This window comes from Pararcticibacter amylolyticus, from assembly GCF_003130405.1.
Classification (GTDB): domain Bacteria; phylum Bacteroidota; class Bacteroidia; order Sphingobacteriales; family Sphingobacteriaceae; genus Arcticibacter; species Arcticibacter amylolyticus.
Map to the genome: position 1 here is coordinate 33,926 of NZ_QEAS01000018.1, position 56,613 is coordinate 90,538.

Genomic DNA, 56,613 nt, shown 5'->3' on the forward strand with positions numbered 1-56,613 from the left:
CTACTTATTTTATGCTGTCCGGCAATACCATCCGCTCCCCGTTGATCACCACATTCTCCATTTTCAATCCTTTCACGTAATCAACTTTATAAGGCACCTTTACGCCTTTGATATTACAATTGATCATGCGAAGGTTCTCTACGGGAGATTCTCTGTAAGCACTAACAAGTAAGCCATAAGTGCCACCCTGTTCAACTTCCAGGTTCTCTACCCAAACATTCCGGATTGTGGGGATAAAGTTACCGGGTTTTTCGTAAAACATATTACATTTCACGGCAGCTTCACGATATGTCCCCACTTTCACGTCCTTCATAAATACGTTCTCTATAATACCGCCCCTGCTCGAACTTGTTTTAATCCGCAGAACCCTGTCGAGGTCGGGACTGTCCATAATGCAATTAAACGAATAGATATTTCTGGCACCACCTGAAATTTCACTCCCGATCACCACACCACCGTGACCGTCTTTCATGGTACAACCCTCTATAATATGATTTTCCGCCGGCCTTCCGATCCGTCTTCCATCTTCATCTCTGCCCGACTTGATCGCGATACAATCATCGCCCGTATCAAAGTAACAATCTTTAATCAACACGTTCTTACAGGACTCAGGATCGCAGCCATCATTATTCGGGCCATGAGAAATCACCTTCACATTCTCTACGATCACGTTCTCGCATAATACCGGATTCAGATTCCACATCGGGGAATTGACCATCTTTATACCCGAGATCAGCACATTTTTACAATTATAAGGCTGTACAAAGTTGGGGCGCAGGAAATGTCCCGGTCCAAACAACCTCTTCTTAGGATCCTTTTGCTCATGATTCAGGTCATGCAGCAGCGCTCTTGCCGGGTTCTGGCGGCCGAGCCCCTCTTTCCATCCATATTTTTTTGCTCCGCACCAGTACCACCAATGCTCATTATCTGCATTGCCGTCCAGCGTTCCGTTCCCCGTGATGGCGATATTTTTCTGCCCGTAAGCATAAATAAAGGGCGAGTAGTTCATAAGCTCCATGCCCTCCCATCTCGTAAACACCATCGGAAGATAATCAGAAGAATCACGACTGAAGAGGATAGTGGCCTTATCAGACAAATGCAGGTTTACATTACTCTTCAGGTGGATAGCCCCTGTCAGAAATACCCCATCCGGAACTACAACACGACCTCCGCCTCCTTTATTGCAAGCCTCTATCGCTTTCCGGAATGCTTCTGTATTCTTAGTCTCTCCACCCGCCACGGCACCGAAGTCCGTGATCAAAAATTCCCTGTCGGCAAAAACCGGAGCCTTTATCTGCTTTCTCAACTGTTCAATTTCGGCAGATGGCTGATCTGAAGTGGTCCAGGTGGTCACCCGTTTTGCCGCACATCCCGCGACAATGAACAGGATAGCGAAAGCGGCATAAAAAGTATGCGTAAAAGCAGGTCGTTTCATAATGATCTGTTTAATTTTCAATTTTAAATATAAATGCTGAAGATGTCATAAACTTACCGCCCTGGGCTGCAGTGAACAGGTATGCAGGTTTTCCCTTTAAAAAGAGCAACTGCGGTCTTTCCAGGCGGCCATACCGCTTGAGGTGCGAAGGCGCCCCCGGTTCCTGCACATATTCCTTTAAACTCCGGTATGCAATTTCCGGCTCCCCCCACTTTATTCCATCCCGAGATTCCATATACAAGCCAACTTCATGATTAAAAACTCCCATGTCCCTGGCAAGCAGCTTAAACTTTCTCCCCTCCCGCCATACAAAGGCATCCTCAAGCTGTCTATTATTTCCTTTCTGAGAGAAATCTATCACAGGATTACCGGAATACCGCACATAAGGACCTTCGAGCTTCTCTGAAATTGCCAGTCCATATTTACGGTTTCCCCTTATAGCCGGGTCTTTAGAATGCTGGTATTCCTCCGTATTCCAGGATTTGTAATACAGCCAGTACCGGCCATCAGGATGTTTAACAAATGAAGGATTAGTAGTGCAGTGATCGTCCCATGCCCCCGGCGCTCCGGCTTCAAGCAAAGGCCGGTCTGGTCTTTTCCATGGCCCGTTAAGAGAGTCGGCAATGGCAAGCCCGATCCGTTTGGTATCAGTCCTGCCATTCGAGTTCCCCATATAAAAAAGACAATACTTCCCATCCACATACCGTATGTGAGGATTATGGCAGGTCGTAGCGTCCCAGTAACCAGGCCCACGCGGAGCTAGTACCGTTTCAACATACCTGAAAGGAGATTCAGGACTCTCAGCCACTGCATGAGCAATTTCGGAACTGTTGATCCAGCCCCCCATGCCTTTTTTTGAAGGCCACCTTGAAAAGAAAACATGAATATTGCCGTCCGGAGCCTGTACCGGGCTGTTACACCAAACGTAATAACCCTCCATTTCCAGAGCTCGGCCGACAGGCTTCAGCTTTTTGCAGAAATCAGAGACCCGCTCCCCCTCCGCCCCGTATGCCATTGACTCAACAGGCAACAACGATGCAGCAGAAAAGCACGATAGCTGAAAAAGAAAATATCTTCGTTTCATTCGCTTTATAATGGCTAATAGATTAACCGGCAGTTTGACGCGATCATACCAAGGATTTGCCGGTTCCGCAACCTGTGGTGTCCTGAACTAACACTATCGAGCTAACTGACAAACCTTTAGGGGAGGCAACAATGCCGTTACACGATTAGATTCAGGTTTTCATGCTGGTATTCCAGCTGCATAATGAAGGATGTAAGGGAAAAGCCCCTCTTACATCCCTATTGAATTTAAATACGCCTCAAGGTTCGTATACCCGTTGCTATTATAAACAGCCCCGTCAGCCTTCCGCCTGTTCAGTTTATGTTTCTTCTCCCAGCGATCAGGCATTCCATCTCCATCCGTGTCCTTTTCAGGCTTCCCTCCAGCGATCTGTCCCTGTCCCCCTGCTTCCTGCTCCGTACGAAAGATCTGTCCTTCCTTTCCATAGCTTTTCAAATACCCGATCAGCCTCTGATCCACTGCATCCCTTTTAACAGAGGCGCCCGCTTCTTTAAGAATACGCCCCAGGGCTTCTTCTGCACCTGTTATCACAGCCTCAGGAATAGAAACATTTTGTCTTGCTGCTTCCAGCGTCGCCTTCTGCCTGGTAAAATCCTCATCGGTAACCAGCCTGCCGGAAAGAGATCCGTCCTTATCTGCATCTACCATATTTGCCTTGTGATACACATGATCCGTAGTATCGAACATACTCACAAAATTACCTTTTGACGAAGGTCCGGCTATGAAGTAGTTCCCTATCAGATCCTGATGATGGTGAGCACTGGAGTGCCCCCCTACGAAGCCGCTGCTGCCCCAGTTATAGATGACATTATTGACAAATTCAATATCAGCCTTTGCTTTCGGATTGCGGCTCTGGTTATCAATCCACAGACAATGATAGATTGTTAGCCTTTCAGGTCTTTCCAGCAGAGCTCCGAACCGCTGCGGATCAATAGCTTCCCCAACGATACAGTATTGCAGCGTAATGTTCTTACTGTTCTTAATATGCAGGTTATCCCACCGGCCCCACTGAACAGAAACATGATCGAATATCATATTCTCAGCATTATCTGCGGTCAGGGTACATGAACCTCTTGCCATATTAATACTCCCCCTGAACCGCATATAACGGACAATCACATTTTTCTGACCGGAAAAAGAAATGCCATGCCCATATACCACGATCCCCTCTCCCGGTGCTGTCTGGCCCGCAATGGTAAGGTCAGAAGCAGTCTGGATCCTGGAGTTCAGTTTGATAACCCCACCAACATCAAACACCACCGTTCTTCCAGGTTCACTGACGGCCTCACGAAAAGAGCCAGGCCCCGAATCATTCAGGTTCGTCACATGATAGACGGTTCCGCCCCTGCCCCCTGACGCTGCTTTCCCAAAGCCTTCCGCCCCCGGGAAAGCCCGCTGCTGAGCGAAGCTGCAGCAACAGGCAAATATTAAAATACAGAAAGAAAAAAAACGAATAATCATAAGATGTGTGTGTGTGTATCTTTTTATTGAATCTTACCGCAGCTTACTCCCATTCAAAAGGGAGGAACCATTGGCTCATCGACGTCTTTTCAGTGAATCCCCCGGAACCGGAAGCATTAAACTTCGCCTTGATCTTACCATTAAGAAAGCTTAACCCGGAACCGGCCATTTCCTTCTCCCTGCGGAAAGCAATCCTGAGGAGATCCTGCCACCGGTTGCCTTCATACGCCAGTTCCAAAGCCCCCTCGTCGATGATCTTGTTCTCCATAAAGAGGGTTAAACCAGCCCTGTCTTTAACTGTACGATTGGGGTAAAACTGCTCATATCCGGGAGCATCCCTCTCCACCCCGTTGAAATAAGCAACAGAGTCGGCATACGAAAGCCCGGAGACCTTTGCATTCATCCGCCCCCTGATCCCCAGGTTGCGGTGAAACTTTCCCCTGATCCTGGGCGCGTCGATCTTGCGGCCGTCGAGATTATACGGCTCGGGCAGGAATGTAGCCGACTTCTCAGTTTCAACAGAAGTATTCGGATTAAAGGAATATGTAGTCCGGATCCCCTGGTTGATCAAAGCATACGCAATTTTATCATATCCCTCTCTATTGGCTGCTTCGGCATAACGCAGATGAAGCAGGCTCGCACGGTAAAGGAACCATTTCCCATTCTTTTCAAGCGTGTTCGCCGGCACACCAGTAGTAGCATTCAGATAGTTATACAAAAACTTCATAATTACGGGCTGACCGTTAATCATTTTATAACTATTGTTTTCACCTCTTAAGTCATAGGGTGTATTATCGGTCTGGTCCTGTGCCTTCCAGTTACTAATAGCAACAGCAGAGGGTTTTACCAGGTATTTACCCCCGGCATTCGAAAACAAATCAATAAAAGGGTTTGCCGGCCGGAAATTCTTATCAAAAACCATTGTCCAGATCCATTCCCACTGAAACTCCTTGTCCTGAAGTGACCTGGAAAAAAAACCCTGGTAAGCCGAAGTCTTAATCTCATCAACGCTTCCACTGCTGCCCACAAACTGATTATAGTAAATATCACCTGCAGCATCTCCCAGAGGAGTAGATGTTTCCAGTACTTGCTTATAGGCAATAGCAGCATTGTGATAATCGTTCTTCCACAGATACAGGTCGCCGAGGACACAATATTTATTCACAAAAAACAGTTTGCTCGGGTAACCGTCGATCTGAGTATTGAGGGAGCTCCCCGACGCATAAGCATCCTTATATGGAAGCGATTCCATAAAGCTGATCAGCTCCGGAACAAGTTCATCCAGGTTCAGCCTGCGGAATTTTGCTGGGTCTTTCACATCGTCTATATTTTCAATAGCTTCTGTAACATACGGAATCTGCCCGAAATGAATACCTAACTGAAAATACAACCAGCTCCTTAACGCCCCCATATCCGAGTAACGCTGATCAAAATCGCTCTTCCCGATCTTACGGCTATCGTACATCAGCCGGAGGTTCTTCATTACGTCGTTACAATTCTGGATTACCGCATAGAAAGGCTTCGGATTTGCATAGGGATTATCACCTGTCACCGTATGGGTATTGATCTGCTTCAGATAACTATCCGAATTAACTGTTACATCCATCAGATCTCCCCTCAGTTCGTTCAGCACTTCATACTGCCCGGCAACCGACAACAGCTGACCATACACTCCGGTTACCCCGGCATCAGCGTCATAAATATTCTGCCATGCTTTACTCTCATCCACTGCATCCTCCGGCAGGACATCAAACATATTCCGGCAGGATGAAGCTGTTACAGTCACTAATACGAAAAAAGTTAGCCTGACTGACCATGTAAATATCTTACTTCTCATATTTCTTTCTTTTATAAACCAACCCGAACCCCCAGTTGTACAGATCTGAACTGCGGCTCCTGCGCAATGTCATATCCCATTGTCAAAGGACTGCCGCCTGAGCCCATCTCAGGATCATATCCCAAATATTTGGTTATTGTGAACAAATTATTCCCTGTTAAGTAAATACTCGCCGATTTCACAGTCCTGGTTTTCACAGGCAGCGAGTACGTAACGTTTAACGTCCGCAGTCTCAGGTAAGAGCCGTCTTCAATCCAGCGATCTGAAAACCGTGCGTTCCCCATAGGATCCCCATAAGTAACCTTCGGGATATCAGTAGCCTGTCCGTCGTACTGCCAGCGGTTATTCATGGCGGCAGTTTGGTTTACCGGCATAGAACCAGACTCAAGAATGGCTCTTGTACCATTGTATACATCATTTCCCTTACTGAAAGAAAATATAGTCTGCAAAGAAAACTTCTTCCAGGCAAGGGTTGTCTGAATGCCTCCGGTAAAGTCGGGGTTTGGGTTACCGATAACAGTTCTGTCCCGGTCGTCGATCACCCCGTCATTGTTAAGGTCCGCAAAATGGATGTCGCCCCCTCCGGGAACACGAAAACTTCCGTCTGCCATTTTTACCTGCTGACTGGCCGCCTTCGCTTCTGCATCTGAAGCAAACACACCCTGTGTGCGGAAACCATAAAACTCATTCAGAGCGCCACCGGCGCGACTGATAACAGCGCCACCGGAATAAGTAGTTACAACAGGACTACCACCCGGCAGTGAAGTCACTTTATTCCTGTAGACGGACACGATCGCCCCTACGTCCCATTTCAACGTACTGTTCAGCAGCCTGGCATTCACACTTGCCTCGATCCCCCGGTTCTTCATGCCCCCATTATTAGCAACCACAAAATCAAACCCTGCACCGGCAGGAACCTGGTTATATGTAACCAGATCCGTTATCCTGGTTTGAAATACGTCAACAGTAGCAGAAAGCCGTTCATTAAAGAGGCTGATGTCCATCCCCGCATTCAGTTTCCTGCTCCTTTCCCAGGATAAATAAGGATTTCCGATATTCCCTCTGATCAATCCCTGGTTGCCCAGCAGGTTCTGCGACACGTAGTATCTCCTGGAAGTAAAATTCCCGATATCATCATTTCCGGATAAACCATAGCTAACCCTGAACTTAAGTAAATCCACCGGCCTGACATCTTTCATGAAGCTTTCTGATGACATGATCCAGGCGGCTCCGACTGAAGGAAGAAGCGCATAGGTATTTCCGTTAATCTTTAACGCTTTCCTTGCCTCTTTTCCAAACCTGGAAGAACCATCTGCCGAAGCATTAAAAGCCAGCAGGTATTTGCTCTTGTATGAATAGTTTATTCCCAGGTAGGCATTCAGCCAGCGCCATTTCCCCATGTCACCACCTATCTCTCTCAATGAATTGGAACTATACCCAATAGTGACAAAATCATCCGAAGGCGAATTATAGCCCGTTGCCCGGTCCTGTTCATTCTCCGAGCTCTGATACCTGAAACCAGCATTTGCCTCCAAGGTATGAGCAGAGGAGAAGCTCCGTTTATATGAATAATAAGTGTCATTATAGATGGATGAGTAACGCTGTACACGGCTTGAAAGGGTGCTGTAAGCAACAGTATTGCTCAAGGTGTCGGGGGCTACACCAAGTCTCGGCACAAAATAACTTTCCCTGACCTTGCTGTAAGCCAGCCCTACAAGAGATCCGATATTCCCGAACTTACCCGTTTTGTAATTAAACCTCACCGAACCAAAAAAGCGGGAATGTTTGTTTACAGCATTCACATTCTCAAGTACGGCAACAGGGTTACTCATGTTAAACACATCCACACCCGCCAGGTTAGGCGACTCGGTACCGTCATCCGCAACCTGCATAACCGGCAGAAACGGCGATTTGGTAAGACCCAAAAGAAGCGGGTTCGTCCGGAGATTCAGCCCCTGGTCGGCTAATGACTGGTCTGCCGAAGTAAAGGCAATGTTGGTTTTCGCTGTCAGTTTTGTCGTAAGATTAAAATCAGCATTAAACCTTGCACTGTATCTCTTAAGATCCGTATTGTCTATAATCCCCTTGTTGCTGAGATAACCGACCGAAAGCGCGTATTTCGCAATATCATCACCTCCGGATACCTTCATATAGTAATTCTGATCATAACTTCCCGACAGGGTTTTGTCCTGCCAGTCCGTATTGTAATGATAGCGGTAGTAATCAGGAGAGGCTGTATTGTCATTCATATAAGGCAGCGCTTCAACCTGTGAAGCCGGAAGCCCTGAGCTCCGCAGCAGATCTGAAAGGTACAGGCGGTAATCGCCCACACCCATTACCGGCAGTTTTTCCGGCCGCATATTTACACCTCCGTAAACCGAGAAATCAATCTTCGTAGCCAGTTCTTTCGCATGCGCCGTTGAAATGATGATCACCCCGTTAGCCCCCCTTGTTCCGTAAAGGGAAGTTCCGTCTTTAATGACAGTGAAGCTTTCAATGTCTTTAATATCAATAAGAGAAAGAGGGTTACTGATATGGGATCCGATCAGAGAGGTCCCGTAACTGTTTGCATCGTAAAGCATCCCATCCACGACGATGAGCGGCTGATTCGTTCCATACATGGAAGAAAAGCCGCGCATAACCAGGTTCGACCCAACTCCCGGGGTTCCCGATCTTCTGATCACATTTAAACCGGGGACCTGTGCCTGCAGATAATTATCTGCATTTTCAAATGGCCTTGAATAGCTGTCTCTCACCACTACGTTCGACACTGCCGATACAGAGAACAGCCTGGAGGTCTTCCCGGAAGCGACAGATAAACTGATCTCATCAGAAAACGAACGGGCTGATTCATCATTCAGCAGAACACGCAGTACACTTTCGCCCCTTACAGGTAGTATTTTCGTGGTATATCCAGGTGCGGAAAACTTCAGAACTGCATCAGGAGAAGGAATCGCAATACGGAATTTTCCTTTCTCATCAGTAATTGCGGCGGAGTATCCTTCCACTGATATATTGACCCCTATTGCAGGTTGTTTGGTCGACGCATCCAGCACAGTCCCCGTTACATGTTCCTTAGGTGATGATGAATGAGTAACAGAATCTATTTTTATTCCTTTTCCGGTTGTATTTACAGCAGCCTGCAACATGAGCGGCCCTGAAACAGCAAACATCAGGAGAAGGTGTTTTTTTATCTTATTTAATAACTTCATATCCTATGTATTAATATCAGGTCAGGGGAGTACGGGAACCAGTTTAAAATAATCCAGATTAATGGAGTTGATTCCATCTGTCCCGTTGTTGTCGGCGATAATGTAGACGGTAAGGTCTCCGTATTTATCTACAGTATATTCGCCCACTTCCACCTCGGAATAATCCTTCAGCGGAACAGTTTTTTCAAGGTAATCACCATCAAAATTGTTAAAGGCAATCCTTTGCTTGAACGTTTTGTCCTGTGAATCATTAGGAGCCACCCAGTAGATCTTATATTTCCCTTTATAAACCTTGTGAAAATTATACTTCACGTGGAACAGGGGAACTTTGTGATTGAAAACATAGATATCATTATACAGGTAGGCGCCTTCCGACAATGGCGCCCTGCGCAGACGGAGAGCAATATTCCCCGCTTTGTCTGTTCTGCTGAATCCGTCCGGTGTCTCACCTTCTCTCCGGACCGGCATGATCTTATCAGCTAAAGCCACGGAGGCAGAACTCATCCGGTAAATAAACCCGTTGCTCGTTTTGATCTTTTCCAGGACAGCGTCTTTCCTGAACGGCACTCTTACTCCGTCATCCGATATCAGTTCAGCTGATTTAAGCGTATCAATATCGATTGCTTTCCTGAAAACCAGGTCCTTCAGAACGGTATACGCATTATCAACCAGGGGATGATCGCCTCCGGTATAAGGCTGGAACTTTGCAAGCTCGGCATCTATCGCGTCGTCCTGCAACAGGATAACAGTATATTCCTGTCCCTCATCTGCCAGTCCGCCGGTCTTATCAAAAAGATAATTCTTTTTAATAATACCAGTCCCCGGCTTATAAATTGGCTTGCTTGTCACCGGATCCACCCCTATCTGCTCTGCCCTGGCAGAATCAATCGCATCATATTCCAGGCTTTTAATATAATCCTTCTGCTTAAAGGATGTATTATTCATATACTCGAGGATATTCTGCTTAGGATAAACAATCCCGTTCAAAACATGCAATACTCCGTTCCCGGCAAAAAGATCCTGCTGAACAAGGGTTATACCTTCCAGTTTTTTAGCACCAAACCTCACATATTTTCCGTTCAGCGTTTTAAGCCGCAAAGTAACAGTGTCGGAGATCTTTGTTGAATACGGCTGGCTGACAATATAATTCCCCACAAACTGTTTCAGCCTGGCCGTATCATTCAATACCGATTCGTCCAGTTGTTCAAGAGCGCTGTTTTGAGGGGCCCATACAGTGAATTTATAGGAAGACGCCAGCGTTTTATCATATCCGGTCCTGACGAGCAGATCTTTGAACCTGCTCAGATCCGGGTTCGTTTCGATAACCTCCAGCAAATTCTTTCCTAACAAAGGCTCATTAAGTTCAGAATGATCGTTCCACGGATCCTTACATCCCGCCATAATACATTGCAGGGATACCAGGAGCACGAATATTTTAGTGAGTTTAATCATCATGTTATTTTTTGTTAATTACTGCCGGAGACTCCGGCAGTATGTTTAAATTTCTATTTAGGTCTCTGAACTACTGATCCATCGGGGTTGAATTTGGGCCAGAGCTGATCTTCATTCTCAGGAATAAAGTGGACCATATCAAACTGCACATCCCCGGACTTATCTTCACCCACCGCCTGAAATCTCAGGGTGTGCCGGTCCGTCTTTTCCACCGTGATCGTTCCTGCCAGCAGGGCAAAGCTGTCAGGATAATAGTCAATCATGTAGCCAGGGTCAGTCACATGCTTGTACAATGAAAAAGCCATTTTCCGGCCCATCATCTCAAGCGACTCAGGCGTCATCCCATCGGGATAAGTATACACTTTATTGACCTCATCCTTTTTTGCTGCCGGAAGGGTTTCATTAAGCCTCAGGGTTCTGAGTACCTGGTTATCAAAAGACACCTGAACACCCTGGCCTCCGCCGCGCCTGATGATAGATATCCAGACTTTATACCGTCCTTTTACAAGAAGCGGCGTTTTAAACTCTATCCAGTTGGTAACACTAGATGCTGAATTGGTCCTGAGCGAAGCAAACTGAAGGTAATCGTCGTGATAGACGTAGAACTTCCGGGCTTCAGGAGCCACATAGTATCTTACACTTCCCCCCGGTCCCCACTGGACATCTTTCAGATCGCCCGGAGCCATTGCCGGCCCGCTTGAATTCTGCCGCCTGAAGTTCGATAACTTCGTAATTTCCGGCTGGTCTGTTACCTCCCAGTACACAGCAAAAGGAAGACGCAGCTTTACCGCGTAGTGTTTATTCATAAAATGCAGTACACCGTTAGCCGCGGTGTTGTCGCTCGCTTCACGGTTAATTTCTGCACCCGGCTCATGTACGCCGTTAAAAGTATCATCATTGAATAAAATAGCCCTGCCCTGCAGCTTCGTGGTCACCACATCCTCCGGAGAGAGAGTAGAATGTGAAGATGCATTGTAGATATCCGACAGATATTTCCTTCCCGGTATGATATGATATGCGACATACAGGTGCAGGCTATCGGTAGCACGGGCAGGATCGCCTGTGTTACAATATTTATCAAACAGGTCCTGATAGCTGTTAATCCCCGCATCTTTCAATACTGCATCCGATTCAGCCATCACGGTATTCCACAGGCGGGTAGTGTCGGGATTATCCTTCGGAAGTACATCCAGCATCGCATAAAGCCCGGTAGTTTTAAGCGCCTGAGAGAAAATAGAGTATTCCGTATTGCTCTCCAGCATTTTTGCCAGTGTTCGTTTTTCCGGCTCCAGTGCATGGTCGATAACATGAATGATCCCGTTTCCAAGCCTTATTTCGCCTCCTTTGATAACAGCCTGCCGGTTCACAGTAATATCAACTTTTCCTGCTGCATTTGTCGTTCCGGTGATAATATACTGACCATACATGGTAGGCGTCCGCAGCCTGCCTTCCTTAAAATCGTTCCGCGACAATGTGTCCCGGATCACATGGATCTGCACGAACTCCTTTAATTCCGGCACACTTAAAGCAGAAACGCTGCCTTTACCATGTTCTTTCAGATAAAGATCAATAGCTCCGTTATCGGGGACAAAACACGTATATCCCCCGTAAGCACCTAAAAACCCGTCATTCCCTGTAATCTCCAGGATTTGTGAAAACTGCGAGAATTGCTCAGGATTCTCCAGCAGATATTCTGTTATATTGACGTCAGAGGTAGTAGACATATCAAATTTTTCCTTCCTGCAGGCATTTAAACCAAGCAAGACACACATTCCAACGACACCAATCTTCCAAACTTTCAGCACCTTTTTCATGACAATGATTTTCCTTTCTTTGATTACCGTTAACTATTGATAAAATGGATTCTGAACCAGGGCCTTGTTAGACTGGATCTCCTGGAAGAAGTAGGGGAAATAGTGGCTGTTAAAATCCCGGTATTTAGTTATAGCCGACGACTGGTATTCAGGAAGAGCGGTGGTGAGCACCACATCCATCAGCAGATCGAGCCTCTCGTAATTGTTTCTTTTGGCGTTCCGGAGCAGGTCATACCATCTTTTTCCTTCAAATGCGAATTCACGTGCCCGCTCCTCCATGATATAATCAGCCATTTCCAGCCGGTTGTCTGCACTAACCACCTTCTCTGTCGATGGCAGGGCCCCCGCCCTTTGCCTGATCTCATTCACCAGGTCAAGCGCTTCCTGTCCCCTGTTCACCTGGTTAAGGGCTTCCGCCTTCATCAGCAAAACATCGGCGTACCGGTAGAAGAACCAGTGCCCGTAAGAGGTCGAACTGTTGTCTCCCCTTGTGGTACCGGCATTCACTCCCTGGTATTTCCAGATACTCAGATCACTGATCTTATACGATGCTCCGTCACCCCGTATGTCTTTATCAACCTGCATGGGGTCCACACCGTAAAGCACCATGAGTGATAATGCCGCTTTGAAGCGCTTGTTATTGACGGCGAACATATCGAAAAACGGATTTGTACGGTTTACATTGAAGTACAACTCAAATATCCCCTCTACCGAACCACCCTGGTAATACAAGGTGCTAAACCAGGTATCGGTAGCGGGAACCAGCGCATACTGCCCTGAACTGATCACTTTATCACAATAAGTTATACAGTCTTCATACTTCTCCATCCAAAGAAAAACATCAGCCAGGATCGTCTGAACGGCGTATTTTGTAATCTTCCCCTTGTTGAACTCTTTGTTGGAGTAACTGGCAAGGGTATACTCTTCAGCCGTCTTTAAATCTGTGACAATCTGGTTTAAAACCTCAGCTTGCGTACTCTTGGGGATCTGGAGATCGTCGGAATCAGTATGCGTAGCCTTCATTTTCAGCGGCACATCACCGAAACTTCTTACCAGGTAGAAATACATCAGGCTTCTGAGCGCAAGGGCCTGCCCGGTATATTGGTTTAAATTCTCCTGTGTAAATGTTTTATCTGTCTTGAGTACCTGCGGTGCTGAGTCAATAAGATCATTACACAAATTGATCACAAAGTAAAGAGTCGACCAGTCCGTTATAGGGTTGTTGGCATTAATGTTTACATTCACCACATTAAAATCATTGGATTTGATCTGGTTCCCGTAAGTAACCATATCTGCCCTCAGTTCACCCCATAAAAACAGGTTCTCGGTAAGCTTCGGGGCCAGCAAAGCGGCATAACAACCATTCATCGCAGCCTCAACCTGCTCTTTTGTTTTCCAAAATTCCTGCCTCACCACACCGTCCTCCGGCTGGAGGTCCAGGTAATTATTACAGGAAGGAAAAATTAAACTTCCCGATAAGAAGGCCAGTAAAAGTATTTTCTTCAATTTCATAATATGTCATTTAAAAACCGACTGTCAATCCCAGGATAAAGTTCCTCGAAGGAGGAGTCATAGACTTATCTTCTACGATACTGAACGGGTCGCTCATCTTTGCCGAAACTTCCGGGTCCTGCCCCCTGTATTTTGTAAATGTCAGCAGGTTCTCCCCCGTAACGTAAATACCGAGAGTCTTCATGCCCAGCCTGTCGAGAAGCGCCTTCTGCAGATTGTACCTGACCGTTAAAGCCCGCAGTCTTATAAAGGAGGCATCTTCGACATACCTGTCAGAGCCAAGCCAGTTATAACCGTCCCCCAACAGAGCACGCGGTATATCCGTAACATCCCCTTCATTTCTCCATCTCCTTAAGACTGCAGTACTCTGGTTATCATATCCATACATTCTGGTGGTATTGATCATCGTTTTGTTCACGACGTCATATTTATACCTGAAGCTGAAGAAAGCCGTAAATTTCCAGGCGCCTTTATAGGTGATGTCCGGACCAAATCCACCGATGAACTTAGGATTTCCGTTCCCCAGGTACTGAACGTCCATATAATCGATATTTCCGTCATGGTTCAGGTCTTTATACTTAGCATCTCCCGGCTGAAAAACATAGTCCGTCGACGGGTAGTTAAACCGCATGTAAACAGGAAGTCCGTCTGCTCCAACTATAGGGTTCCCCCTCTTATCGGTCGCGATAGTAGCCTCTCTGTCTTTATATACTCCTTCGTACCTGTAGCCATAGAAAGATCCAAATGGATTATTGATTTTAAGGAATCGTTTATACTGACCGTTTTGGTCCGTCCTGCCGCTTTCCGTCGGATAGAAAGGAGAAATTTCCCGGATAATATTTACATTTCTGGAAAAATTAAAATTGAAGTTCACCGTCCATGTCTTGTTCCTGTACGCTGAAGTGCTCATGTTAATCTCCCAGCCCTGGTTATCCATCGTTCCCACATTCATATTAATGTTGGAGTATCCGGAAATTGTCGGGATAGCCAGGTCAGGAAAATAAAGGTTAGTGGTCCGGTTCCGGTAGATATCCACATCCAGATCAAAGCGATTGTTAAACAGGCTCATGGTAACCCCGAAGTTTTTCCCGGTAACAGTTTCCCATTTCAGGTCACGAAGCTCAATGCTTCCTGAATAGATAGCCGGACTGCCCATATAATCATAATTGAAGCTCTGATATTTGCTGTAGAACGCATAATTATCTTTAGGAGCATTCCCGCTTTGTCCATAACCGGCACGCAGGCTCAGATCGTCTATGAATTTAAACCGCTGCATAAACGGCTCTCCCGAAACGCGCCATCTTGTCGATATCGCCGGGAATACACCATACCGGCTATCCGGCCCGAACTTCGAATTGCCATCTACACGGACCGAGCCATTGATAATATACCGGTCAAGGTAACTATACTGCCCGTTCACCAGCCCTGCCACTGTCCGTGTTCTACCGGAAGGCGCCGATACATTTCTCTGGCGGGCCGGGTTTGCGGGGTCCTGCAAATAAACCGATGCAGAATTGGATGTTTCTGCTTGATGCGTATTACTTGTATTGTCATTGGTCTGAACCATTAACAAACCCGTGAAACTGTGTTTTTCAGAAGGCCTGGGAGTAAACACAAGGCTTGTCTTGGTCTGAATGCCAAACTTATCTGCATCCCCGTCATAGGCATTATTCACCACTGTCTCATTAACAGGGCGGCCTGTAGCGATCTGGGGCAGAAACGACTTATTCTTAGTGCTCCTGATGTCGAACTGGACATCGAACAATGCCTTTATAAGGCTCGGCTTAAGATCATATTGCAGTCCGAATATAGGGATGATCCGCTCTTCCGTCACGGTGTTCGTAGCACTCCGAAGCATCGCCACAGGGTTAAAAGTACTTTTATACTCTCCCTGAATGTTCTGCAAAGGCGAGAAAAAGATCCCTGTGTTATTTCCCTGCGAATCATACTCATACACCCCCATATTGGGCATCTTGGAATAAGCTATATTCCTGGTATCATCGTTGTAAACCTTATCTGTAACGTTATGAGTATAGGAGATATCTGTTTTAAACTTTATCCTGTCAGACACGTTGTAGTCCAGATTGATCTTGGTCGAAATCCTTCCAAGCCCCGTCCCAATCGTCGTTCCCTTTTCTCCCAGATAACCAACCGAAGCATAATAACGCGCTTTTTCCCCTCCCCCGTTCAAAGAGACATTGTGGTCCTGCTTAAAACCGGTGCGTGTAATTTCAGATATCCAGTTGGTATTGTTACTGTAATTATAGTAGTAGTACGGATCGCTCGGGTCATACTGAAACTCCTTGATCGTTTCTGTATTCAGCGGAATACCGGCACGGTTCATAGCCGCTTCAGGAATGAGCATAGAATACTGGTTCCCGGTCAGCATAGGGATCGGCCCCGGCTGCCGCTGCATCGTTCCCCTCAGGGTATAAGTCACCTGGGGTTTACCCAGCCTTCCCCGCTTTGTATTGATGATTAGGACGCCGTTTGCTGCCCTTGATCCCCACACAGCCGTTGCAGCCGCATCTTTCAGTACACTGATATCCTGTATGTCAGCCGGCGAAATATTTAAAAGAGAGGCATATCCCTGCTCATCTGCTGTACCAAAATTAAAATCCTGCGGAACATCTGTATCGTAGATCATGCCGTCGACAACTATCAGGGGATCCGTCGCACCATTGATGGAGGATGTCCCCCGGATCCTGATCTGCATTCCCGAGCCCGGATCGCCCGACATCGCCGCAATATCAACGCCAGGCAGGCGGCCTTGTAAAGCCTGGTCTATAGAAGCCGCGGACAATTCCTCCAGGTCCTTTGCATTAATCCGTGCTACAGCAGAAGTGGAATTGCGGGCATCAATCGGCAGCAATCCGTTGCTGGCCGGCTTTTTTGCCGTAATAGCCACTTCGGTCAGTTCATTGCGGCTTGGCTCCAGCTGAACATTGATTGTGCTTCTGCCATTTATATTTAATACAAGGGTTTTATATCCAATCACAGAGAAAGAAATTCTGTTATTGGGGTTTGTAATCTTCAAAACATAGTTTCCCTCTATATCGGTAGAAATTCCGCTTACTGTTCGCTTCTCATTATCGAGTTCCACGACAGAAGCTCCGATGACAGGTTGCTTATCAGCCTTATCCGTTACTTTTCCCTTTACTACCGCCACAGTCTGGGGCCGGGCCTGAGGACGCACCTGTGCATGGATCCCCGGTGCCAGTCCGGGCAACAAACCCAAACCAAGACAACAAAAAGAAAAGACTTTAAAAATATTCTTCATAATCTGTTAATTAGATCCGGGTGTTACTGAACGTTAAATTTTAAAAACCCATCCAGGAGGTGAATAACTGCATTGTTTGAGAGGTTATTACTGGATGGTAATACCACATTGACAGTCGCCCCGGTCATATCTTTTATTTGCATACTATTCAGATGATTCGTGACAGTCACAAGAGTAGCGTCTCCGTTCCCGTTTTGAAGCAATGTGGTAAATCCACCCTCCTTTTTTCCGTCGGGAACTACTGTGGCTTTCTGAATAATATGATAGCGTATAAAGGCATTTACCTTATCCTTATCTGCCTGTGCAGAGGGATTCTCTGCTGATGGCAGATACCCTTCCGCAATTGCCTGGGTGATTGCTGTATTGCCGGGGACAAGGATGGTATACTGACTACCCGCTGTTACTCCTAAAATTTCGCCTGAGTTTTTATTGTAGAGCTGCGAGTTGTTCAGGTAATTAAAAAATTTAGAAAATTGAGAGCCACTTGCGGTCCCAAGGTCCTTCAGATCTGTTCCTATCAGTTTCTCCGGATCCAGGAGTAAGCGATCAAGATAATACACGGTCCCGTTAGAGGCCGTCTTTTCAGTATTCACCACTGCCTGCTCTCCTTTTTCCTGGTTTCCTTTTGAAAATACCCTGCTACCTGCATACCGGATATATTCACCACCATAGGTTTCTGCTATTCCGCTTCCTCCAAGAGAGGTCACATCCTCGTTGATCAAATGAAGATTAAGGATCCGGCTAAGCTTTGTCCATGCCCCAGTTCCCGTAATCGTTGTTCCCCCTCCGGGAGCTTTATATTCCCACCGGTTAGCATCCAGGTTATAGATAAATCCGGCAGTTTTCAGTGCTTCATCCGAAACAAGAAAAAGGGTATATTTCAGGTTTGTATTGATAATTGAAGGTTTCAGCGACACACTAAGGGCACGCGTCATAAGCGAATACCGCGGATCGAGATATGCTTTGCCGAAAACAGAACTGAACACATTGGCTTCCTGAACCTTGTTCGTTCCGTAAAACACCCCGTTGCTCAACACCTTCTTATCCGTTATATCTGTCTGGGGATCAAACAAGGCACCCTGTCCCTGGCCGTTTAACGTGGAAGAAAACTTACCTGGCCAAACTGTTGTCGCCCACATATGGGCGTTCAGAAAGTCAAAAAGCACTTCCAGCGGCAGGTTGTCGAGAGATTGATAATGCTCTAACAGCACTTCACTCAGGTATTTATTCAATGCTTCATTGGAGGGTGCGAACATCGAAAACCCATCTCCCTGACCATCGTTATCAAAAAACTTCAGGAAGTTTTCATTATTGGGAGAATACGACAGCCCTGAATTAAAAACTTTGACCAAAACGCTTTTATTCGTGCCGCTGATCTGCTGGTATTTCGCTGTCGCGTCCGCGTTTGACAGGTAAGAAACCATGAATTTGTCGAAGATTGCCTTAAAGCCTGAATATTCCGGCTTTTGTCCCAGGTATTCGTCTATATTAGGGAGGGGCTCAATAACCGAATTGATCTCATGGATCACTCCGTTCTCGGCTATGATGTCTTTATTAACAACCGCTGCCTGCGCAACATTAAAACCGGTAAAATCAGATGAAGGATAGAAATACTTATAATCGCTCTCAGAGAGTCCCTTCGCAGCGAAATAATTGTTCAGGAAATAGGGAATATACTTATTGTTATTATCTTCTTTTACATAGTAGCCTCCCGAAACCCTGTTATTCCTGTTTGAAGATACGACTAGTTGGTTCTGGTTATTGATTTCCGTTTCAAGTGCCCCCCTGTAAAATGTCGTTCTCCTCTTAAAAGCCATACCGGGATCCCAGCCCGAAAGGCCCTGCACATCTGCAAGGTGATCCGTTTTAAAGGCGTTGTAGACAAGAGAGTATCTGACAATTGCTGAAGCCGCTTCTTCTGGTATATCACCAGCCTTACTGATACCTTTCTGCTCAAAATACTTCTGAAAGGCATCATCATTTGGCGCAAAAATGGTCCAGTAACCGGCAGAGCTGAGGATGTCCTTATAGCCAGCCTTATCAATACAGGTTAAGAAGCTGTCAAAGTTCTTCCTCGCTTTAAGTTGCTGGTAAATCGGATCCGCGAGCCAGTCCGGCCTGCCGTAAAAGTCGTCAAACGCTTCTTTCCGGCAACCTGAAAACACTAAGGCCAGGGACAAAAAACACACTAAACGCTTAAAAATCATGATGGTACAAATAATTGGTGTTTGAAAATAACGCAATAGCGTTCGGGTACAGCATTTTCCATGCTGTTACAATGCTTAAAAAGCTACGCTGTGAAATTGATTGACAATCCTATCCGACGGAAAGGGCAATGAAAGTAAATATTATCTCATATTAGTTATTGGTTGTTTAATTTAGTTAATCTTGGTTTTGATACAGTACAAACAAGATAAATGGGTTTACCCTGTTTATATTGCTAAGCTAATCACGACCCGTGCCTGCCGCAACCTGTAGTGTCCTGCCCGGATGGGTAATGTAAAAATGACACTTAAATGATCGCCGGGCTAAAACCTGCCCCAAAACAACAAATAGACCGTTTTTTGCTTTAGCAACTCATTCCCCTGAATCGGGCTTTTTTTTAAAAAAAACAACTTTGTTACAAATATTGATAAACAAGCGATCAGGTCACGTCCCCCTCCTCGCCCTGTAACTCCTTATCGTGATCTTTATACGAGTGGAAAGTTTAGAGTTGAAAGTTCAACATGTTCTTTAAGATTTCGAAGCGGACCAAAGGGCGAAACACCGCCCCCCCGAGCCAGTCATTTTGAGCGACAGCGGAGGGCTGACGGGAAAGAGGGTAAAAAAGTAAATAGCAATCCTACTTTTTATTTCCCTGAACCGGCTTTAGTTCATCAGGACTATCCTTCGTATAGGTATTATAAACCTCGCGTGAAGGGTGGACAAAAATATCCTTTATCGTTTCGAAACCAACCTGTGCAGACGGACTGAACGCTGGGGACGCCATATACTTCATCAGGCTGGCAAAAAGCTGACGGGCAGCCGGTCTGCCGGATGGATTTTCACTCAGATCCGCACTGCTGACGATGAGACTGCCTTTTCCCACCTTTGCCTCGAATATCAGCCCGAGCCTGCGGTTGAGGAACCAGGTATCGATCGGCTGGACCAGCGGTCTGAAGCCTGCCGGAAAATCTTCGAGGATCATCACCTGCGAACGGTTTGCAATGTCCCACCATTGAAGGTCGCTGTAAGAAGCGGTCGGGAAAGTGCCGAAAGCAGGACTTTTGTCCTGGATGAGCATGCCAGTGACATGAGGCGGCCGCATTTTAAACCATGAGGTATTCCAGAAAACTGGGACAAAATGCATGGCAACCTCTTTTCCCTTGACCACCTTCCCTGCAGCATTGAGAAATACTTTTCCTCCCCGGTTCAGGATCTGTCGTGCTTTTTCATCCAGATTTGTGGTGTAATATATATCCCGGCCCACCGAAGGAATTGCGGCAGGAAACACCCAGAAATTCCAGTCGTTTGCAAACTGCGTACCCTTTAGTTTTACTTCAAGGGTGAGTGCAACAGGTTCCTTTATTTCACTGAGCGGTATTTCAATCTTCCCGACAGGAATACCATTTCCAAATGAAATCTCCCGGGAGGCGAAGGATCCGCTGAACAGTACGGAGCCATCCGTTTTTTTGATAACCCACTCTGTCACGGCATCGCTGAGAGGATGCTCCCCTGAATGAGAAATGCAAACGGCTGCGCTAAAGGATTCATCATTGCCGAAGACGAACTTTGGCAGGCGGGCAAGAGGAACCGTGGTGTTACAAAAGCGGGAAAATTCCTTTGCTCTGATATATCCCTTTTCATCCCAGAAGGCATTCAGCACACCAACCAGAGCTGTTCCCTGTCCCGGGAAATCCTGCAGTCCCAGCAGCTGGAAGCCCGCGTATCCAGGTGTTCTCAATGCTTTTTCAATTTCATTCTTGTAACACAGAGCCTGTAGCCTGCCTGAAGCACGCAGAAAGTCCCTCGCCTGATCCCCCATTCCACGATCATTAAGGTCCTGGCGGAACATTTCGAAATTCTTCGCCCTATAGATACCTGTATAGTTCTTTATTTCATCAAAATCAGGGTAAGCACACCACTGCCCCATTTCGTGGGCTACAAAGGGAACAGAAAACCGGGCAATTCCGGCAGAGTAGTCTGACTCACTCTCCGGCTGGCGGTCCCAGTTAAGCCCGCGGACACCACCACGGACCTGATACTCAGCATTTGGGATGACCGGCCAGCTTCCTCCCACCGACATCCCTGTATACACCCTCCTGGCGTCTTTCTTTTTCCAGTATTCCACAAATTCCGTGAGATACTTAACCTGGTTGCCCGCCGGCTCATTACCTGCGGAAAGCATCGTGAAAGAAGCGTAGTTCCCGTAGTTTTTCGCCATCCGGTTCGTTTCGTCGTACAGGTACTGATCTACGGGTTGCCCCAGACCAATCTTTGGGCCGTGGTTCGGCCAGCTCGGCCCTTCAGGCTGCAGATAAAATCCAGCTTTATCTGCGGCAATAAAAGCGGCTTCAGGCGGGCACCAGGAGTGAAACCTCATATGATTAAGCCCGAAGGACTTCGCAATCCTGAAGATCCTTTCCCATGCAAGTGTATCGGTCGGAGGATAGCCTGTAAGAGGAAACTCACAGTTATTGACTGTACCCCTTAGGAAAACAGGCCTGCCATTGATCAGGAACTTATTTCCCTGAATTTTAAATTCACGCATTCCAAACTGCACTATATGCACAGAGCGTTCTCTTCCAGAATTAACGGATGCGGTAAGCCTGTAGAGAACAGGGTGAAACTCGTCCCAGGTAAGCATCCCCCCGTCAAACGGCAGATCCGCCTCCAGGGAAAGAGTTCCCTGTTTCGTTACAACAAAGGGTACCGTTACCGGCTTCGTTTCGTCTACCGCCTCACTGTTAAAGCTTTTTGCCCGGAGGGTAATACTACCTTTCTTCACTCGCCCTTCTGTATTGGCAATCGTCATTTTCACCCTTGCTTTCCGGTTTGCCGGATCCGGGAACACCTGTACATCTTCCAGGAAAACCTTCGCTCCTGCCTGCAACGCTATTTTGCCAATTATTCCGTTCCAGTTGCCCTGGGTGTGATCCGTGATACTGTGCGAATCCGGCCCGACATTAATATCTTTTATAGAATTATCAATTCTGATCGTGATAAGATGACGTCCGGCTGAGAGCAAAGGAGTGAGATCATATTCGTGTGCCGCAACGAGACTGTTCTGCATCCCGGCCTCCTGGCCATCAACCCATACCGTTGTTTCAATATGACAGCGCTCAAGTGACAGCACAATACGTTTTCCCTTCCACCCGGAAGGGATCTGCACTTCTTTCTGGTACCAGGCAATTCCGACGAAGTGTTTCGCAGGAGTCAGCCAAAAAGGAATATGAATATTGCCCGGCTGACGGTATTTCGCCAGCCGGGGGTTAAAGTAAAAAGAACTATCGTAGATGCTGCCGGTCCACTTTGTTGTAAGGCTGATGTCATCCCCTTTCTGGTTTCCAGCCATTGATCCCGGCAGTGTCACATGATCCGCCAGGTCTTTTGCAAACCACCTTTCCGGGGTTCCTTTATCAAGAGGATCGGCCTGGAATTTCCAGTCTCCTTGAAGTGAAATTTCCTCCTGTGAGGCCGCATGAAAGGGAAGATGGGCCAGAAGAATAAAAAACAGGATGCGAAATTGTACTCTCATATGCTTTTTCATCTTATGGGACTGTAAATATCTGCTTCTATAATGCTGATCGTGCCTTTCGAAGCGATCCCGGTTTGTGTTACTCCATCATCAAGTTTTTTTCCGTTCATCTCAACTTCAGCGGAAGATGCCCGGCTTTGCAATGCGCCATCTCTAAGGCGCACTGTTACTGTCTTTCCTTTAACAGGAGGCCATGATACATCAAAATAGCCGAGACTTTTCTCTGTAAGGCCTTTAAAAACTTCCTTATTATCGACAAGGATGCTAATCGGATACGATTTGCTCCGGAAATTATTAAATTTAAAAGACATCCCTTTCACCAGCACCTGTTTCTCAAGGGTGTATTTAATCCATGCTGTACTAAGATTTCCGTCATTGGCCCAGTCTGAAAGCTCATTATCGTCGTAACTCGCTTTGGTGCGGTCGTTATTTGCACCGGCCTCAGCGCTGACAACTTTTACCGATTTACGAATGTCCGTATATGTTGGTTCATCGGGGGCAGGTCCCCGCTTCATTAGGGAAGGAAGGCCTTCGGCCGGATTGAAGACAGAGAGCCCCTTTGATACCGGAACGGGCTGAGAGCGGATAGTAACCTTCGCGGATTCCAGCCCTTCGGAAGCTGCGGAAACTGTAATGGTTCCGGCTGCAGCGAGAGAACGGATCAGAACCCGGTTGACTCCGCATTCAACAGGGAGCGACTTTGAAAGGATATAATTCTCCGGTCCCTGGGCTATGCCGCCCCTCCATTCCGCCGGTCCCTCCAAGCTGAAATGAATCATATCAAGCGCCGTCGGACAACGTCTGCCAATACTATCCACCACTTCTACCTGGATTAAAGCCATATCTGCACCGTCGGCCTTCAAACCTGTCGGGTGCTGCATAACTGTTAGCTTTAATGCTTTTGATATTCCTGCAGTAGAAAGGCTTGTTTCAGCCAGCTTTTTATTTCCGGCGTCAAACGATACGGCCCGGATTATTCCCTGCTCCCACTTTACATTCTTAAAGGTAAACAGGAAACCGTTACTCCGCTCTCCGAAACCTAAGGGTTTATTATTTACAAACAACCGGACTCTCTCGCCCGCAGCTACCACATATACATTTTTCTGTACACCATGCTTATAATTCCAGTGCCCGATAATATGAATACCACGTTTGTCGGGATTCACCCATCCATCCCACATTACCTTGTGCGCATAGAAACCATCCTTGGGAATCCTCATAGCATCTACTTCTCCGCTGCGCCTGTAGTTTTCGGCTCCTCTGAAATGAGTATTTGAATCAGAGAATATAATATTGACTCCTCCCGAACTAACCCGCTCTCCTGTTCCCGGTCTTTCACGCCAGAACTCATACGAGCGAACGACATCTTCTATAGCATGCGAATCCTGATTGCGGTTATACGCCTGTGCATCTGCACCCTTGTAAAGGGGGCCTGCACCGTCTTTATGATAAGGGGGGCTATATTCATCCCAATATTTACGTAAACCTTCATCTCTTGAATATTCCATAGCCCAGAGCGGTTTACCCGCACTTTTATTGATATACAGCATTTCGCCGCCATACTCTGCTTCGTCTATATCAAGCATTTCCCGTGAGCCGATAGCCCGGCCGCCGTAGGGATCAACCTCGTCACGTATCTCCTTCATCTCCAGCATGTGTGCCCTGCTGATTGACTCATTGCCACACTCATAAAAGAGAATACCCGGATTATTCCGGTTATATATGATAGCGTCGTGCATCAGGGCTTTACGCTGCTCCCAACGAGGCCCCTCAATGTCCTTCTCGGCGTCGCCCGCGGGCATAGCTCCGATCAGGCCCATCCTGTCACACGATTCGACGTCCTGCTTCCAGGGCGTGATATGCATCCATCTTACCAGGTTGGCATTACTCTCCACCATCAGGCCGTTGCTGTAATCGCTCAGCCAGGGAGGAACAGAGGCACCGACCGCAGGCCATTCGTTGCTAGTTCTCTGAGCATACCCTTTCATCATGAGCACCCGGTCATTTAAATAAACCATGCCATTTTTGAAAGCTGTTTTTCTGAACCCGGTCCTGGTAACCACTTCATCGACAATCTGACTATTACTGATTAACCTCGTGGAAACATCATAAAGATATCCATATCCCCAGCTCCAGAATTTAAGATTATCGACAGATGCTGATGCTTCAAGTTCCTTCAGCTCACCCGGGTGTATGGTGTCTGGCAAACTTTTGAACGTTTTCACAATGCTGCCATCCATATCGCGTATCTCCGTTTCAAGAAACACCGGAATAGCATAGTCGTGGTCATTTTTCACCTGTGAAGAGGCATGAATCACTGCTGATTTTTTTGGAATGTCAAAGTCTTTGGCATAGATATAAACACCCCTGGTTTTCAGGAAAGAAAATAACGGCAAAGTTTGGTATAACTTGCCGGTTGTGTGCAGCCAGACATTCTTGGCAATCCCGCCATAGTTCGCGTTAAAATTCTTATCATTCCATTGAAAACGCGAGCCGCTTGCCTTTTCATGGTAATCCCAGGAGTTATCAGTCCTTACCGCGAGAACATTTTCTCCCGGCTGCAGGATGTCTGTGATGTCAAGGCCAAACGCCATGGCGCCATTCTCATGTCGTCCGATAAATTTACCGTTCAGGTAAAATTCACCGGCCTGACGGATACCCTCAAATTCAAGGAGTACTTTTCCGTCACCACTCCCGGGAGGCAACTCAAAGTGTTTCCTATACCAGGCAATCCCTGTTGACAGCTGGTCAATTGCCACTTTAAATGCTTCATCCTCATTCCATGAGTGAGGCAAAGTAACCTGTTTCCATGATGAATCATCAAACTGCGGTGTCTCCGCACCTTCAGTATCACCCCTGAATATTTTCCAATCCGGATTAAAGTTATATCGATGGCGTACCTGGCCGGATGCTGAAAATTCAAATGCTTCTGATAGGAGGATGGCAACTAAAATGCTAAAAAATGTCTTTGACACAGCTTTTCCTTATAATTCTGACTAATCCGTTAATATGTTCTCTTTGGGCATCACGAACTGCTTATTATCCCCTTCCTGCTTTGGAAGGCCGAAATAAAAGAACAGGGTGCGTTTCTTTGAGCCTTCTATCCTGTTGAGTTCACTCTGCGGACCAAGTCTCGATGCATCTGCACTGATATTTAAAGCCAGCTTCGTACCAGTCGGCGGTATAGCATCAAGAAAAGAAATATTGCCCGGCGGAAGGCCCGGGTGTGACGTAATACCAGATAATGCATAAAAATCAAACAGCCGGACAAACAGGTCATCGTCCTTGCTGGCAACAGTGAACTTTCCTTCCACCGTGTTCATTTCCATCCAGATCACATCAGCATAGTAGCCTTTAAACTCAGGATAGATCCAGGGTGCGCTCCCAGTGTGGGTATCATTGTTCCGGTTTTCCCATACATTGTAAGTAACGCCCTGTGGGCGGTTCTTCCACACCCTGTAAGGCCCCTTGCCAAGCCATTTGGCCCCGAGCACAAAGTTTTCCGGATAATTAAAGCTGATCCCGGCAAAAGGGAAACTCCCGTTCAGGGCATGCTCATAGCTCATCTCCAGCCAGCCGGAGCCATACATTTTCCAGCGCACGTATTTCAGATCGCCCGAATAAGAGGCTTCCACCACATGAGTCTCTCCTTCCTGGTAATGTTTCAGCCCGGTGAATGAAGCACTGCCACTGACCAGAACAGGGCCGTTTGCAAATGAGAGCCTCGCACTGTAGTCATTGGCAAGACGGCTCAGCTTTCCATCTTTCTTACTGAACGTCACTGAAATGCCGCTTGCCTTCATTGTAATGCTTGAGTCCGTTTCGGCCGTTTCTACCGGGGAAATGCTTTTAGTCATCACCAGGCTATCGAGCAACTGCTCATTTTTTTTGATCTTCCACACCCATTTGTAAATCTCATTATTGAATCGATCGGTTGCAGAAAACGTTAGGGCATCATAATCTCTCCAGTTGCCGGGAAGGTTAAGTTTTATTATTCCTTTTGCGATGGGTGTAACCGAAGGGGCCTTCACAGAGCCTTCCTTCTGCACATCGTAATCCCTGAAATAGTCCTTCGGCTTTTTAAAGTTCACTAATTGCCATTTATAGCTGCACTGGTTGAGATTTGTAAAGTGGTAACGATTTTCCACGGGTATTTCTCCCCGGAAATCTGCCGGGAGTTCTTTCAGGGTAATATGAACAGGAGAATATATTTCCCGGATGGCGTTTACGCTGCCTTCCCGTTCGCGATGAGGGCCGACAAGGCCGTCGGGGGCATTTACTCCATTGACATCAATGATATTGTTCTGATCTGTTCGTACAATGCCCTCATCCACCAGCGCCCAGATGAAACCACCGGCACCTTTCTTTGCATTCCAGTGCAGTTCCCAGATGTCGGCAAGACCAGCCGCCCCTCCCCCGTCGTCCTGGGAATGTAAGAACTCAGTGGTCATATAGATATTAGTATCCGCCAGGATCTTCTTCGTACTGTAATAGTCTTCATAATGATTACAGTCGATCCCTCCAAAAGCATTTCCCGGTTTGTGATGGGCATGAATTACAGGACGTTTGGATAAGTCGTACATTCCATAATGGCTGTCCAGTGCAAAATTGTGTCCTCCTTCATTCCCGTTACTCCAGAAAATGATGGATGGATGGTTGACATCCCGGATCACCATCTCTTTTACAAGCGGTGCACCAGCCTTTGTGCTATAGGCCTTTTGCCACCCGGCAAGCTCGTCGAGTACATAGAGGCCCAGGGAATCGCATATATTAAGGAAGCTCTGATCAGGAGGGTAATGTGAGCAGCGAACGGCATTCATATTCATCTCTTTAATCAGCTTCACATCGTTCAGATCGATTTCAGGATTAACAGTTCTGCCGGTCTCCGGCCACCAGACATGCCGGTTCACTCCTTTCATCTTGATTTTGGTGCCATTGAGATAAATGCCATCCTGCTTCCTGACTTCGATGGTGCGGAAGCCAAACTTTTCAACAGTCTGGTATAACACCTTACTGCCATCTTTCAGCGATAGCTTTGCCGTATACCGGTTAGGGGTTTCGGCAGTCCACAGAGCGGGATCCCTGACCTTCGTTTTCAGGTTTACCATGGAATCGCCCCCGTTGCTGATGCCATTTATAATAGCGGCCACTTTACCCGTCGCATCAAGGATCTCGGCAGAGAGAGTTCTCCCGGGAGCTGCATTTTTCAGGTAGACATTCATGTTGAAAGAGCCATCGGCTTTCGCGTCAATAGCTGTCCAGTCTATATGTTCTTTCGGGAGGGCCTCCAGGTAAACAGGGCGAAAGATCCCGCCAAACACCCAGTAATCGGCAAGACGCTCTGCATTGTTCACGGATTGATCTGAAGACATCTTACTTACCGTTACTTCAAGCTGATTTTGCTTACCAAACCGCACCTTGTCGTTGATGAGATACTTAAACCGGTAAAAAGATCCCTGGTGGACAGGCCCGGCCTTTTGCCCGTTGATCTTCACCTCCGTATCCGTCATGGAGCCTTCGAAGACGATATAAATATCTTTTCCCTGCCATGACAACGGCACATTGAACGAATGCCTGTAGATTCCTTTCTCGTCCTCAAACCGGAAGTTTTTCCCGTATGTAACATAGTCGCGCCCGTAATTGTAGGCGCCAAAGCCTTGCTGCTCCCAGTGAGAAGGAACTTCGATCTTCGACCATACCCCACTTTTCCGTCCCCCCGTACACCAGAAATCCCAGGTTACAGTGTGACGGTTGTCGGTACCCGAAAGGTAAAAGACCTCTTTTTGAGAATTATTTTCCTGTGCCATGCCGGGAGAGGCAGACAGGAGAATCGACGTAAATGCTGCGAGAATATATGTAAATTTCATTAGAAGGATATTATTATACCGGCCTATTGTGCTGCACGGCTGTTTATTTCATTCTTAGCTAAGCGGATCATCACCGGCTGATCCCGGTCACAGCTTATCTTTTCGCCGTCGTATTTAAGCTCCGCCACCTGGATCAGGCTTCTTTTTGACTCGATTGAGTTATCAGCCGCGGGTTTATCTTTCCGCCGGCCCGGATGGGTGAAGTAGAAGACAAATGCACGGCCGCCGCTTACCACGACATCGGCATGCCCGCCAATCGCCTGATCTTCGGCACCAGTGCCGGGCTCTCCGAGGATTTTCTGATCCTGTCTCTTCCAGTGTACCAGGTCGTCAGAGGAATAGAAGACCATCCCGGCCCAGACATCGACGAGCATCCAGTATTTATTCTTCCAGAAAAAAACCTTGGGACCCTCTCCTCTTTCACCGAGCGCTTTCCCCTTGTCCTGCCAGGTATAAAGATCCCTGCTGTCGGCATAATAGATGGACTTCCGGTCTCTCTCGTTGTTGTACCACATTCGCCAGCTGCCATCAGGCAGCCGGAAAACCGTCGCATCGATCACTTTATCGGATGTGAGCTTCACCTCCGACTGAAATTCCCAGTGGAACAGGTCGCTGCTGGTAAGATGAACGATACTCCGGGGATGGGACCAGTCGGTAAAAGTGCCGGGTACATACGTCAGATACATGTGATAGGTACCCTGGTATTCCAGTACGTCTGGTGCCCAGTAAGTATACCCTTTGTCGGGCCTGTAATTGATAACTGCGGTATCCAGATATTTCCATGAGGCGCCGCCATCCGACGATTCCGCAATGCCAATGCGCGTTCCATGCACCCATGTTACTCCGGTCTCACCTTCTGCCGTGGCACGACGGTTGGTGTAAAACATCCACCATTTTTTTAACTTACTGTTCCAGATGATAACCGGGTCGGCGGCTCCGTCATAGACAGGGTCGCGGTATAAAGGTTTTGCTGCGATCTTTCCTTTTTTCTGTGCAGTCGCGGGGTCAGACAATGCCAGGAGTACAGATACAGCAAGAAGCAGGAGTATTACCGTTCGATTCATAGCATCTTAATTTTCAAACTTGTCGGACTTCCGGTTTACTAATTGCTCAAATGGGATGACCTCTGCTCTGGCGGCCCAGCTTGTGTAGAGAGCCGCGAGCTCCATGACCTTTGCCGGATATTTTTCACTCAAGTCCGTCTTCTCCGACCGGTCGGCTTCAATATCATAGAGATACCACTTATTTTCAGGAAACTGCGAAACCAGCTTCCATCTTCCCTGTCTCACTGCCCTGTTGCCTTCATGCTCAAAAAACAAAGCATCGTGGCCTTTCCATTTCCGGCCTTGAAATAAAGGAACGAGGCTGAGCCCCTCTGTCGCCTTAATTTTATTGCCTTTCGACGTAGCCGGGTAAGGGGTATGTGCCAGATCGAGGCAGGTGCTCATCAGATCAATAATATGAGCGGGCTGCTCAGACACAAGGCCTTTCTTAACAAGCCCGGGTCCGTATGCGATAAAAGGAGTGGCCGTTCCCCCTTCATATTCCCAATGCTTAAACAGGCGGAAGGGCGTGTTGCTTACATTTGCCCCCTCAAAGCCGTAAGCTGTAAAGGAAGAAGGATCCGAGGCTGGCCTTTTGCTAGCCTCAATGATGCCGGGGAGAAAACCAGATCCTTTAATGCTCTCACTGCTGGCGCCATTATCTGAGAGGAACATGATGACCGTATTATCTTCTTCCCCGAGTTCCCTGAGCTTTGCTCTCAGCCGTCCGATATTCTGATCCATGCGGTCTATCATGGCTGCATATACTGCCATTCTCTCATCCCACTGCTCCTTTTCCTCTTCGGTAAGCGTATTCCAGTCCCTGACATGCGGATCGCGGGAAGAAAGGGTTGTTCCGGGTTTGATGATACCGCTTTTCTGCATGCGGGCGAAACGCTCTTCGCGTAAGCGGTCCCAGCCTTTCATGAATTTTCCACGGTAGCGTGCAATATCGCCGGGTAGTGCATGCAGGGGCCAGTGGGGAGCCTGGTAGGCAAGATAGAGGAAAAACGGCTTTCTGCTCTCCTCATTCTCCTGGATAAATTTCATGGCATAGTCGGTATAGGCATCGGTGGAATAATAGCCCTTTCCGGGAGTAACCGGCTGATCATCCAGAGCCACTGTCAGTTTCTGACCCGGCCTGTAAGGATAAAGATCAAAATAGCTGGCTGCACCGTCAATGAGCCCATAGTACCGGTCGAACCCCCTCTTCAGCGGCCAGTTTTCGGGAGCTTGCCCCACATGCCATTTTCCCGCCATGAAGGTGTTATAACCCGCAGGCTTCAGAGCCTCAGCAATGGTGACACAATTTCTGTTCAGATAACCCTGGTATGCGGGTTCAGGCCTTGTATTCATCATGTCGCCCACGCCAGCCTGATGCTGGAAAAGACCGGTGAGCAAAGAAGCCCGGGTCGGACAGCATCTTGAAGCATTGTAGAAATGAGTCATTTTTAAGCCTTTTCCGGCCATTTCATCGAGGTTGGGCGTGCGTGCGTCTCCACCAAAGCATCCAATGTCGGAGTATCCCATATCATCGGCAAGAATGACAATAATATTAGGGAACTTTTTCTTCTGCGAACGGGCTGAAATCGCCGAAAATGTTAACAGCAGAAAGAAAGAAACGGTAAAGAAGGTCTTCCTTGGCATCATGGTTTGTTTGCGGTAAATCTAATTCTATCCTCGTGTACAATCGTCATGATCTATCATGCTTTGCTGCCGATGTATCGTCAATGTTACTTCGTTTCAGTTTCCATCCGGTTTAAGCGCGGAGATCCTTGCACTCAGGGGCCAATACCAGGCCGGATAGGGATCGGGGGCTGAGGGATTAAAAGAAGGAAGGTCCTTTTTCAAATATTCTGCCAGATCCGGAACGGTGCTTTTTATACCCTCCGCCACACACCTGGCAAGTTCATAAGCACCATAGGGAGTGAAATGTGTGTTATCCTCCAGTTTCTGCGTTTGTCCGGGGAACGTGTTTGCCGGGTAGTGTACAAAGGCTTTCAATGAAGCCTCCGGTCCCCATGCCTCATAAAGGACTTTGCTCATCGCGTTCAGGTCGATCACAGGCACTCCCTCTTCTTTTCCTGTTTGCCTGACCGCTTCGGGATAATCACCGAGTGTATTGATAATTTTGTTGTTCTCATCAAAATTCCGCCTGTGCATAGATGTAACCAGTACAGGGATCCCTCCTTTTTTGCGGGCTTCCGAGATATAATACTTCAGCATTTCCTTATAAGTTGTAAAGGGATCAAGGTGGTTGCCCCCAGGCTTCTGATCATTGTGGGCAAACTCAATAAAAAGATAATCGCCTTTTTTCATCTGAGACAGGATCTTATCAAGACGTTTCTCTGCACGAAATGCCTTCAGGGTCTCCCCGGATTCTGCATAGTTTGCTACCGCGATCTTTCCGGGCTGAAAAAAAGCGGGAATCATTTGTCCCCAGGCAGCGTAGGGCTCTTCAGCCTGATCGACCACGGTAGAATTGCCGGCCAGGAAGACCACCGGGATAGCCGGAGAGGCAGGCCTGATCTCCAATCCACATACTTTTGCATCTTTACCATTGAACTCAATCGTAAGCTGGTCGTCCCAATGCAGGTAGGCTAACTCACGGGGTTTAAGCCTGACTTTGTCCTGCGTGCCCTGAATGAGGGGAGTACGAATGTGGGCGGTGAAATTTACGGACATCACCTGTCCGTTTGCAGTATTCACCTGTCCGGCCATCAGGCGCCTGTTCTCAACCCGGATGGTTGCAGAAGAGCTGCCCTGCCGATCTCCGAGAATGGCTGTCACCTCATAATTACCCTGAGGAAGCACTACACTAAAGTAAAAAGCGCCATCACCGGAGATAAAATCCCCGCGAAGAGCATCTTTCCCTTTCCGGTCTATCCCTTTTAAAGAGGCGCCAGGCAAAAAGCCGAATCCGCGTTCCCTGGAAAAGATTGTGTTTGTATCGACCTTCTGATAGCCTTTGGCAGCCTTCCCGGGTCCAAAGTCGAATTTGAAAGTGAGGGGCTGAGCCGCAGAACAGAAGGCGGAACAGATTAAAGCAACAAGCAAATATTTTTTTAGCATCCCTGTGAAGACAAAGGCACCTGGCAACAGGGATTTCGCCCCCTGTTGCCAGGCACGGTTAGTTATTTCTCTGTACCTGTATAGTGAGGTAAGAGGGGCTCATCCCCTATATGAAAAATAAAATCCAGGGCCGGTGTCAGTTCCATTTAAAGGGAAGATACCATTTAGCTTTATTACTCAGATCGGGAGCAGGGATCCCTTTTGCCGCAAACTTGGCATTGATCTTTGACTGCAGGAAGGTAACACCTGTCCCCGGCGCCTCTTTCTCGCGTCTGAGAGCAACCCGCAGTAAGTCGGGCCAGCGGTAGCCTTCGAAAGCAAGTTCGAGCGCTCCTTCTTCCACAATCCTGTCCTCCAGGAACAAGGCAAGCCCATGATGATCCGTCACCTCCCGGGTATACCAGTCGGGGTTGGACATGTCAAAGAAACGGGCGGAATCAGATTTCGCTATCGCCGATTGAGCAACCCCTGCCCTGTTACGGATTCCGGTGTGTCGATACCAGTCGCTTCTGAACCTTGGAAAATCACCATTCCGCGCATCGAAATTATAAGGTTCAGGATAGTCAAGAGAATTCATCATATTCGTCACATCCCTGTTTGCTACTCCCGGAGTCCTGTCAAACGAACCAGCTATTCCGTTATTCAGAAAAGCATAAGCAATCTTGTTCTGATGGTCCCGGTTAGCGGCTTCGGCAAAACGAAGGTGCAAAGCACCCGCCCGGTAAAGGATCCATTTTCCGTTTTTCTCAAAAGGAGTTTGCGAATTGTATGCCGCTATTTGTTTTTTCACCACCGGTTTACTATTATCAAATGTCCACGACGCGCCTCTTCCTCTCAGGTCGTAGGGAGTTGCATCGCTTCTCATCTGGCTGTCCCAATCATTTATTGCCAGGGCAGACGGGCTGACCTGGTATTTGCCTCCGCCCGAATTAGCCAGCAAGGAGATAAACGGGTTTTCCGGTTTGAAATTCTTGTCAAACGGCAACATCCAGATATTCTCATAATTAGAATAACGTTCACCATACGGCTGAACAAATATGTTCGTCCAATTGGCTCCTGTGATGTAACTGTAAGTCATCCTGTAGACTTCGTAATACTGATCAGTACCGGAGGCATAATTACTTGTGGCATATTCCAAAACCGCCCTGTACGACCGGGCTGCGGCGTTATAATCGCCTTTCCAGAGATGCAGATCACCCAGCACCATCTGTTTGTTGATAAAGAATTTAGTGGTACTGTAGGAGTCGACACTTGTAAGCAAGGTGGTTCCTGACGGATAATCGTTTTTAAATGGAAGTGCTTCCATAAAAACGATCAGCTGATCGAGAAGCTGGCCGAAACTCAGGCGCGGGAATAAAGCTTCGTTTTTAAGATCATCGATCTTCTCAATAGGTTCGGTGACATAAGGAACCTCGCCATATTGAATTCCTAATTGAAGATAGATCCAGGACCTGAGCGCCCCGATGTCCGAGTAACGGGTATCGAATTCGCTTTGTTTAAGCTTCCCTTCATCCAGCATGCGTTTGAAATTTTTCATTGCATCGTTGCAATACAGGATCACTTCATAAAAAGGCCGCGGATCTGCATAGGGATTTCCTTCCTGCACTGAGAACGAATTTAATTGATTAAGATACCTGTCGCTGTTAGGTGTTACGTCCAAAAGATCTCCCCTCAGCTCGTTTAGTATTGTATATTTTGAAGCCAGTCCCATGAACTTTCCATATATTCCAATTACGGCGGCATCGGCATCGTAGACATTCCGGTACATTTGCCCGTCGCCAAGTACCTCACCAGGCTCGGTGTCAAGCAGTTTTTTACATGACACCATGCTGGCACTCATGATGATTCCGAGGGCCAGGATAAATATTCTGATACTTCTCATTGTCTTCGTCATTCTTGATTATAGTCCAATTCTTATCCCCAGTTGTGTGCTTCGGAAGAGAGGCTGCAAACCGGTGTCAACTCCTTGTGCAAATACTCCCGGCCCCGCACTGAACTCAGGATCGTAGCCTTTATATTTTGTCCAGGTGAACAGGTTATTTGCTGTAGCATATACAGAGGCGTATTTGAACAATTTTACTCCCTTAAGATTGAGGTTATACGACAGCGATACGGTGCGTAACCGGAGATAGGAGCCGTCTTCAATCCAGCGGTCAGAAAACCGTGCATTGCCCATCGGATCTCCCCAGCCTAACCTTGGGACATCTGTAAGTTGCCCCTCACTGCGCCAGCGGTTCAGCACATTGAGGGTTTGATTTTCGACACCCGACTGGCTTTCAAGCGCAGCGCGCTGCGCGTTATAGATATCATTGCCTTTGCTGAATGTAAACAAAGTCCCGAAAGACCATCGCTTCCAGTTAAAGGAACTGCTGAATGAGCCGGTAAAGTCGGGATTGGGATCGCCTATTACCTGCCTGTCACTTTCGTCGATGTAGGTCCTGCCGGCGGCCAGATCTTCTTCACTGTTCACATTGTTGACAAAATGAATGTCGCCTGCGCTAAAGCGCCTGACCGAACCATCAGAAAGAACGGTGTAAAGACCGGCAGCCTCAGCTTCTGCGGAGGATGAAAAAACACCTCTTGTTTTATACCCATAGAACAAATTGGGAGCACTACCTCCTGATGTCAGAAATGTGGCACCTCCAAAAGTAGAGATCATGGAGCCTCCCGGAATGCTGACAACTTCATTTTTATATTTAGCCAGCCCCAATCCCAGATCCCATTTGAGGGCTTTGTTCAGGACCCGGGCATTCACTGTGACCTCAAACCCTTTGCTGGTCATCTCTCCCTCGTTTGTCAGCACATTCTTTAAGCCTGCGGCCGTGCTGACGTTTCTCCATGAAAGCATATCTTTCGTCCTGTTAGAGTAAAAGTCGGCACTGACATTAAGACGTTCATGCCATATTGAAATGTCGGCTCCTGCATTCGTTTTATAAACTGTCTCCCATTTAAGAGCAGGATTCCCGATGTTCCCGGGGATCAATCCCTGCATACCCAGGAGGTTTTGAGAGATATAATATCTTTTTGCAGAATAGTTGCCGATATCATCGTTACCTGTCAGACTATAGCTGGCTCTTAATTTGAGGATGTCAAGCCATTTCATGTCTTTCATAAACTTTTCAGAAGACAGAAGCCATGCGGCGGCAATTCCCGGCATGAGGGCATACCTGTTCCCTGAAACGGACAGGCCTCCGGATGCTTCCGTTCCAAAGCGGGAAGATCCGTCGGCAGCCATATTGAAAGAAAGAAAATACGTGTTGAGATAGTTGTAATCCACATTAAGGTATGTGCTCAGCCAGCGGCTGTTACCAAGTCCCCCGCCTATTTCCCTGAGAGCACCGGCTCCCTGGCCTACCGATATCAAATCGTCTGTGGCAGAGTTATACCCGTATCCAAAATCATTCTCCGTCTTCGAGCTGCTGTAACGGATTCCCAGATTCGCAGAAAGAGTATTGATATGATTGAAGATCCTGCTATAAGACAGCCTCGTATCATTATAAAGCATGAGCAATCTTCCCACGTTGGTACCCGAACGATTGCTGATAGCTGCGGTTGAGAGAGAATCATGGACCATTCCTTTTTCCGGGATGAACATGTTTTCCCTCATTTTATTGTAGGTGACACCAACAACACTTCCTAACTTCAGATTTTTACTAAAAGCATAGTTAAAACCGACTGAACCAAAAAAACGGTAATTCCGGTTCTTTCCGATGGCATCATTTACAGCAACTACCGGGTTGGCAATATTAAAAATGTCTTTATCTGCCAGGTTTGGAGACACAACACCATTTTCACTTACCTGATGAGTAGACAAGAAAGGGGCTTTTACAGAGGCAAGATAAAGGGGATTAGTTAAATATGCCTGACCTCCGTCTCTCAAATTCTGCTCATTATTCATAAAAGAAAGGTTGACAGTACTGCTGAGCTTCGAACTTAACTTCAGATCCCCGTTAAACCGGGTATGATATTTTTTATTGTTCGTATTATTGATCAGACCGTCATTATTGATAAATCCTACCGAAAGTCCATACGTTGCAATATCATCTCCTCCGGTCACTTTCAAATAGTAATTTTGATTTGACCCATTTCCCATTACCTCATCCTGCCAGTTGGTGTTATTATGATAATTATAGTACTGGGGATTGATGTTATCGTTCATGTAGGGCTGGGAAGCAATCATCTGAGGAGACCACCCGCGGTCCTGCAGGATATCAGAAAGATACGAACGATAAGCGGACGCTCCCATCAGGGGAATGTCTTTAACCTTAAAATTCAAGCCGCCGTAGGCTGCAAAGTCAATTCTTGTAGCCTCCTCCTTTGCTCTGATCGTTGTAATGAAGATCACTCCATTAGCCCCTTTGGTACCGTAAAGTGACCCTCCGTCCCTGACAACCGTTATATTATCGATATCTTTCGGATCAATAAAGCCCAGAGGGTTTTCGGTATTACCTGAAATTATAGAACTTCCATAAACGCCGGTGTCGTATATTACTCCATCGACCACAACGAGAGGCTGACTGGTGGCAGCCAAAGACGAGAACCCTCTCATAAAAAGATTGGCTCCAATTCCGGGAGTACCCGAACGGCGGATGGAATTCAGACCAGTCGCACGCCCCTGAAGATAGGTGTCGGGAGTTTCCGAATTAGCCGACCAGCCTCCCCCGGGATTGACTGATGCTACAGAAAAAGGCACTGTCACTTTCGGCCCCTCATAGAAGGGCAGGGAAACATGGGTAAACTGGGAGTTGTAAGACTCTTCCTGGATAAAGATTGCGGGAAGCTTGCCCTGCCCGACCGGAACTATTTTATCCTGATACCCTTCGAGACTGATCTTCAACGCAGCACGTCCTGAAGGAACAGAAATTTTAAACCTGCCCTTCTCATCCGTAAATGCTGATGAAAAACCAGCAACCGACACATTCACTCCTGCTACCGGCTTTCCGGTTGACGCGTCTTTTACAATCCCTTCTGTCTTACGGACAGACTGAGGGGGAACTGCCAGGGAATCCGGGGCCAGAGGCAATACAGGTGCAGCCTCCGTTCGCATAACCGGAAAGAGGCCTGCTGAAATCACCGCATATAATATGAAAGCCTTAAGCTTTTGATTAAAATTACACATATAATGGTACTATAAGTCAAAGTCCTTATTGAATTAATACACAGGTTCGAGCTTGAGATAGTCAAGTAAAATTGCATTCTGTACCGCCGTAGCAGTACGGTTGGCTACCAGGTAAAGATCGATAACGCCATAGCGGTCTACGGTCATTTCTCCAAGCAGCACCTCATTATAATCGGGAGAAAAAGTACCGTCGGCATTAGCAATAAACGGCTCATTCCTGTAACCGAACCCGTTCGACGCCAGGGGGTCGAACACGGTCCCTGCAGGAGTTTTCCAACGCTCATTCCAGGTAACTTTCTGGGGAAAATGAACAATATCTGTTGCCCCGGATGCCGGCACCAGCGAGAAGTCGCGGACCATCCTCCAGTAAACCCTGTATCTTCCTGAGAAGACGGTACCCGAATATCTTAGCCACACGCCGTTAACGGTATGGGTATTATTCATGATGTCCCTGAAAATTGTACCATCCGGTGCTTTTCTTGTTCTCCTGTTCAAACTGAGACTTGACGGACTGATTTCGTTAACGGACTCTCCCTGGACGAATACAGGTTTGACTTTATCGCTCATCTGGTAGGAAACAGAGCTAATAATATGGACAATACCATTACTCGTTGGAATACTCCTGACGATTGAGCTCTTACTTACTGAAAACCTCGTACTGTCCGGAGAATAGAAAAATGCCGGCAGATGATCTGCATCATAACGGCCTTTCACGACAAGGTCCTTCACGATATAAGCCTGGGTTCTGAATGAAGCAGCAAGTTCTGTAGAATCAGCGAAGAAATTCTTCAGCTTATCGCGCTCCTGGGTATAAGCATCATCGGCAAGAACAAAGAAGGTATATAATCTCCCCTCGTTACTGATATCGGCAACATTTTTCAGGAAGCCGTTCCTGGTAACAAACGCACTGTCGTAAATGGGCTTTCCCTGCTCGTTAACCCCTATTTGCTTTGAATTCTCCGGATCAAACTCTTCAGACTTCCACGAACTGATAAAGTTCTTTTGAGAAACGGGGGCATCCTGCTCCAGGCCCTCAAAAACCTCCCAGTTATTTTTCCTGGCGATCAGGGGGTGATTGATCACATGCAAAACACCATTGCCTGTATACTGATCCGGGGCAACGATAGAAGCATCTTCCACCCCGGTCCTGGTAAATTCTACCGCCTTTCCGTTCATTGTCAGGATACGCATGGTGGAGTCGGCAGTGTTCCGGGTAAAATAGGTCTGCCGGGCGATATGGTAGCCAACAAACCTGACGAGAGCGCTGTCTGATGCCTCAGCACCAGCCTGTTTCAGCATTTCGTCTATTTTTTCGTTTGACGGCGCCCATACAGTATACGTCTTAGAGGAGGATAATTCTTTATCCATGCCTGTCTTTATGAGCAACTCCCGGAACCTGGTAAGCTCAGGATGCTTGTCTATTAGCTGCATCAGGTTACCCGCGAGCACCGGGTCTTTTACTTCATTATAATCGGCCCAGGGATCTTTGCATGCTGTCAGTGCCAGCATGAGAAATCCGAAGATCAGGGCAGCATTCTTTAAACTCATCTTTCTATTATTAAGATTACTATCAGGGTTTGTTAATGATCGTTCCGTTTGTGTGGAAACGCGGCCAGATCTGATCCTGGTCCACGGGGATAAAATGGATCATATCCCACCAGGTTCCATTGGCATCACCACCGGCGGTACCTACGCCCTCAAAACGAAGCAGGTGCTTATCGGTAGTTTTTACGTCAACGGTACCGAGGTAGCGGCTGACTATCGCATTGTTGCTGGTAACATCAGTATGCCACTTGAAGCCGGCCCCCTCCATCTCCGCATCGGAAACGTTCTTAAGATTATATTCAGCCATGTTGAGGATGCGCGACAGAGGAGCTCCGTCAAAATAGCCCTGCAGTAATGGTGCCCTGCTGTTAGCTCGGTAGCACACCCAGATCTTGTACTTACCTCTCACGAGCATAGGCGTTACGAACTCAATCCAATGTGCCCTTTTTGTAGAAGCTGCTGCAGCCATTGGCAACTGCAAACGATTTCCCTTAAAGTGCCCTGCACCGGCATTTCCCTGGTAATTGATTGTATAACCGCTTTCCCATCGTATTGCATCGAGCTTCGTAATGCCATTGATGACGCCGCCGTTGAATGCCGGCTGCGATTTCAGTTCAGGCTGCTCTGCAACGTCATAATAAACAGCAACAGGATTTCTTACCTTGATAGTGAAGTGTCCGGCTGCCAGATGCAGAACGCCATTAGCAGCAGAATTGTCGCTTTGGTTCCTGACAATCTCCACCCCTGGCTCGTATACCCCGTTAAACTCGTCGTCATTAACCAGTACTTTTTGATTTTTTTCCTTCGTTGTGATCACCTCAAACGGAGCGTATGTCCGATGGGATGTAGAAGAAACAATATCAGCCAGGTATTTGGCATCGGGAAGAATATGATAAAGGGCAAAAAGATAAAGACTGTCGTGAGGATTCTGAGGATTTCCTGTTTTGCAATACCTGTCTTTAAGGGCCTGGTAGCTTGGAAAACCAGCCGCAGCGAGGGCTTCATCGGGCTCAGCGATGAGCGTCTTCCACCGGCCCGTACTATCGGGATCAGTATTATCGGCGGGCAGCACATTAAGGGAATCGTAAAGATGGGTTTCTCTTAACAGTTGTTTAAAGATAGAGAGACGTTCGTCTGCGTCTACCATTTGGGCAACCGTAAACTTTGCAGGCTTCAGTACCTGATCAATTGAATGGATAATGCCGTTCCCGGTCAGAATATTTGCTTTCACAATATTGGCTTGCCGGTTTACTGTTATTTTAGTTACACCGCCGGCATTTGCTGTTCCGGTTATGAGAAACTGACCATACATGGTGAGTCTCGGCAGCTTTCCATCAGTAAACGCTGTTGTTCCGATAGTATCCTGGAGTATATGATAACGCACCAGATCTAAAAGATCCTTCGCGGGGATCTGGTCTGCAGAGGATACTCCTTTTTCTTTCAGATAGGCATCAACGGCACTGTTTGTCGGGGCAAAAAGAGTATATTCGCCGTATGCACCAAGAAATGCAGCGGTCTTGGTTAAGTCAAGAATTTTCCGGAACTCAGAAAATTCGTCAGGATGATTATCCAGATACCCCGTAATATTCACATCAGAAGTGGTCTCGTAAACTATATTGTCTTTTTTGCAGGCACTCAGATATACGAGAATAACACAAGACATTCCCAGAATCATTGCAAATGCGTTCTTCTTAAGCTCTTTCATCTCCAATACAGGTTAATTATTTATAAAATGGGTTTTGTTCGAGCAAGCCGCCTCCGCGGGTCAGTTCATCAGCATTGACAGGCAGGTAGTGACTGTTAAAATCCCGGTACTTATTACGAACAGCCTGCTGGCTGTTTCCGGGTGCATTCACCACCACGATATCGAGCATCCTGTTGAATGCGGATGTAGAGTAATTATTCCTTTTAGCGTGGCGCAACACATCAAACCACCTTTTTCCTTCAAATGCAAATTCACGTGCGCGTTCAGAGAGTATATAGTCGGAGATTCCTTCCTGATCTTCGGGATCAGGGTTTTGCTCGGTTGCGGCCAGAGCGTGCGCTCTGGCCCGGATTGTTTTGACGAGGCTTAATGCCTCTGCACCTTTTCCAAGCCATGTTAAGGCCTCTGCCTTCATCAGCAGGATATCGGCGTAACGGTAAACAATCCAGTGTGAAGTGTAATCGTCGATGCTGCGGCCTTCAAGATCACCCTGACCTCCGTTTGCCCCCGCATATTTCCAGACGACGTTTATGGATGAATTTACGGAAGCGCCGTTCCCCCGGAAGTCGTACAATGAGGGATTTTCTATATTAACGGTGTAAATCTCATCCATCACGACGGGATTTACCTCAAACCGGCGGGTGGAAGCCCCAAACATGTTATAGAAGGGATTGAGCCGTTGCTTATCAAACTGAATTTCAAAGATGCTCTCATTGGAATTTTGTAAATAATACAAGATGCTGAACCAGCGGGACTGTGAGGATTCTGTAATGAGGCCGAACTTGCCGGAGTTCACCAGCTTGTCGCAAGCGTCAAGCGCCTTCTGATAATCTTCCATCCACAGATACACATCCGCCTGCATCGCATTCACCGTGTACTTTGTAATCCGGCCCTTGTCCTTTGCTGTTGAGCCATAGGTTATAAAGGCATGTTTGTCGGCAAAGTCAAGATCGCTTATAATCTGCCGGGAAACTTCGTCTTTACTGCTTTTGGCGATACGTTCAATATCCTTATCAGAGGAGGAAGGATCCAGCTTAAGAGGGACCTCTCCAAATACCCGTAAGAGATAGAAATACATCAGGCCCCGGATGCCGTAGGCTTCCGCCATATATGCGTCGAGTTCATCCTGAGACAGGGTCGGATCACTTTTCAGTACCTGGGGGGCAAATTTTATAACTGTATTACAATAATTGATCGTACTATATACGATCCCCCAGTTTGTATATCCGTTTGACGAAAGGATATTTGTCGTCATCAGGTTTTGCTCGTCGATCGTGGTACGGGTAGTCGCGGCGATCATATCGGCCCTTAACTCGCCCCAGACAAAAAGATTGTTTACCAGAGGATCCTTAAGAAGAGAGGCGTAAATCCCTGTCACGGCAGCCTGCACCTGCTCCTTTGTCTTCCAGAAATCACCTCCCGTTATTCCATCCTGAGGTTTCAGTTCAAGCCATTTATTACAGGATGATGTGCAGAGAACAAGAGTCAGTACAATTGAACACACCAATATCTTTTTCATTATCTTCAATTTAAACGATTAAAAACCAAGGGTTAAGCCCAGCACAAAATTCTTTGTCGGAGGAGTCAGGCTATCGTCCTGCGCATACTTGAAAGGATCGGTATTTCCTTTTACCGACACATCGGGATCCTGCCCTGTATAATTCGTCCACGTATAAAGATTCTCGGCAGTCAGGTAGATGGTACCCGTTTTAATTCCTAAGCGGCGGAGGAGATCTTTATCCATGGTATACCTCAATGTGACTTGCCGGAGCCGGACGAAAGATGCATCTTCCACATACCGGTCTGAGCCAAGCCAATTGTATCCCTTCCGGTAGAGAGCCCTTGGGATATCGGTTTCGTCTCCCGGATTCCGCCATCTTCTCAACACCGCAGTGCTTTGATTATTGAAGCTGAACATATTGGTCGTATTCATCTTTCCCCCGTTAATCATGTCATAATCCATACGGTAGTTAAAAAAGGTTTGAAGAAACCAGGTCTTCTTATAATTCACATTGAAGCCAAATCCTCCCGTCACCTTCGGAATACTGTTCCCTAAATACACCATGTCTTTATAATCGATATTACCATCATGATTTATATCCTCATACCTGGCATCTCCTGCCTGGAAAACATAATCCGTGAGCGGGTAGTTAAAACGCATTCTGACGTTCTGCCCTGTAGGACCTGTTATGATTTCTCCGTTCGCATCGCGGGCCAGGGTAGCATCGTCATCTTTGTAAACTCCCTTATACCGGAAGCCGTAGAAGGATCCAAAGGGATTACCAATTTGCAGATAGGTCTTGTACTTACCATTTTCTCCCACCCTTACTGTATTTTCACGGGGGTAGTATTCAGAAACCGATTTAACAACATTCAGATTCTGTGCAATATTGAAATCTACACCGATTGTCCAGTTCTTCGTTTTTAGGGGGATAGTGTTGATAAGGAGCTCCCAGCCCTTATTATCCATCGTACCAACATTAAACATGAGCTGGCTATACCCGCTGTAATATGGCAGCTGCAATTTGTCAAACAGGAGGTCACGGGTGCGGTTCCTGTAAATTTCGGCATCAAGCCTGATCCTGTAATTAAAAAGACCGAGATTGAATCCCAGGTTCTCACCGACCAGGGTTTCCCATTTCAGGTTATCTAATTGAATCGAGGCCGGGTAAACTCCCGACTCTCCTAAATAGGTCCAGTTCCAGGTGTTATAATTATTATAGAAAAGATAATTTCTTGAAGGTGCTTTCCCGGCATGCCCATAACTTGCACGGAAACTAAGATCATCTATAAATTTAAACTTCTGCATAAATGGCTCGCCCTGCTCTCCTGCAAAGTGCCATCGCAGGGATACTGCCGGGAAATAGCCGTACCTGTTCTGAGATCCGAAGCGTGAATTGCCATCCATGCGGATACTTCCGTTTATCATGTAGCGGTTTTTGTACCCGTACTGCCCGTTAAGCAGAACCCCGATGGTCCGGTATTGCTCAAGCCCTGAAGTGAGATCGCCTGTGATCGTCCTGGATGGTATGGATGGGTCTCCAAGCAATGAAGATGCAGTATTGGACGTCAGGCTGTATTGAGTCTGATTCCTTTCATCGGTGGTCTGTATTGAGAGCAGAGATGTGAAACTATGGTTCTCAGGCAGCTGCGGATTAAAGAAAAACTTAAGGTTCGACTGTATTCCAAAACCATCCCAGTCTGAATCTGTCGCCCTGTTTACAAATGTCTCTGTGAAATAGCGGCCTGTAGCAATCTGGGGAAGGAATGTATTGGTCTTGGAGCTATTAATATCAAACTGGAGGTCGAAAGTTGTCAGAAGCCACTTTGGAATCAGATCGTACCTTATATTAAATTTAGGCACTACCCTTTGAACGGTGGTATTCATGAAACCTTCATTAGCCATTGCAAGAGGATTAAAAGTACCGGTCACTCTTAGTTTATCGTCAAAGCCGAACTGTCCCTGGATGTTTGAAGCAGGCGAGAGATAGACCGGGGTCATATTACCATACTCGTCAAACTCATAAGGCGACATGTTGGGCATTTTCTGATAAGCCACATCCCTGATCCTATCGGTAAAATTAGCCGGGTTGTTTGAATACGTATAGGCAATATCGGTCCTGAACCGGATCCTGTTGGACACGTTGTAATCGAGATTTATCTTCGAGGTGATCCTTTCCAGGGCTGTGCCTTTGGTTGTTCCTTTCGAATTGAGATATCCGACGGAAGCGTAGTACTTCGCTTTCTGCCCGCCGCCGGTCATCGATATGTTATGATCGTGCTGAATACCTGTGCGGGTTATCTCATCGATCCAGTTGGTATTGTTGCTGTAATTATAATAGTAATAGGGATCATTAGGGTCGTAGGAGAACTCCTTGTTATTATTCCTGTTCAGGGGCAGTCCACCCGCATTGGAAACCATCTCGGGAACAAGCATTGAGAACTGGTCGCCTGACAGCAGCGGAATGGGTTCCGGCTGCTTGTTTACCGTAGCACGCAAATTATATGTCACCACCGGCTTTCCTATTGCTCCGCGTTTGGTGCGGACAATAAGCACTCCGTTAGCCGCCCTGGCACCCCAAACAGCCGTTGATGCAGCATCCTTAAGCACCGTAATCTCCTCAATATCAGAGGGGGCAATATTCAGCAGCTGAGCGTAGCCCTGTGCGTCGGCTGTACCAAAATCAAAGCTTTCGGGAACAGAAGTTTCATAGGGCATATCGTCGACGACAATGAGCGGATTTGAATTGCCACTTAATGATGCCGTTCCCCTGATCCTGATGGACATACCGGCTCCGGGGTCGCCGGAAGTACTGCCAAAATCGACACCGGGCATGCGCCCCTGCAAGGCCTGGTCTATAGATGCTGCAGAGAGCTCTTTGAGGTCGTCTGCCTTAACGCGGGTGATAGCTCCTGTTATATTCTTCTCGTCGATCAGAAGGCCTCCGCCGGTTGATACCTGCTTTTTCGCAGTAATCACCACATCCTGCAGTTCTTTTGATGATCCGTCGAGCTGGACATTCAGTACTGTCCGCCCGTTGATGCTGATAACCGAAGTTCTATATCCTATGTACGATACGGAGATCCTGTTCTGAAGACTGGAAACCCTCAGCACGTAGTTCCCTTCTATATCGGTAGAGATGCCGGTGATGGTTCTGCCGTCCTTGTCCAGTTCGACAACAGACGCACCAATAATTGCCTGCTTGTCCTGTTTGTCTGTCACCTTTCCCCGCAGGATCGCTTTCTGGCCTGCTGTCTGTGCTGCCAGCTCTGCCAGTGTGAATATAAATACAAGGACAAGACTTATCTTTTTCATGATGTATCTTACTCTTATGCCCATTTTATTCCAGATCTCCATATTTAAGGACTTTATTGATTGAGTGAATAAGAGTCCGGTTGGACAGATTATTACTATAAGAAAGATTTGTGGTAGTGGTATTTCCTTTCGAATCCCGGAGAAGAAGTCCGGAGGCCTGCCTGGTCACTGAGATATACTCCTTTCCTCCTTCAAGATTGGTCAGCAGAGTTTCTACAGAAAGGGCATCATCAGTCTTTCCATCTGCGGCAATTGTCTTTTTATTGAGGAGATGGTATTTGATAAACTTCGATACCTTTTCCGCATCGCCTTGTGCCGGATTAAAATTCGGAACACCGGTAGCTGCATTGCCAGGAAGGATTTCATCCCGGACAGCCTGCTCTATAGCGGCATTGGTGGGTACAAACAGGGTGTAAAAGCTCCCGGCTGCCGTTCCGGAGATCACTTGTGACGCCTGGGTATAAACGAGGGAGTTTAACAAATAATTATAAAAATGGCTAAACTGTGCAGGCATTGATGCAGCGAGCTTCTGCAGATGGAAACCAATTTCCTTTTCAGTGAATTTCAGTATCCCGTGGGTGTAGTAAACAGGTCCGTTAATGGTATTTTCCACCTTGTCTATCGTGACCGCGTCTCCGGCGTCTTCATTTCCGGCTGCATATACCTTCCCATTTTTATACTTGATATATTCTTCGTTAAAAGTCTGTAAGATGCCTTCCCCCGACAGGTCGGGAACTTTTTCGGGAACTACCGAGTTTTGTACAATCCGGTATACCCTGTTCCTGGAAATCTCCGCGTTCTGCTCAACTCCGTTGAGCGTATAAGCCCATCGCAGGAATTGTGTGTTATAACTATAGCCCTCATTCGCAAACTGACCATTGGAAATAAGGAAAAGGGTATAACCGATAGAAGGGTTGATCAAAGAGTATTTGAGGCTCGTTTCATCCAGCGCTTTAGTCATCAAAGAATATTGAGGATCCAGGTATGGCTTAGAATAAACCGTTCTAAACACATTGGCCTTCTGAACTTCATTCGTGGCATAAAACATCCCGTTACTCATCAGCTTTTTCTCCATGATATTAGCGGCTGAGAAAGTTGCGGTTTCATTCTGGCTGTTCTTTAAACTGCCAAGTTTCCCGGGCCAGAGGGTTGCGGTCCACATATGGCTATTGATAAAATCAGTAAGCAGGGATTTGGGAGCGTCTTTGAAAGATCCGTATTTATCTTTCAAGATTCCGCCTTCTTTATATAAAAAGGTCTCAAGAGCATCGTTGGTGGGTACAACAAGAGTGAATCCGTCAGTCTGGGGATCTGTTGTATTGTTGGTATAGTTTTCGCTGTTCGGCGCAAAAGAGAGCAAGCTGCTATACAACTTCGCATACACTTTTTCTGACGACCCGGTCAGTACGTTGTATCTATGCGTAAGGTCGGGAATCTCAGTATAGGTGACCAGATAGTCATCCAGTAATTTCTTAAATTCTGAGTAATCAGCATTCGATGCAAGTTGTTCGTCGATAGTTCTCAAAGGAGTAATCACCTTATCTATTTCATGAATGACTCCGTTTTCAGCCAGGATATCCGCGTTGACAACTTTAGCTCCGGCAACATTAAATCCCGAAGGTACTGACCCAGGGAAAAGGGTAGTATAGTCGTCGTCGGTCACTCCCTTATTATCCATAAAACCCTTTATGAAGTAGGGGACATGTTTATTGTTATTATCATTAAGGATATAGACTCCTGAATTAACCCCGTCGGGAGCAATGGAATTCCCATCCACAATTTTATCTATGCCATCCTTCTTTGGACCTTCTTTTACAAAATCATAATAAGCGGTACGCCGTTTATAGGCAGAATTGGGCACTGGTCCGCTTGCCGCCTGATAATTTGTAAGCTGATCCTTCCGGAATGCATCTATTACAAGTGAATATTTCACAATTGCCCGGGCCTGCTCTTCGCTGATACCGGCAACTGTGGTAAGCTTATTCTCCGAAAGAAATGCCTGGAATGCGTCGTCGTTAGGGGCAAATACAGTCCACCATCCCTGGGAGCTCAGGATATTCTTGTACCCTGCTTTATCTACGACCGACAGAAACGAGGTAAAATTCTTCCTTGCCTGCAACTGCTGGTAAATCGGGTCGCCCAACCATTCCGGCCGGTCGTAATAATCGTTCCACTCCTTTTTACTACACCCGGATGCAAGGATGAGCAGGAGAATGCAGATTAAGAATTTTGGTACTAATCTATTCATATTTAATTAATTGGTTATTTGGTCAGGCGAGCCTGTGTTTATAATCGTTAAAAGAACACTTAAAATAATATATAAAGAGGGACAGGGCCGGCTATGTACGTTGCAAGCGGCTATATCATGGCCCCGAAGGGTCGTATGTTAAGAAAAAGTGTTTGCTCCTGATTTAATCAGGCTATGACAGGCGTTCGTTACTTAAAGTAAGCTTTTCCCATATTTATTAGTTTAAATTTATATTCGGTTATACTATGTTCAGTCTGGTTGGCTTATAATTAACCTAATTTAGGATAAGGTTAAAGGACCGGCAACCTGCTGCATCCTGCTTCATTGGAAAATTGCCAGGTAAAAAGACAGAAGTGTTTCACTTGAACACTTCTATAACGTTTTAGCTATTTTTAAAAAATTTCATTTTTTTTATATAAAGGGAGAATGGCCGTTTAAAAGCAGGGTATTTTGCTGGAATAGTGGCGGATAGGCATCCCAAAACTCACTGAACAAAGTAATATTCCCCAACGTAAAAACGACTCAGGAAGCGCCGACTTTCATCGCATACGCTTCCTGAGAGGGCTTATCTAAGCCTTTTTTAATATCCAAAATTCTGATCCCAGTTGTTCCTCGTCTTTAATTCATTTTGGGGAATTGGTAAAAGCAAATCCCTCTTGGTAGGTAATTGCCCGTTTGTCTTGGAATGGTAATGACGTGCGAATTCTGCTAAGGTAGCTATAGCGTCTGTTTCACCCCATCTAACCAGGTCAAAATACCGACGCCCTTCTCCTATAAATTCGTACTTCCGTTCTTTTTTTATATCATCAAATGTAGGATTAGCTGGCAGTGCACCAATGCCGGCCCTTGTCCTGATCTTGTCTACATAATATTTAGCCGCTGAGGCTTTACCATTCCTGATTAACGCTTCAGCATAAAGGAGGAAAACATCTGCATCTCTTATGATAGGAAAATTACGGGGATAATCATTCCATGATTTTATTTTGGAGTCTGTATTGTCCTTTTCAAGGAATTTGGTCACAATATTTTTTGCCACCCAGGCCCGTTTTGTTACATCTGTACTGTTCCAAAAACCACTGTCAATACTTACGTTGAGACGCAAATCCTTATTTGCCTTCATTTCTTTTATCAACAGGGTATCTACCCGCATATCCTGCCCTTGTTGCGTGTAGTTGGAGAATGCCCATTCAGGAAATGGGGTCCCGGAAGAACTGGAACTGGTGATATATCCGGGCAAGCTTGATCCCGTCAGGGTGTTTCCTGAGGAAAACTGTATTGAGAAAAGATCGTACTTATTTTCATTTGTGAGAGTAAACAGGCCGGCATAGGTGGGACCGAACCTGGTTTCTACATCAGCGATAATCCCGGAAAAGACCGACTCCGCTTTTGCGTAGGCACTGGCATCATTTTGCGGATAGCCAGCCATTGTCATATATACTTCTCCGAGAAGGGCATTTGCCGCAAGGCTTCCAACCCTGCCTGCATCAGCGCCTGTATAGATCTTCGAAAGATTCGCAGCTGCATACTGAAGATCTGATATGATCAGGTCGTAGATCTTCGTTTCCGGTTCCCTGACGAGTAATACAGCATCCCGGTTTTCGATCGGCTTGGTTACAATGGCCACAGGTCCAAAAGCTCTCACCAATTCAAAATAAGCATAAGCGCGCAGGAATGATGCTTCTGCCCGGTATCGCATGTATTCTCCGTCATTTGTACGGATAAGCAGGTTATTAGCATCTTTGATCATAGCGTATAACCTGGCAAAGATGGCAGAGACAGTTCCGGAGTTAGGTGAGATAAGATATTTTCTTAGCTCGAGCTGATCATTTTGAGCTGAAGTTTCTCCCGCTATATAAAGCAGGTCGGAACGATTCTCTGAGGCAAGCCAGAAATAGTCAGTAGCAAAATCTGTATTGGTGCCATTCCGCCCCAGATGTGCGTAAATACCAAGAGCAGCCTGTTTCACCTCAATTTCCTTTGCGTAAAATTGTCCGGCAGTATTGTTTTCGACTGGCATAATATCGAGATTACTTTTACAGGCTCCTAAAACAAGAAATCCCGATAAGAAAGTGAGGAACTGATATAAATTTAATGCTTTCATCTCTTCAAAGTTTACAGGGTTAAAATGTTACGTTTAAGCCAAAGGAAAATGTTCTCGCCTGAGGATAAGATCCCCAGTCGGAAGAAGCATTGTCCTGACTGGCGGCTTCGGGAGAGAATCCGGGATAGTAATTATCCCACATGTAGACATTATCGATGGACGCGTAAAGCCTGGCCCTGCTCAATATTTTGCTTTTAAGTTTAAGGTTATATCCAAATGTGATATTTTTAATTCTCAGGTAACTGGCATCGTACAGCCAGTTCGTATCGTATTCACTGGTGACAGCAGAGAAGAAAGCAGGTACTTTCCCGTTACCGGGTTCCTCTTCAGACCAGTAAGCTTTTGTTAACCACTGCTCCATGTATTCCCACCGCGGGTCATTTGTTGCCCGGTTCCATCCCCTGGATCCGATAGACAGCAGATCGCCGCCGGCACGTCCCTGAAGGAGTACAGACAAATCAAAATTACGATAGGAAAATGAGTTGGTGAGCCCCCATTCAAAATCCGGCTGATAGCTGCCGGCCACTACATAATCAGATGCGTTGATCTTTCCATCGCCACTGACATCCAGATATTTAGTATCACCTGGCTTCTGACCAGAAAAGACAGGGACTTTAGCCACCCAGTTTCCGCCGGCATCCTTGTCAAAATCACTTTCTCTCAGAACTCCTGTAGCCTTCAGCAAATAATAAGAGTTAATTGGGCTTCCAACGCGCTGAATAATGGTGCCCCCCTGCCCGATTCTTATGTCGTTGTTATTAGAGCCGAGACTCGTAATCTTATTCCGGTTAAGGGAAAGATTAAAGGAGGTATTCCATCTGAACTTTCCTACCAGATTAGCAGAATTCAGCTCAATTTCAAGTCCCTTATTTTCCACATTCCCTACATTATCCATCATATCAGGGAAACCGGTGATAAGAGAAACTGGAGTACTTAACAACAGGTCGACGGTCTTTTTATAATAGAAATCGAAGGACATAAAGATCCGGTCACGGAAGATCCCGAGATCTATCCCTCCATTATAACTATTTGTCTTTTCCCACCGGAGCAGTGAATTCGAAATATTTCCCACAATGAACCCGTTGCCAATTGCCTGAGGATCTCCATAGGGATAGTTAAGAGCTGACATGCTCGAAAGAAATGCAGAAGTGCCAATTCTGTCATTACCGGCCTGGCCCCAGCTGCCCCGTATCTTTAAAGTTCCCAGCCAATCGATATCCTTCAGGAAAGACTCTTCATGAAGCTTCCACCCGGCTGATACCGCCGGAAACCATCCCCAATGGGTATCTGGCCCAAACTTTGAGGAACCATCACTTCTCAATGAAGCGGACAGCAAATATCTATCTTTAAATGCATATTGCAAGCGGCCAAAGTAGGAGATCAGTTTATTTTCAGTAAATCCAATATTATTGTAATTGACAGTAGTTCCTCTTGTATTGGTAAATACCCAGGATTTATCATCAGGGAAACCGGTCTTTCCCTGATCTGAGGTTTCTTGCTGGAAGGACTCTTCACTCATCCCCAGCAAACCTTCTATCGAGTGGTTCCCGAAGCTTTTGTTATAGGAAGCCGTAAGCTGGGTTAGAAGGCTGTTACTTGCTGTGGTCTGATATCTGGAAGATGAGAGAGATCCGGGAGTGGCCGTGTTCCAATTACCATTTATCCACGTAGGACTATAAGTCCTCTCCCGGTTGCCTCTGTAGTTCCATCCCAACAGCCCATTTACATCAAGTCCTTTGGCGATATTTAAAGTAGCATTCAATGCGGTATTTAAGCGTGTATCCCGATTATAGCGCTCATTGTATTCAGCCTGCACATACGGACTTACGTTATTGGCACCCGGGCCCCAGCCATCATAAAACTTATAAGGATCGGCACCGGCCATTTTGCCTGCACCGGCTGGCACCCATCCCGGGAAGCTCACAGAACGGGCTACAGCATTGTCTTTTCCATCTACATTCGCTCCGTCACGTAAACCTACGGAGGGCGCCAGACTGAATCCGACCTTAAGACGACTGTTTATTTTTGCATCAAGGTTAGCACGAACAGAATACCGGTCGAAGGATGATCCGTAAATAATACCTTCCTGGCTAAAAACACCGCCTGACAATGAATAGCTTAAGTTATCTGTTGCCCCCGATGCATTTACCTGTAAATCTCTTGTGGGTGCGGTTCTGAATATTGCATCCTGCCAGTCTATCGGCTCAAGTGCGCTGGTTCCCCAATAAGGATCGTAAATCCCATAAGCGGCACGCTGGCTAAGCAAAGAATCACGGGTTCCGTATAATCTGCCTGTTTTACTTCTTAATAATGCGATTCTTTGTTCCTGACTTGCATTGGGATTTTCATTTGGATTATTGATCCTCCATTGCCGGTCATACCATTTTTTATTGAACTCGATCCATTGCTGGGGAGTCATCACATCCAGCTTTTTCTCTGGATTGGAAAGGGCAGTATAAAATGAAGTAGTAATTACAGGCTTCCCTGTTTTACCTCTTTTTGTAGTCACCAGAACTACACCGTTGGAACCACGCGAACCGTAAATAGCAGCAGATGCTGCATCCTTAAGAACGTCTATTGATTGTATATCATTTGGATTAATTCCGGAAAGATTATCCAATGGCACACCATCAACCACATATAAAGGAGTAGCGGTTCCCGCGATAGAGGCTGCTCCACGGACATTGATAGTAATATCGCTGCCCGGCGATCCGGATGTGCTTCTTACTGCCACCCCAGCCATCTGTCCCTGTAAAGCTTGCTCAACACGGTTAATGGGGCGTTCCTCGATTGCCTCGGCAGTTACCTTTGCAATTGATCCGGTAACATTGGGTTTCTTTTGAGTTCCATAACCAATCACGACTACTTCCTCCAGTGCTTTTACATCCTCTTTTAAGGATATATCAATCTTAGACCGGCCACCAAGAGAGATTTCCTGAGTAGCAAAACCCAGGTAAATGACCACTAATGTGCCATTCTCCTGAGCGGCCGGAACATGTAATGTGTACATACCCGCTGCATTTGTTACGACCCCGATCTGGGTTCCCTTGATTTTTATACTTACTCCGGGAAGCGTTTCCCCTGTAACGGTTGTGACCTTACCCGTTACCGTATGATCAGGCTGTTGCGGAAAGTAGGCTTCTAACGTTTGCTGAATATCTACAGCCTCTTTTTTCTTCATCCTGCTCAGAACGATCTGATCATTCACTACCTCATACTTAATCCCCCTGATATAAAGAAGGGAGTTCAATACACTGACCAGCTTGTCGCCTTCTGCTTTAAGACTAACCTCCTGTTCTGTATCGATAATGTCTTTGCTATACACGAACCTTACGTTTGCAGCCTTCCCGATCTTATGAAGGGCTTCCTGCAAACTGGCTGATGCAAGATCAACCCTGACCGTATTATTCAGCACTCCCTGTGCCCTCCCAGATCCGGCATAAGAGACGCCCGAGAGGATAAATAACACGATAATCTGACTTAATGTGATTCTCATAATGTACAACAAGTCTTTAGGAAGTTGTAAATAAAATTCCATACCTTTAATTGTTTTATTTGATAAAAAATGAGACAATAAGAAAGCTGGCGCACGACGAAATGCACTATTACCAGCTTACCGGTTAAGAAGTGTGCGGGCACTTCTTAACCTTATTTTTAATTAATCAAGGATTTATTTTTCTATGTCATGTCAAAAATAGTTTTAGTAATTGGCTGCTAGTTTGAATTTCCTGTTATCACTATCCTGTTATCCGTTATTTCACAATTCACATCAAGAGATTTGCTGATCATTTCGAGAATGACAGGTAAGCTTTGACCGGTAAAATCGGCATTGAGAGTATAGCCCTGGAATCGCTGATCGGTTATATTGATCTTCACATTAAACGTTTCGCTGAGTACTGCAGTGACATTGCTTAGTGGCTCATCCTTGAAAGACACGCTTCGCTTCTCCCAGATTTTCAAATCGCTTCCCTTTTCCTGTTCTTTCCTGATGTTCCGGCTGCCAGACTGGTATACGGCTTTTTGATCTGAGAGCAGCGTCACACCTGGCATTTCCTGTTTCCCATTTTTCTGAACATACACGAATACCTTCCCGCTCACTACCGATACCTCAGATTTGCGGGAGCCTCCGTAAGCCTTAACATTAAAACTTGTACCTAATACCCTGGTGCAAAGCTCCCCTGAGTGAATGATAAAAGGCCGCAGCTTATCCTGTTTTATATCAAAGAAGCACTCTCCCTGAAGGTTTACTTCCCGGGTTTTATCGCCAGGCTTACTTAAGAAGGTAAGAGAGCTCGATTTTTTCAGCCAGACAGAAGACCCGTCAGGAAGTATATACTTCTTAAGTGAAGATGACCTGTTACTCAGCGTAACATTGCTTTGAAAAACGGGATTGCCCTCTCTCCGGCTATTGCTAAAATAAAATGTAAAAACTAAAAATATCAGGAAAGCAGCGGCTGCAAGAGATACAAGAGGGTACAAACCACGTACCTTACTGTGCTTTTCCTGAGAAATAATGCGATGATCATACTTCAGATTTCCCCTGATCTTACCAAGCATCCTGTCTTTCAAGACCTCCTGCTGATCCTCCGGCAGGCTTTCCACGGGATCCGGGCTTTCTTCAAATGAAGCGTACCAATTCAGCAGGAATTCTTCCTCTTCTTTACTGCACTCGTTCCTCAGATATTTATCTATTAATTGGTTTGGAATCTTTTCCTTCATACAAGATATCGTGCAAAAAGATATAATCAGTTAATATGTAAGTGAGCCGGGAGCAGCTTAGCCCCTACTCCCATGAAGATTTTTTTTAAAAATATTATGTCGATGCGACATCTCACTGCCCGGATGAAATGATCAGGAGAAGGATGTTCACATATTTCAGACTCACGCGCAGAATACGTAATGCCTTAGTGAGGTGGTTCTCAACTGTTTTTTCGGAGATACCTAATGCGGCTGCTATCTCTTTATTAGTCTTATATTGTTTTCTGCTGAGCTCAAACACAGAACGGCATTTATCAGGTAAATGATCAAGCTGCTTGTTCAGGCTTCTTTCGAGGTCGTTGAGGTTAACAACATCCTCCGTTGAATTATCATGAGAGGCAGATCCCGCAGATAAAAACGCTTCATATTTTTTCCTGCTGTCCTGTTTACTGAAATAAGCAAATACCATGTACCTGACAGAGTTATACATGTAATTCTGAAACGAGGTATGGATGTTTAGTTTTGCACGGTTTGTCCACAAACTGGTAAAGAAATCCTGCACGATCTCTTCCGACGCTTCCCTTACTCTTATTCTTTTGAAGGCTTCTGAATATAGCTTAGCCCAATACCTGTTATAGAGCTCTTCAAAAGCTGCGATATCGCCATCTAAAAACAATTCCACCAAATCCTGATCTGTGAGCTTATTGATTCGCCTCATGGTTCATTGGTTCATAGGGTTAACATAATGGTTACACCTTCCTGTAGCCTACAACTATTAGTTTTTTAAAATAAGCGCACTAATGCCACTTTGGCAACCTGCTCTGTCCTGCTCATAGCTCCGGCGATGTGTCGCACGCATTAAAGTTGTAAGTAGTCAGTTATAATTAGCAGTAAGTAGAAACCGCCTGAAATACTTTCTTTTGCTAAACAGGCGTTCACTTCATCTTCCACATACTACTAATATAAAAAAAGACAGTGATAATTACATTAAAAATATTGTCATGCTTCGCGGGCCGTGGGCTCCAAGAACAAGGGATTGCTCTATATCAGCAGTTTTGGAAGGGCCGGCAATGAAAGCTCCGAAACCAGGATTCTGTGTTTCCGGCATCTGGTAAGCTTCGTGCATGGTGTTGATAATTTTTGTTTTTTCTAAGACCAGGACCAGGTGCTGTGTGATAAAAGGAAGGATGCGCTGAATCATATTGGTTTCGGGCACCCACATTGACCCGTTTTCTGCCACTCCCAGTTCAGCTTTGAGTACAGCAAGATTAACATCCTGCAAAGAATGCGGATCGGGATCAGGAATTTCTGTCTCAGCGATATCAGACAATTCTGTAAAGGAAGAAACCGCCCGGCCGGGAGATAAGAATAGTTTCGCTATATTCTCCTTCAGTTCCTCAAAGTCTTTCACTTCGAATACACGGCTTCCTATAGCAGTAGCTACTGAGATGAATTTCTCAACCTTACCAACCTGGGAAACAGGAGGAATATTGAGCTCAGGAAGCGGAACAAGAGATGGCTGATTTGCTGCAACGGCGGCGAGTATTTTTTCTCTGCTGGTCATGACGTATAGGA

28 protein-coding genes are annotated in these 56,613 nt (G+C 46.5%); all 28 read right to left on the bottom strand.

Annotated features, from left to right (window positions below):
- Positions 1–4: 4 nt before the first annotated feature.
- Positions 5–1,435 (bottom strand): glycoside hydrolase family 28 protein, encoded by a 1,431-nt coding sequence (locus DDR33_RS19245; RefSeq protein WP_109417482.1) that lies wholly within the window; start codon positions 1,433–1,435, stop codon positions 5–7.
- Positions 1,436–1,445: 10 nt separating this feature from the next.
- Positions 1,446–2,519, bottom strand: a complete 1,074-nt coding sequence (locus tag DDR33_RS19250; RefSeq protein WP_109417434.1) for a glycoside hydrolase family protein — start codon at positions 2,517–2,519, stop codon at positions 1,446–1,448.
- 210 nt (positions 2,520–2,729) lie between these two features.
- A complete protein-coding gene (locus DDR33_RS19255; protein WP_109417435.1) occupies positions 2,730–3,980 on the bottom strand; it encodes a pectate lyase family protein in 1,251 nt (416 codons plus the stop codon).
- Between the two features lie 43 nt (positions 3,981–4,023).
- Positions 4,024–5,817, bottom strand: a complete 1,794-nt coding sequence (locus tag DDR33_RS19260) for a RagB/SusD family nutrient uptake outer membrane protein (RefSeq protein WP_202913790.1) — start codon at positions 5,815–5,817, stop codon at positions 4,024–4,026.
- Positions 5,818–5,828: 11 nt separating this feature from the next.
- On the bottom strand, positions 5,829–9,029 hold the full coding sequence (locus DDR33_RS19265) for a SusC/RagA family TonB-linked outer membrane protein (protein ID WP_109417436.1): 3,201 nt from the start codon (positions 9,027–9,029) through the stop codon (positions 5,829–5,831).
- Positions 9,030–9,050: 21 nt separating this feature from the next.
- Positions 9,051–10,484: a fasciclin domain-containing protein gene (locus tag DDR33_RS19270; RefSeq protein ID WP_109417437.1), complete on the bottom strand. Its 1,434-nt coding sequence runs from the start codon at positions 10,482–10,484 to the stop codon at positions 9,051–9,053.
- Positions 10,485–10,534: 50 nt separating this feature from the next.
- Positions 10,535–12,295 carry a fasciclin domain-containing protein gene (locus tag DDR33_RS19275; RefSeq protein WP_109417438.1) on the bottom strand — a complete coding sequence of 587 codons (1,761 nt, stop codon included), beginning with the start codon at positions 12,293–12,295 and terminating at the stop codon, positions 10,535–10,537.
- A 33-nt stretch (positions 12,296–12,328) separates the two neighbouring features.
- Positions 12,329–13,807 carry a RagB/SusD family nutrient uptake outer membrane protein gene (locus DDR33_RS19280; RefSeq protein ID WP_109417439.1) on the bottom strand — a complete coding sequence of 493 codons (1,479 nt, stop codon included), beginning with the start codon at positions 13,805–13,807 and terminating at the stop codon, positions 12,329–12,331.
- 10 nt (positions 13,808–13,817) lie between these two features.
- A complete protein-coding gene (locus DDR33_RS19285; protein WP_109417440.1) occupies positions 13,818–17,087 on the bottom strand; it encodes a SusC/RagA family TonB-linked outer membrane protein in 3,270 nt (1,089 codons plus the stop codon).
- Between the two features lie 23 nt (positions 17,088–17,110).
- Positions 17,111–19,294, bottom strand: a complete 2,184-nt coding sequence (locus DDR33_RS19290) for a fasciclin domain-containing protein (RefSeq protein ID WP_109417441.1) — start codon at positions 19,292–19,294, stop codon at positions 17,111–17,113.
- 635 nt (positions 19,295–19,929) lie between these two features.
- Complete coding sequence (locus DDR33_RS19295) at positions 19,930–22,824, bottom strand: exo-beta-1,4-galactosidase (protein WP_109417484.1); 2,895 nt, start codon at positions 22,822–22,824, stop codon at positions 19,930–19,932.
- Positions 22,825–22,832: 8 nt separating this feature from the next.
- Positions 22,833–25,799 (bottom strand): sugar-binding domain-containing protein, encoded by a 2,967-nt coding sequence (locus DDR33_RS19300; protein WP_238387866.1) that lies wholly within the window; start codon positions 25,797–25,799, stop codon positions 22,833–22,835.
- 21 nt (positions 25,800–25,820) lie between these two features.
- Positions 25,821–28,691, bottom strand: coding sequence for a glycoside hydrolase family 2 protein (locus tag DDR33_RS19305; RefSeq protein WP_109417442.1), 2,871 nt, complete (start codon positions 28,689–28,691; stop codon positions 25,821–25,823).
- A 23-nt stretch (positions 28,692–28,714) separates the two neighbouring features.
- On the bottom strand, positions 28,715–29,755 hold the full coding sequence (locus DDR33_RS19310; protein ID WP_202913792.1) for a glycoside hydrolase family protein: 1,041 nt from the start codon (positions 29,753–29,755) through the stop codon (positions 28,715–28,717).
- Between the two features lie 6 nt (positions 29,756–29,761).
- Complete coding sequence (locus DDR33_RS19315) at positions 29,762–31,384, bottom strand: arylsulfatase (protein WP_238387867.1); 1,623 nt, start codon at positions 31,382–31,384, stop codon at positions 29,762–29,764.
- A 93-nt stretch (positions 31,385–31,477) separates the two neighbouring features.
- The gene (locus tag DDR33_RS19320) at positions 31,478–32,806 is read right to left on the bottom strand and encodes a rhamnogalacturonan acetylesterase (RefSeq protein WP_109417443.1); all 1,329 of its coding nucleotides are present in this window, start codon (positions 32,804–32,806) and stop codon (positions 31,478–31,480) included.
- 136 nt (positions 32,807–32,942) lie between these two features.
- A complete protein-coding gene (locus tag DDR33_RS19325; RefSeq protein WP_158280812.1) occupies positions 32,943–34,688 on the bottom strand; it encodes a RagB/SusD family nutrient uptake outer membrane protein in 1,746 nt (581 codons plus the stop codon).
- 18 nt (positions 34,689–34,706) lie between these two features.
- Entirely contained in the window at positions 34,707–37,925 is a 3,219-nt protein-coding gene (locus DDR33_RS19330) for a SusC/RagA family TonB-linked outer membrane protein (RefSeq protein WP_109417445.1), read from the bottom strand.
- Positions 37,926–37,958: 33 nt separating this feature from the next.
- Positions 37,959–39,473: a fasciclin domain-containing protein gene (locus DDR33_RS19335; RefSeq protein WP_109417446.1), complete on the bottom strand. Its 1,515-nt coding sequence runs from the start codon at positions 39,471–39,473 to the stop codon at positions 37,959–37,961.
- A gap of 22 nt (positions 39,474–39,495) precedes the next feature.
- Complete coding sequence (locus DDR33_RS19340; protein ID WP_109417447.1) at positions 39,496–41,175, bottom strand: fasciclin domain-containing protein; 1,680 nt, start codon at positions 41,173–41,175, stop codon at positions 39,496–39,498.
- Between the two features lie 16 nt (positions 41,176–41,191).
- Entirely contained in the window at positions 41,192–42,694 is a 1,503-nt protein-coding gene (locus DDR33_RS19345; protein ID WP_109417448.1) for a RagB/SusD family nutrient uptake outer membrane protein, read from the bottom strand.
- Between the two features lie 18 nt (positions 42,695–42,712).
- Positions 42,713–45,991: a SusC/RagA family TonB-linked outer membrane protein gene (locus DDR33_RS19350; protein ID WP_109417488.1), complete on the bottom strand. Its 3,279-nt coding sequence runs from the start codon at positions 45,989–45,991 to the stop codon at positions 42,713–42,715.
- Positions 45,992–46,016: 25 nt separating this feature from the next.
- Entirely contained in the window at positions 46,017–48,239 is a 2,223-nt protein-coding gene (locus DDR33_RS19355) for a fasciclin domain-containing protein (protein WP_109417449.1), read from the bottom strand.
- A gap of 580 nt (positions 48,240–48,819) precedes the next feature.
- Positions 48,820–50,340: a RagB/SusD family nutrient uptake outer membrane protein gene (locus DDR33_RS19360; RefSeq protein ID WP_109417450.1), complete on the bottom strand. Its 1,521-nt coding sequence runs from the start codon at positions 50,338–50,340 to the stop codon at positions 48,820–48,822.
- Positions 50,341–50,359: 19 nt separating this feature from the next.
- A complete protein-coding gene (locus DDR33_RS19365) occupies positions 50,360–53,878 on the bottom strand; it encodes a SusC/RagA family TonB-linked outer membrane protein (protein ID WP_238387868.1) in 3,519 nt (1,172 codons plus the stop codon).
- A 176-nt stretch (positions 53,879–54,054) separates the two neighbouring features.
- Entirely contained in the window at positions 54,055–55,059 is a 1,005-nt protein-coding gene (locus tag DDR33_RS19370; RefSeq protein WP_109417451.1) for a FecR family protein, read from the bottom strand.
- A 112-nt stretch (positions 55,060–55,171) separates the two neighbouring features.
- Positions 55,172–55,756 carry an RNA polymerase sigma-70 factor gene (locus tag DDR33_RS19375; protein ID WP_109417452.1) on the bottom strand — a complete coding sequence of 195 codons (585 nt, stop codon included), beginning with the start codon at positions 55,754–55,756 and terminating at the stop codon, positions 55,172–55,174.
- 264 nt (positions 55,757–56,020) lie between these two features.
- Positions 56,021–56,613: LutC/YkgG family protein (locus DDR33_RS19380; protein ID WP_317047459.1), on the bottom strand; the 593-nt coding region annotated here is incomplete at its 5' end.

What these genes read in the sequence shown, in the direction of transcription:
- DDR33_RS19245 (WP_109417482.1), bottom strand. Translation starts at nt 1,435, where the DNA reads ATGAAACGACCTGCTTTTACGCATACTTTTTATGCCGCTTTCGCTATC.
- DDR33_RS19250 (WP_109417434.1), bottom strand. Translation starts at nt 2,519, where the DNA reads ATGAAACGAAGATATTTTCTTTTTCAGCTATCGTGCTTTTCTGCTGCA.
- DDR33_RS19255 (WP_109417435.1), bottom strand. Translation starts at nt 3,980, where the DNA reads ATGATTATTCGTTTTTTTTCTTTCTGTATTTTAATATTTGCCTGTTGC.
- DDR33_RS19260 (WP_202913790.1), bottom strand. Translation starts at nt 5,817, where the DNA reads ATGAGAAGTAAGATATTTACATGGTCAGTCAGGCTAACTTTTTTCGTA.
- DDR33_RS19265 (WP_109417436.1), bottom strand. Translation starts at nt 9,029, where the DNA reads ATGAAGTTATTAAATAAGATAAAAAAACACCTTCTCCTGATGTTTGCT.
- DDR33_RS19270 (WP_109417437.1), bottom strand. Translation starts at nt 10,484, where the DNA reads ATGATGATTAAACTCACTAAAATATTCGTGCTCCTGGTATCCCTGCAA.
- DDR33_RS19275 (WP_109417438.1), bottom strand. Translation starts at nt 12,295, where the DNA reads ATGAAAAAGGTGCTGAAAGTTTGGAAGATTGGTGTCGTTGGAATGTGT.
- DDR33_RS19280 (WP_109417439.1), bottom strand. Translation starts at nt 13,807, where the DNA reads ATGAAATTGAAGAAAATACTTTTACTGGCCTTCTTATCGGGAAGTTTA.
- DDR33_RS19285 (WP_109417440.1), bottom strand. Translation starts at nt 17,087, where the DNA reads ATGAAGAATATTTTTAAAGTCTTTTCTTTTTGTTGTCTTGGTTTGGGT.
- DDR33_RS19290 (WP_109417441.1), bottom strand. Translation starts at nt 19,294, where the DNA reads ATGATTTTTAAGCGTTTAGTGTGTTTTTTGTCCCTGGCCTTAGTGTTT.
- DDR33_RS19295 (WP_109417484.1), bottom strand. Translation starts at nt 22,824, where the DNA reads ATGAGAGTACAATTTCGCATCCTGTTTTTTATTCTTCTGGCCCATCTT.
- DDR33_RS19305 (WP_109417442.1), bottom strand. Translation starts at nt 28,691, where the DNA reads ATGAAATTTACATATATTCTCGCAGCATTTACGTCGATTCTCCTGTCT.
- DDR33_RS19310 (WP_202913792.1), bottom strand. Translation starts at nt 29,755, where the DNA reads ATGAATCGAACGGTAATACTCCTGCTTCTTGCTGTATCTGTACTCCTG.
- DDR33_RS19315 (WP_238387867.1), bottom strand. Translation starts at nt 31,384, where the DNA reads ATGATGCCAAGGAAGACCTTCTTTACCGTTTCTTTCTTTCTGCTGTTA.
- DDR33_RS19320 (WP_109417443.1), bottom strand. Translation starts at nt 32,806, where the DNA reads ATGCTAAAAAAATATTTGCTTGTTGCTTTAATCTGTTCCGCCTTCTGT.
- DDR33_RS19325 (WP_158280812.1), bottom strand. Translation starts at nt 34,688, where the DNA reads ATGAGAAGTATCAGAATATTTATCCTGGCCCTCGGAATCATCATGAGT.
- DDR33_RS19330 (WP_109417445.1), bottom strand. Translation starts at nt 37,925, where the DNA reads ATGTGTAATTTTAATCAAAAGCTTAAGGCTTTCATATTATATGCGGTG.
- DDR33_RS19335 (WP_109417446.1), bottom strand. Translation starts at nt 39,473, where the DNA reads ATGAGTTTAAAGAATGCTGCCCTGATCTTCGGATTTCTCATGCTGGCA.
- DDR33_RS19340 (WP_109417447.1), bottom strand. Translation starts at nt 41,175, where the DNA reads ATGAAAGAGCTTAAGAAGAACGCATTTGCAATGATTCTGGGAATGTCT.
- DDR33_RS19345 (WP_109417448.1), bottom strand. Translation starts at nt 42,694, where the DNA reads ATGAAAAAGATATTGGTGTGTTCAATTGTACTGACTCTTGTTCTCTGC.
- DDR33_RS19350 (WP_109417488.1), bottom strand. Translation starts at nt 45,991, where the DNA reads ATGAAAAAGATAAGTCTTGTCCTTGTATTTATATTCACACTGGCAGAG.
- DDR33_RS19355 (WP_109417449.1), bottom strand. Translation starts at nt 48,239, where the DNA reads ATGAATAGATTAGTACCAAAATTCTTAATCTGCATTCTCCTGCTCATC.
- DDR33_RS19360 (WP_109417450.1), bottom strand. Translation starts at nt 50,340, where the DNA reads ATGAAAGCATTAAATTTATATCAGTTCCTCACTTTCTTATCGGGATTT.
- DDR33_RS19365 (WP_238387868.1), bottom strand. Translation starts at nt 53,878, where the DNA reads ATGGAATTTTATTTACAACTTCCTAAAGACTTGTTGTACATTATGAGA.
- DDR33_RS19370 (WP_109417451.1), bottom strand. Translation starts at nt 55,059, where the DNA reads ATGAAGGAAAAGATTCCAAACCAATTAATAGATAAATATCTGAGGAAC.
- DDR33_RS19375 (WP_109417452.1), bottom strand. Translation starts at nt 55,756, where the DNA reads ATGAGGCGAATCAATAAGCTCACAGATCAGGATTTGGTGGAATTGTTT.